This is a genomic window from Oceanicola sp. 502str15 (genome assembly GCF_024105635.1).
Classification (GTDB): Bacteria; Pseudomonadota; Alphaproteobacteria; order Rhodobacterales; family Rhodobacteraceae; genus Vannielia.
In genome coordinates this window covers 2782815-2836558 of the sequence record NZ_WYDQ01000001.1, presented here as the reverse complement: position 1 = coordinate 2836558, position 53744 = coordinate 2782815, and the positions used below count along the sequence as shown (strand labels likewise).

Below are 53744 nucleotides of genomic sequence, written 5' to 3'. Positions count from 1 at the left end.
CCTATTCGACCAAAGGCTTGGTTCTGAGCTAAGTCACGGTGATCGCCGGTCCAGCCCTCGCGCGGCGATACTCACCCGGCCCCGACCAATTGGCAAGTGACCGGCCTCGGCGATGCCGTTAATCTGGCGGCATGGACAGGATCGACCGAGACATACCCAAGGGTGCGCTCAGCGGCTGGGCACTGGTGGTGGATGACCACCCGCTGTTTTGCGACGCGCTTGAGCTGACACTCACCAGCGTTGCCGCCTTCAAGGAGGTGCGCACCTGCGATCGGCTGGAAACGGCCATCGAGATGCTGACCGGAAAGCTGCCCGATCTCGTGGTCCTCGACCTCAACCTGCCTGATGTCTCCGGGCTCGACGGGTTGATCCGCCTGAAGGCCACGGCACGTGGCGTGCCGGTGATCGTCGTCTCCTCGATGGCCGAAAATCAGGTGATTTCTGCCACGCTGAAGGCGGGTGCAGCCGGTTTCGTGCCAAAGCACAGCCCGCGCAGCACATTCCGTGAGGCCCTTGCCACCGTTGCACGGGGCGAGACCTACCGGCCCGAAGGCTATGTCGCTACGGATGCAACCGGCGACGAGAGCGATGCCGTGGAGCGGCTCTCGACCCTGACCGCGCAGCAATCGCGCATCCTGCAACTCATCTGTCAGGGCAAGCTGAACAAGCAGATTGCCTTCGATCTCGCCATCGCCGAAACCACGGTGAAGGCCCATGTGACCGCGATCATGCGCAAGCTCGGTGTGCAGAGCCGGACGCAAGCTGTGCTCGTCGCCGGGGAGGCGAGGTTTTCGTCCGTGTTGCCAAGCGCCCCGGTGTCCTCCTAACGTGTCTTGCTGCGGGCCGAGTGGTGCCCGCGCCCGAGTGGAGGAGATGCATTGAGCCCGCGCCCCGAGTCTTCCAGGCCGCTGGCCCCGCAGGAGCTTGGCCCCCAGGTTGCGGAGGTCTTTGCCTCGGATCCGGAGGCGATGGCGGTGCTCGCCGAAGAGCTTGGCCCCGGCCCCTTTGCCCTCGTCTGCCTCTTCGCCAGCCCCGAGTGCCGCTTCGCCGAACTTATCGCCGGGGCCGAAAACTTCTTTGGCGAGGCGCATGTGATGGCCTGCACCACGGCCGGCGAGATCGGGCGCGCGGGCTATGCCGAAGGGCGGGTGGTGGCGGTGGCCTTCCCCTCCGCGGCCTTCTCCGCCACGGCCCTGATGATGGATCATCTGGCGGAGCGCGATGCGCAGTCCTTCGGTGCCCGGCTGGTGCGTGAGCGTCTGGCCCTCGCCGAACGCGCCCCGGACCGGACCAGCGTCTTTGCCTTTCTCCTCGTCGACGGTCTCTCCCTGAAGGAAGACATACTCGCCGCCGCCCTGTCACCGGCGCTGGGCGGGGTGCCGCTGTTTGGCGGGTCGGCAGGCGACGGTGTGGACTTTGCCCGAACCCGCGTGGCCCTAGATGGCGTGGTCGCGCAGGACGCTGCCGTTCTCGCGCTCGTGCGCACAACGCTGCCCACGCGCGTCTTTTCGCTCGACCACCTCCTGCCCACGGATGAACGCATGGTCGTCACCGAGGCCGACCCCAAGGCGCGTATCGTGAAGTCGATCAACGCCGAGCCCGCAGCGCGTGAATATGCAAGGATCGTCGGCAAGGATCCCGATCAGCTCGATACCTTTACCTTTGCCGCCCATCCCGTGGTGGTGCGGATCGGGGCCGAGCACCACGTGCGCGCCATTCAACGCGTCACCGAGGAGGGCGACCTGCAATTCTTTTCGGCGATCGACGAGGGCATGGTGCTGACCGTGGCGGAAAAACAGGACATCGTGGCGCACCTCGACGCAGAACTGGGCGCGCTTGCCGAGCCGGTCGCGCCGCTGGGGATTCTGGGGTGCGATTGCCTGCTCCGCCGCATCGAGGCCGAACAGGCACAAACGGTTCGGGCGCTCTCCGATACCCTGGCGCGGCACCGGGTGGTGGGGTTCTCGACCTATGGCGAGCAGTTCGGCCCGCTCCATGTGAACCAGACCATCACAGGCGTCGCCTTCTACCCACCCGTCGAGGCCGGCTAGATGAGCCTCGTGAACCCGACAGACAGCCTCGAGCGGCAAAACGAGAAGCTGCAGCAGATCGCGCAATCGCTCATGCGCCGGGTCGAGCAGAAAAGCGAAGAAAGCGGGCTGGCTTACGCCCAGTTCGAGCGTGCCGCGCTGTTGGAGGCTCAGGTGCGCGAGCGCACGGCCCAGCTGGAGCGGGCGCTCGACCTGCTTCAGGATTCCAACGCCAGCCTCGCGCGTGCCAACAGCTCCGCCGAGGCCGCCCGCTCCAACCTGGCCGACGCCATCGAAACAGTCGCAGAGGGGTTTGCGCTGTTCGACGCCTCCGAAAAGCTGGTTCTGGCCAACAGCCGCTTCTGCAAGGCGCTGGCCGATATCAAACCACGGCTCATCGAGGGGCTGGGGTTTGCCGACTATGTGCGCCTTGTTTCCGAAAGCCGCGACCTGTCGCTGCCGGAGGGCGAGGTCCCCGCCGACTGGGCCGCGCAACGGATGCGGCGGCATGGCGACGCGCATTCCGTGTTCAACGTCTCCTTGCGGCGCGACCGTTGGCTTCAGGTCTCCGAGCATCGCACCGCCTCGGGCGGCACCGTGATCCTGCAAACCGATGTCACCGCGATCCTGCGGGCGGAGCGGCGCGAGCGCGAGCGGCTCCAGCACGGCCACGCACAGATGCTTCAGGCAACGCTCGATCACCTGACGCAAGGCGTGGCGATCTTTGATGCGCAAGCCCGCCTCGCCGGGTGGAACGACCGGCTTGGCGAGCTGTTCGATATCGCCCTGCCCGAAGAAACCCTCGGCGCCGCCTTCGCAGACCTGAGCCACCGCATTGCCGCCCGCGCCAGCTTCAGCGACGGGCTGACCGAAGAGACGTTCATTGATTGGGCCACGCAGCGTGGCGGGCGGTTTCCGCTGACCTTCGAGTTGAAGACAGAGGCACACCGCATCCTGCAGGGCTTTGCGCAGGAAATGCCCGACCGTGGCTTCGTGGTGTCGTTCACCGACGTGACCCCGGAGCGGCAAGCGGCACTGGCGCTTCACGAGATCAACGAGCACCTCGAGCGGCGGGTCGAAGAGCGCACTTTCGAGCTGGAGGAGGCGCTGGAGGAGGCCGAACGCGCGAACAGGTCCAAGTCGCGCTTCGTCGCCGCAGCGAGCCATGACCTGATGCAGCCGCTCTCCGCCGCCAAACTCTTTCTGTCGTCGCTTTCCGAGACCGTCGGCGCTGGGCCTCAGGGCGAGCTGACCGAAAAGACCTCGCAGGCGCTGGGCAATGTCGAAGACATCATCACCGCCCTCCTCGACATTTCAAAGCTGGATCTGGGCAAGGTCAGCTTCGATGTGCAGTCGGTTCCGCTCAGGGCCATCTTCGAGCCCCTGCGGCACCAGCTCGAACCGATCGCCCGCGCCAAGGGGCTGAAACTTCGGATCGTCGATACCTCGCTGACCGTGCGCAGTGACCCGGCCTTTCTGCGTCGCATCGTGCAGAACCTGCTGTCGAACGCCCTCAACTACACCGACAGCGGAACGGTGGTGCTTGGCGTAAGGCGCAACGGCGGGTCGGCCCGCATCGAGGTGTGGGACAGCGGGCGCGGCATTGCCGCAGAGGATCAGGCGCAGATCTTTCAGGAATTCAAACGGCTCGAGCAACGCGGCGACGGGTTGGGGCTGGGCCTTGCCATCGTCGAGCGGGCCTGCAAGGGGCTGGGCCACCCGCTTTCGCTCTGGTCAGAGCCGGGGCTGGGCAGTTGCTTTTCGCTCAATGTGCCGATGACCGAGCGATCAGCCACCCCCCGCACCGAGCGTCCCGCCGCCGAGCCGGACCTGCGTGATCGTGCGCCGCTCGTTCTCCTCGTGGAGAACGATACGGCGCTGGCCCGGGCGCTGGGCCAGATGATCGAAGGGTGGGGGGCACATGTGCTCCATGTTCATGAGGCCGCCGAGGCGCTCGACCTTCTGGCCGAGGTCCAGTTGACCCCGGACGCGCTGCTGCTCGACGAACAGCTCGGGCGTGGCATGACCGGAACCGAGCTCTACAGCCTGCTCACTGGCCGCTTCGGGCCGATCCCGGCCTGCCTGCTCACCGCCGACCGCTCCCGCCGTGTGCGGGAAACCTGCGCCGCGTTGGGCCTCGAACTGCTTGGCAAGCCAATTGACAGGGACCGGATCGGCACGTTTCTTGCCGCGTTGTAATGGCACCTTGTCAAATGCAGTAAATTGAATATATGTGACTCCAATCAAGCCCTGACCGCCGCAACCGGAGATCACGCCCAATGGAAACCGAGTTCACCCCGTACCTGTCGCTCGGCGGCGGCCTTCTGATCGGCCTCGCCGCGGTGATGCTCATGGCAACGCTTGGCCGCATATTCGGGGCCACCGGCATTCTTGCGGGATTCATCCTGCCGCAAGGGTCTTCCGAGTTCACCTGGCGCGCCGCACTTCTGGCCGGCATGGTCTCGGGTCCGGCGCTTTACCTCGGGCTCACGGGCAATTGGCCTGAAATCGAAGTGCCTGTTTCCACACCACTGCTCGCCCTCGGGGGCCTGATCGTCGGCGTCGGCGTGACCTATGGCGCGGGCTGCACCTCGGGTCACGGAGTCTGCGGCATGGCAAGGCTCTCGCCGCGCTCGATCGTCGCCACCCTCACCTTCATGGCGGGCACCGCGGCGACCGTCTTCGTGTTGCGCCACGTGATTGGAGTGTAGGCGATGAAAAAGTACATACTGATCTACCTCATCGGCCTCACCTTCGGCCTCGGCATCTCGATTTCCGGCATGGCCAACCCGGCCAAGGTGGTGAACTTCTTCGATGTGGCCGGGAGCTGGGATCCGAGCCTTGCCTTCGTCATGGGCGGGGCGCTGTTTGTCACTTTCATCGGCTACCGGCTCTTGTTTCGCCGCGCCGCGCCCCTCTGGGCGGGCAGCTTCAGCCTGCCAAATACCCGGCAGATCGACGCTCGGCTGATCGGCGGGTCACTGCTCTTCGGGGTTGGTTGGGGCATTGCCGGTTTCTGCCCGGGCGGCGCCCTACCGGCACTCGGAACCGGGCGCGTGGAGGTAATTGTTTTCGTCGTGGCGCTGATCGCGGGTATCCTGCTGGCCAGAGCCCTGCAAAAGGCCACGGCGCAGAAAACACCCAAGAGCGCCCGGGTCTGACCACCTGACGCCCAATCCGGAGGTTCACATGAGCGACTATCCTATCGACATGAGCATCGCGCCAGAGGTTCAGGCCTTCTTCGACGCGGCGACCAACACCATATCCTACGTGGTCAAGGATCCGGCCAGCACCCACTGTGCTGTCATCGACAGTGTGATGGACATCGACTATGCCGCCGGCCGGATCACCCACGACAACGCCGACGAGATCATCGCCTACGTCGAGAAGAACGGCCTCACCGTCGACTGGCTGATCGAAACCCACGTACACGCCGACCACCTTTCGGCCGCGCCCTACATCCAGCAGAGGCTGGGCGGCAAGATCGGCATCGGGGTGCATATCACCACGGTTCAGGACACCTTCGGAAAGGTCTTCAACGAGGGCACCGAGTTTCAGCGCGACGGGTCGCAGTTTGATGCGCTGTTCGAGGACGGCGATACCTACAAGATCGGCGGCCTGAACGCCGTGGCGCTCTACACGCCGGGCCACACCCCGGCCTGTATGACCCACGTCATCGGCAACGCGGCCTTCGTGGGCGATACGCTCTTCATGCCCGATGGCGGCTCGGCGCGCGCCGACTTTCCCGGCGGCGATGCGGGGGTTCTGTTCGACAGCATCATGAAGGTGCTCTCGCTGCCCGGGGAGATGCGCCTGTTCATGTGCCACGACTACGGCCCGGGTGGCCGCGAGATTGCCTGGGAAACGACGGTGAACGAGGAAAAGGCGAACAACATCCACGTCGGAGCGGGCAAGACCCGCGAAGATTTCATCAAGTTCCGCACCGAGCGCGATGCCACGCTCGACATGCCGAAGCTCATCATCCCGTCGCTCCAGGTCAACATGCGGGCCGGCGAGATCCCCACCGACGAAGATGGCAGGCCCATGCTCAAGGTGCCGCTCAATGGTCTTTGACCTGATCGGAGTGCTCCAAACGTGTGGCTGCTGAAGCGATACATGCCGGTCTTCGACTGGGGCCGCGACTACACGCGCGCGACGCTCTCGAATGATCTGATTGCGGCCCTGATCGTCACGATCATGCTGATCCCGCAGTCCCTCGCCTATGCCCTCTTGGCCGGGCTTCCGCCGGAGGCCGGGATCTACGCTTCCATCGCGCCGATCATCCTCTATGCGTTGTTCGGCACCTCCCGCGCACTCGCCGTGGGCCCGGTGGCCGTGGTCTCGCTGATGACGGCAGCCACGGTCGGTCAGGTGGCCGAGCAGGGTAGCATGGGCTATGCGGCTGCGGCGCTGACGCTGGCGTTCCTCTCCGGCGGCATCCTGCTGCTGATGGGGCTGTTCCGGCTCGGATTTCTGGCCAACTTCCTGTCGCACCCGGTGATCGCGGGCTTCATCACCGCCTCGGGCATTCTGATCGCAACCTCGCAGCTCAAGCACCTTCTGGGCGTGCCCGGTGGCGGGCAAACACTGATAGAAATGCTCGCCGCGCTTGCCAGTCAGTTGAACCAGATCAACCCGGTGACCCTAACGGTTGGCCTCGCGGCAACCGGCTTCCTGTTCTGGGCCCGCAAGGGCCTGAAACCCGCCCTGCTGAAAGCCGGCCTGCCGCCACGCCTCGCCGAGATCATCGCAAGAGCAGGCCCCGTGGCGGCGGTGCTGGCCACGACACTGGCAACGTGGGCGCTTTCGCTTGAAGCACATGGCGTCGCCGTGGTCGGCTCCGTGCCCCAGGCCCTCCCGCCGTTGACCCTGCCGGACCTCTCGCCCAGCCTCGTCTCGGCCCTTTTCGTGCCGGCCCTGCTGATCTCCGTCATCGGCTTCGTCGAGTCGATCTCCGTGGCCCAGACCCTCGCCGCCAAGAAGCGCCAGCGCATCAACCCAGATCAGGAGCTCGTGGGCCTCGGTGCCGCCAACCTCGGCGCGGCCTTCACCGGCGGCTACCCCGTGACCGGCGGCTTCGCCCGCTCTGTGGTGAACTTCGACGCCGGGGCCGAAACGCCGGCCGCCGGTGCCTTCACCGCCGTTGGCCTCGCCATCGCGGCCGTTGCCCTGACGCCGCTGATCTACTTCCTGCCCAACGCCACACTCGCCGCAACCATCATCGTCGCGGTTCTCGGCCTCGTCGACTTCTCGATGCTCAAGACCTCGTGGAGCTACAACCGCGCCGATTTTGCCGCGGTTCTGGCCACCATCCTGCTCACCCTCGGCTTCGGGGTCGAAACCGGGGTGATGGCCGGCGTGCTCATCTCCATCGGTCTCTTTCTCAACCGCACGTCCAAGCCGCACATTGCCGAAGTCGGGCTGGTGCCCGGCACGCAGCACTTTCGCAACGTGCTGCGGCACATGGTCGAAACCTCGCCGAGGCTGCTGACGATCCGCATCGACGAAAGCCTCTATTTCGCCAACGCCCGCTACCTTGAGGACTACGTGCTCGACCGTGTGCTTCAACGCCCCGAACTGCGCGACGTGGTGCTGATGTGCTCGGCGGTGAACGAGATCGACCTGTCTGCGCTTGAGTCCCTCGAAGCCCTCAACCTGCGGCTCTCCGATCTCGGCGTGCGCTTGCACTTGTCGGAAGTGAAAGGGCCGGTGACGGACAGGCTCGCCCGCACCAACTTTCTCGAAGAGCTGTCCGGCGAGCTGTTTCTGGCCCAGTTCGATGCCTACAAGGCGCTGACAACGCCCCGCGCCGAGGCTTAGCGCAACCGCAAAACCGGCGCCGGACCAATGGGCGCAGGCCCGACCCGCACCTGCCCGTTCTTGAAGTTCAGCGGAATATCGAGCGTCTTTGGGCTGCCGGCGAGCTGGCTGGCCAGTTCGAGCGCGGTGGTGATTGGGCCTTCGAAATCTGCCGGAACGACCCCCGCAGCCACGCCGACGGCAAGGATATCGCGCCAGTTCGTGGCCTTCACCAGAACCGACCCGTCCGGCACACCCTGTTCATCCACCTCGAAACTGCCCGCCAGCTTCAGCTCCATCTGCCCCCACTTCGCCTCTGCCAGCTTGATCTCCACTTGGCGGGGCTGAGGCCGTGCGCGCTCCACCGCGTAGCGATCCCAGGGCGCGGAAAACCGGATGGTGAAATCTGCGGTGACGCTGTCGAGCGTGTCGGGCAGCAGGTCGGCTGCATTCAGCTCTGCCAGCAGGCGCGATGGCACCTGCCACGCGCGGGCGGAGAAGCTGACCTGATGCACGGTCGGATCGGGGAAGTCCTCGGGCAGGGTCCGGGTTGCCAGCCGCCCCTCCGTCAACCGGCTGCTCCATCCTGCATCCGAAACCACCTGCACCCCGTCCAGCTCGAAGCTCGACCGCTTGAGCGCGAGGGTCGTGGGGGTCAGCAGAAGGCTGCCGCGCAGGCGCTCGGAGGTGATCTCGAGGCGTTCAAACGGGGTTTGCAGGCTCTGGCTGTCGGGCCATACGGCGATCACGTGATAGGGGCGGTAACTGAGCGCGAGGCTTTGGAAGAAGGGCGCTGACCAGGCCCAGCCCGTACGGGGATCTGCAAGGCGCAACTCGTCCAGCTCGAGGTCGAAGCGGTTGGGAAAACCCCGCACCACCACCCGCTCGGCCTCGGCCTGCCACCCTTCGGCGCGCCGCTCATCGAGCCAGCCGCTCACGGCCTTCTCCAGCCCCCAGGCTCCAACGGCCCAGTAGCCGCCCCACGCGAGAGCGGCCACGAGGACCACCACGATCATGCGCCGTAGCATCCGCGCCCCTTTCGGTTTCCAACGCGATCTGGTTTACCGGCCTGCAGATGGAAAGGCGAGGCAGATGATCCCTGACAGCGAACTCCCGAGCCCTCTCTGGGTCTTTGGTTACGGCAGCCTGCTTTGGAACCCCGGGTTCGAGGTGGCAGAGCAGCGCGTGGCCCGGCTCGACGGGTTTCACCGGGCCTTCTGCATGTCGTCGATCCACCACCGCGGCACCGAAGAAAAGCCGGGCCTCGTGCTCGCGCTGGACGAGGCAGAAGGTGCGTCTTGCCAAGGGGTTGCACTGCGTGTTGCGCCCGGGCAGGAGCCGCAGGTTCTGGTGGAGCTGCGCGAGCGCGAGCTGATCTCGTCGGCCTATTACGAGGCCGTCGTCACGCTGCGCGCGGATGACGACGCCCCCTTCAAGGCCCTGGCCTACGTGGTCGACCGGGAGCACGTGCAATATCAGGGTGCGCTGAGCCTCGAACAACAGGCCCGGATCATCGCCCATGCCCATGGCGGGCGGGGGCCGAACACCGAGTATCTCTTCAACACCGCCGATCACCTTGCGCATATCGGAATCACCGACCCGGACCTCGCATGGCTCGCGGCCCGATTGCGCAACGAGGCTTGAACCCTTTGTGATTGGCAAGGAAGGGCCGCACCCCTATCCTGCGGCCAAGAAACAAAGGGCACCAACCCCACATGAGCACCTCCGAGGCCGAGGCCGAGCCGCATTTTTCACAACCTGTGCGCCAAGTGGTGCAGATGTTGATCGTGATCGCCCTCGTGGCCGTGGGCAGCTATCTTCTGCTGCCGACCGTCAAGCCGGTGATCCTGGCCAACCTCTGGCTCAACGGCACGATCGGGCTGGTTTTCGTTGTCGGCGTGTTCACCTGCTTCTGGCAGGTCTATCAGCTTGTCAGGTCGGTTGCCTGGCTTGAAGACTTCGCGCTGGAGCGTGAGGCAAACGGCAAGGTGCCGCGCCTGCTCGCGCCGCTCGCGGCCCTCCTGCGGTCGCGCCGTGGGCGGATGCAGATCTCGGCCACCTCGTCGCGCTCCATCCTCGAGTCGGTTGCCACCCGGATCGAAGAGCTGCGCGACATCACGCGCTATCTTGTCAACCTTCTGATTTTCCTTGGCCTTTTGGGCACATTCTATGGCCTTGCCACCACCGTCCCGGCGGTCGTGGAAACCATCCGCTCACTCGCGCCGCAGGAGGGTGAGGGCGGGGTAGAGGTGTTTTCGCGGCTCATGGGCGGGTTGGAGGCGCAGTTGGGCGGGATGGGCACGGCCTTCGGGTCTTCCCTTCTCGGGCTGGCTGGTTCGTTGGTTGTGGGGCTGCTTGAGCTCTTCGCCTCGCATGGCCAGAACCGCTTTTACCGCGAGCTGGAAGAGTGGCTTTCGTCGATCACCCGCGTTGCCTTTGCGGGCGCAGAAGGCGAAAGCTCCGAGCCTTCTTCCGTTGCCGGTATCCTCGACCACATGGCCGAGCAGATGGAGGCGATGCGCGAGATGTTCACCCAATCCGACGTGTCCCGGGCCATGCTCGAAGACCGGATGGGAGAGGTAGCAACCGCGGTGGACAAGCTGGCCGAAGGCATGATGCAGGAACGCGCTGCCGACCCACTTCTGGTCCGCATTGCCGAGGCCAATGAGGCATTGCTGAACAAGCTGGACGGCATGAGCCCCGGCGAGGGCGGGGCCGACCCCGAAAGCCGGATGCGCCTCCGCTCGATCGACACCCAACTGCTTGCAATCCATGAAGATATCGCCGCCGGCCGTCAGGAAAGCATTGCCGGGCTTCGGGCCGACCTCTCCGCTCTCACCCGGGTTATCAAAGACGCGACCCGAGGGGGTAGCTGATGGCCCTGCCGCGCCGCAGCGGACAGCGCTTTTCGGCCTCGATCTGGCCGGGTTTCGTGGATGCGATGACGGCGCTTCTGCTGGTGCTGATGTTCGTTTTGTCGATTTTCATGATCGTGCAGTTCATGCTGCGGGAGACAATCTCCGGTCAGGAAAGCGAGCTGAATGAACTGAGCCAGGAACTAGCCTCGCTGGCCGATACGCTTGGGCTCGAGCGGGCGCGGGTGGAGGCGTTGCAGGGGGATGTGGCGAGCCGGGATGCGGCGCTGACCAGTGCCCAGCAGGATGCGGCGCGACAGGCGGCGCTGATCGCCTCTCTGCGGGGGCAGATCGCTTCGGGGCAGGAGGCTTTGCAGGATGCCCAGCGGCAGATTTCGGGCTTCGAGGCGCAGGTTGCAGCGTTGATAACAGAGCGAAATTCGGCCCAGGAGCGCGGATCGGCGCTGGCCGAGGACCTGGCTGCGGCGGAGGCGGCGCGGGCGGCGGTCGAGGCGGAGCGGGCGTCTTTGGAGCAGGCGCTGGCTTCGGCGCGGACGGAGGTGGATTCTCAGGTTGAGGCGGCGCGGCTTGCTGCGGCGCGGCGGGAAGCGCTGGAGGCGCTGGTTGCGGACCTGCAGAAAGGGGTTGAGGAGGGCGCCGCAAGGGTGGCGGCGCTGGAGGAGGAACTGAGCGAGGAAGAGACGGCCCGGCTGGCGGAAACTGCGGCGGCTCAGGCGCTTAGGGAGCGTCTGAAGGGGGCGGAGACCGAGCTGACGGCGATGACGCTGGCGCTGGAATCGCAGCGGAAAGCGGCGGAGGAAACCCTGACGCTGCTTGCCGCGGCGCAGAGCGCCGAGGAAGACCTGACCGCCAAGCTGGCGGCGGCGCTTGCGGCGGTGTCGCAACTGGAAAGCCAAGTGGAAACAGGGGCTTCGGCTGCCGAAGAGGCGGCGCGACTGGCCGGGGAACTTGCCGCCGCGAAGGCGGAGGTGGCGGCGCTGGGGAGTGCGCGGGGGGCGGCGGAAGAGGCGCGGGATGCGCTTGCGGCGCGGGCCGAGGCGGCGGAGGCCGAGGTGGCGCGGTTGCGGGCGGAAGTCTCTGACAACGCACGAGAAATTGCGGAGCTTCGGGCGGTGAAAGAGGCTCTGGAAGCCGACGTGGGAGATGCGGCGGAAGTGCGGGAGCGGTTGGCGGCTGCGCTTGCGGAAAAGCTGGTGGCGGAGCGGCGGGCCGAGGCGGCGATGAGCGAGGCCGAGCGCAAGGATATCCTGTTGGCGCAGGCCAATTCCGAGTTGGAAAACAAGGAGGTAGCCTCGGCTGAGGGGCAGCGGAAGCTGGCGCTTCTGAACCAGCAGGTGGCGGCGCTGCGGGCGCAGCTGGGCGCGTTGCAGGGGGTCATTGATGCGGCAACGCAGAAAGATCAGGATGCGCAGGTGCAGATCGAGGCGCTGGGCGCGCAGCTCAACGCCGCGCTGGCGCGGGCGGCGGCGGAAGAGCGGCGGCGGGCAGAGCTGGAAGCGGCGGAGCGCAAGCGGCTGGAAGAGGCCCAGAAAGACCTTGAACAGTACCGCTCGGAGTTCTTCGGGCGGATGAAGGAAGTGATCGGCAACACCGAGGGCGTGCGGATCGAGGGCGACCGTTTCGTGTTCTCTTCGGAGGTGCTCTTCCCGCCTGCACAGGCCGCCCTTTCGGACCCGGGAAAGGCGGAAATTCAGAAGGTTACGGAGATTCTGCGCCGTCTCGCCGAAGAAATCCCGCCGGAGATCGACTGGGTGATCCAGGTGGACGGGCATACCGACAACCAGCCGCTTTCGGGCTTTGGCGAGTTTGCCGACAACTGGGAGTTGAGCCAGGCGCGGGCGCTTTCGGTGGTGCGCTTCATGAGCGACGAGCTGGGGGTTCCGCCCGCGCGGCTGAGCGCGAACGGCTTTGGAGAGTTCCAGCCGATCGACCCTGCCGAAACCCCCGAAGCCTGGGCCCGGAACCGGCGGATCGAGCTGAAACTGACCGAGCGATAGGCCCGGCGGCGGGCGGGTGTTGCGCTGCGGCGCGGCGGGCCGTTAACCGCAAAAATGCAACAGGGCACAACCCGTGCACAACCTGTACACACCCTGTACATACGCGATTTTCGCACAGTGGCGATGTCCTGACGGACCGTACGCAGGGGCGCTGAACCGCGAGGGCGGCGCGCGGGCGCAACGGCGGAGTGGGGGGCCAGCCCCCCACACCCCCCGGAGATATTTGCAGCAAGAAAATGAGCAGGGGGGAGTTGCGCCGAGCGGGCAGAGTGCGCCCGGCGGCTAGCCCCGGATGTAGCGGAACACCGCAGAGGCGCCCCAGCCCGCCGCGATGGCGATGGCGAGGGAGAGCAACCCGTAGAGCAACGGCTGCTCGTGGGCGAGCGAATGCAGAAACCGCTCCAGCCCGACCTTGGAGACATGGATCGTGGTGGTATGGCTCGACACCACGTCGCCGTTGCGGGTGAGGAAGATGCGGGTGGTGTAGTTGCCCTCGGTCAGGTTGGCCGGCAGGGCGACATTGGCGCGGAAGAGCGTGTCTTTCTGGATCGTCACCCCGCCTTCCTGCACCGCATAGGCGCCATCATTGGTTCGGATGCGGATGAGGGCCTCGGTGAAGTCGGCGGCGTTGCCGACTGTCACCGGGGCGCCCACGGAGCGGATCGCCCTGTCGATGGTGATGCCATGGCGGAGGTCTTCGGTGGCCGAGATCAGCTCGACCAGCGGGCCTGTGGTGACGATCTGGTAGAAGCTCGGCGCCCGGTCGACCTCGACGGCCTCGGTATTGACCCAGATCCCGGCGGTGCGGTCCTTCTTGCGGACGACGACCGGGGTGGAGGGGCCGGCCACGGTAATGACCACCCCGAGCTCGCCGGCGGGGGAGACCGGGTAGTTGCGGCGGACCGCGCCGAAGACGAGGATCTCGGAGCCGTTGAAGGTGGCGTTGATGCCCACGCGGCTCTGGCTCAGGTCGGCGACGACCTCTTCGGCGGCCTCGGCGGGCAGGGCGAGGAGAAAGAGGGCGGCGAGCCAGCGGACCATCAGACCGGCCTCAGCGGGGTGAGGGAATAGAGCTCGGAGGGTTGCAGCAGCAGGTCGAGCGCCAGCTTGCCGCAGACCAGCAGCACGAGGGCGGCGAGCGCGATGCGGAGCTGCTCGGCCTTCAGCATGGTGCCCAGTCTGGTGCCGAACTGCGCGCCGACGACGCCGCCCACGAGCAGCAGCACGGCGAGCACCATGTCGACCGTCTGGTTGGTGGTGGCGTGCAGAAGCGTGGTGAAGGCGGTGACGAAGATGATTTGCAGCAGCGAGGTGCCGATCACGACCTTGGTGGGCATGCCGAGCAGGTAGATCATGGCCGGGACCATGATGAAGCCGCCGCCCACGCCCATGATGGCCGCGAGCAGGCCGACCGAGAGGCCCACCAGCACCGGCGGGATGACCGAGATATAGAGGCCCGAGGTGCGGAATTTCATCTTGAGGGGCAGGTTGTGCACCCAGTTGTGCTTGCGCCGGGGGGGCAGCTTGCCACCCTTGGTGCGGCGCAGGGCATTGAGGCTTTCGACGAACATCAGCGCGCCGATGATGCCGAGGAACACGACGTAGCAGAGGGTCACCAGCAGGTCGACCTGGCCGAGCTGGCGCAGGATGTTGAAGACCCAGACCCCGATGGCCGCCCCTATGAGGCCGCCCGCGAGCAACACCCCGCCCATGCGGATGTCGACCGTCTTGCGCCTGAGATGGGCCAGCACGCCGGAAATCGAGGAGGCCACGATCTGGTTGGCGGAGGTGGCCACGGCCACGGCGGGCGGGATGCCGACGAAGAACAGCAGCGGGGTGATGAGAAACCCGCCGCCGACCCCGAACATGCCCGACAGGATCCCCACGACTCCGCCGATCCCGAGGAGGACGAAGGCGTTGACCGAGACCTCGGCGATGGGGAGGTAGAATTGCATGGTCTTTGTAGTGCGGCAAAGCCGCGGTTCTGTCTAGTGCCGCAGTGCGGCGTGAGCTCAGAGGTTGCGCAGGAACTCCCGCAGGATCTTTTCGAGCTTGGCGGCGCCGAGGGGCGCCATGGCCTTGGTGTGTTCGTGGGAGATGTTTTCGTCCGACATGCCGGCGGCCATGTTGGTGATGGTCGAGATCGCGGCGACGCGCATGTGCAGGAAACGGGCGAGGATGACCTCGGGCACGGTGGACATGCCCACGGCATCGGCCCCCAGCGTGCGGATGGCGCGGATTTCGGCCGGGGTTTCGAAGGAGGGGCCGGAATACCAGGCGTAGATGCCTTCTTCGAGGGGGATGTTCTGCGTGTCGGCGGCGGCTTTCAGCGCCGCGCGGAGGGCGGGGTCGTAGGCCTCGGTCATCGGGACGAAGCGGGCGTCGGAGGGCTCGCCGATGAGCGGGTTGAGGCCGGAGAAGTTGATGTGGTCGGAGAGCAGCATGAGGTCGCCCGGCGGGATGTCGGGGCGCATGGAGCCGGCGGCGTTGGTGAGCAGCAGGGTGTTGCAGCCGAGGGCCTTGAGGGTTTCGAGCGGGAGGCGCATGGCGGCGGGGTTGCCCGCCTCGTAGTAATGCGCGCGGCCGCCGAGCACGGCGACGCGGACGCCCTCGAGGGTGCCGATCACCAGCTTGGGGTTGTGGCCGGAAACGCCCGCGTGGGGGAAGCCCTCGAGCTCACCGTAGTCGATCGAGACGCCTTTGACCTCCTCGGCAAGGTGGCCGAGGCCGGAGCCGAGGATGAGGGCGAGGGCGGGCGGGGTCGAGCCGGCGTCGAGCTTGATGCGGGCGGCGAGGTCAGCGCTCTTTGACATAGGGTTCGCCTCCGGCGCGGGGGGGGATGGCCTTGCCGACGAAGCCGGCGAGGATCACCACGGTGAGGATGTAGGGGAGCGATTGCATGAACTGCACCGGCAGCTGGAAGCCCAGCAGGGTGATGTTCTGGAAGCGGTTGTCGATGGCGAAGAAGAGGCCGAAGAGCAGGCAGGCGTAGAGCGCGTACCATGGCCGCCATTTGGCGAAGATCAGGGCGGCCAGCGCGATGTAGCCGCGGTCGGCGGTCATGCCCTTGGTGAAGCCGGCCTGGATGGCGGTGGAGAGGTAGGCCCCGGCGATGCCGCAGAGCAGGCCGCAGATCGCCACGGCGGCGAAGCGCAGGCCGACGACGGAGACGCCGGCGGTATCGACCGCCTCGGGGTTTTCGCCCACGGCCCGCAGGCGCAGGCCGAAGCGGGTGCGGAACAGGACCCACCAAGTGATCGGCACGGTGAGGAAGCCGAGGTAGGTGAGGATGGGGTGGCCGGAGATCAGCTCGGAGTAGACCTGCATCAGCGGGGTTGCGCCCTGCATGTCGCGGATGCGGGTGAGGGCGCCGGGGAGGTCGATGCTGTCAAACCGGGCGGCGCCGGAGAGCGAGGGGGTGCGGCCGCCCTGGCCGAACCAGTCCTGCGCGATCAGCACGGTGAGGCCGAGGGCGAGGAAGTTGATCGCCACGCCGGAGATGAGCTGGTTGCCGCGGAAGGTGATGGAGGCGACGCCGTGGATGGCGGAGAGCACCATGGAGGAGGCGATGCCCGCCATCAGCCCGACCCAGGCGTTGCCGGAGGTATAGGCCACCGCCGCCGAGAAGAAGGCGGCCATGAGCATCTTGCCCTCCAGCCCGATGTCGAAGATCCCGGCGCGCTCGGAGAACAGCCCGGCGAGGCAGGCGAGCAGGAGGGGGATGGCGAGGCGGATGGTGCCGTCGAGAACCTGGATGATCGTCAGAAAGTCCATGGGTTACCTCGATGTGGCGAGTTTGAAGGCGAAGACGGAGAAGAGCACGCCGAGCGTGGCCTCGACCGAGCGGCGGGCGCGGGCGTAGGCGGTGCGGACCGGGGCGGAGGAGAGGAGCAGCGCCCAGGCGGCATGGCAGGCGAAGGAGATCAGCCAGCAGGCGGCGAAGAAGGCGGCATAGACCAGCGCGCCGCCGCCGTGGGTGGCGCCGAGCGCCGAAATCGCGAGCCAGAAGACGATCGCCTTGGGGTTGGTCACTTGCAGCGCGAAACCGGCGGCGAAGAGCCGGGCGGCCGAGCGGGCGGGCACCGGGCCCTCGTGCAGCGCGGGCGGGTTCACCGCCTTGCGGAAGGCGCCATAGGCCAGCCATGCGAGGTAGGCCGCGCCGAGCAGGCGGAGGATCTGCATCGCCCAGGCCGCCTTGGAAAGCACCAGCCCGACGCCGAGCATGGTGGCGAGGTTGATCAGCGAGGAGCCGCAGGCGATGCCGAGGCATGTGACCAGCGCGGCGCTGCGGCCCCGGCTCATGGAGATGCCCAGCAGCATGGCCACGGCGGGGCCGGGCGAGGAGGCGGCGACCAGAAGGATCGAGAAGGCCGCGAAGAAGCCGGGGAGAAAGGGGAGAAGCTCGCTCATGCCTCTTTCACCGTGCCTTCGGGCGCATGATCGGGGCGCTTCGGCCCGGGCGGGGGCGGCGCGGTTTCGGGCGGCTCCTTGCCCTTGCGCAGATGCAGGAACAGCTTGGCCAGCGGCTCGCGGACCATGTTGTCGAGCGCGCCGGTGAAGAGGATCACGAGGGCCTGGATCACGGTGATGAGTTCGCGGGGGATCGAGGTCCAGAGCGCAAGCTCGGCCCCGCCCTGGTAGAGAAAGCCGAAGAGCAGCGCGGCGAGGAACACGCCGAAGGGGTGGTTGCGGCCCATCAGCGCCACGGCGATGCCGATGAAGCCCGCGCCCTCGACCGCGTTCAGCACGAGGCGCTCCTGTTCGCCCATCGCGGTGTTCACCGCCATCAGCCCGGCCAAACCGCCGGAGATGAGCATGGCGATCACGGTGATGCGCAGCGGCGAGATGCCGGCATATTTCGCAGCGGTCTCGGACTGGCCGAAAGAGCGGATCTGGAAGCCGAGACGGGTGCGCCAGAGCAGGAACCAGACGGCAAAGCAGGCGATGATGGCGACAAGGAAGGTGACGTTGACCGAGTCGTCGCGCGCGGCCTTGAAGCCCATGTCGGTGAGTACCGAGTTCAGCGTGGGCAGGTCATAGGCGGCGTCGAACTTGGCGGAGGCCGGGTCGGACTGGCCTGCCGGTTTGAGGGTGTTGGAGAGCAGATAGTTCAACAGGCCGGCGGCCATGAAGTTGAACATGATCGTGGTGATCACGATGTGGCTGCCCCGTGCAGCCTGAAGCCAGGCCGGGATCAGCGCCCAGAGCGCGCCGAAGGCGGCGGCGCCGATGGAGGCGGCGACAAGCGCCAGCGACCAGTGCGGAAAGGGAATGTAGAGCAGCACCAGTGCCACCCCCAGCCCGCCCAGCATGGCCTGCCCCTCGCCGCCGATGTTGAACAGGCGGGCATGGAAGGCGACCGAAACGCAAAGGCCGGTGAAGATGAAGTTGGTGGCGTAATAGAGCGTGTAACCCCAGCCCCGGATCGAGCCGACCGACCCGTCGACCATGATGCCGACCGCCGTGATCGGGTTTTCACCGATGGCGAGGATCACCACGGCGGAGAGGATGGCGGCGAGGATGAGGGAGATGAGCGGGACGAGGATGACCTCGGCCCATTTGGGCATGACGTCCATGTTAAGCGGCCTCTCCCTGCATCCCGGCCATCAGGAGGCCGAGCTCTTTTTCGTTTGTTTCGGCGGGCAGGCGTTCGCCCATGATCTGCCCGTCGAACATGACGGCGATCCGGTCGGAGAGCGACATGATTTCGTCCAGTTCGACCGAAACCAAAAGGATGGCCTTGCCCTCGTCGCGCAGCCGCACGATCTGCTGGTGGATGAATTCGATGGCGCCGATGTCCACCCCGCGGGTGGGCTGGCCGATGAGCAGCAGATCGGGGTTGCGCTCGATCTCGCGGGCCAGGACGATTTTTTGCTGGTTGCCGCCCGAGAAATTCTTGGCGGCGAGCAGGGGGTTGGGCGGGCGGACGTCGAAGCGGGCCATCTTGGCTTCGGTGTCTTCGCGGATGGCGGCGTTGTCCATCGTGAGCGCGTTTTTCTGGTATTTCGGGTCGTTGTGATAGCCGAAGGCGACGTTTTCCCAGGCGTGGAACTCAAGGATGAGCCCCTCGCGGTGGCGGTCTTCGGGCACGTGGGCGATGCCCCGGCGGCGGCGCGACTGGGCGTCGGAGTAGCGGCCTGTGAGGTCGATCTCTTCGCCGTTCATGCGGATGGTGCCCTTGGCGTCCTGATAGCCGCCGAGCACTTCGAGCAGTTCGGACTGGCCGTTGCCTGCCACCCCGGCGATGCCGAGGATTTCGCCTGCGCGGATATCGAGCGAGATGCCGCGCAGCTTTTGCACGCCCTTCTCGTCGGTCACCTTCAGGTCGCGCACTTCCAGGACGGTCTCGCCCGGCTTGGCCGGGGTCTTGTCGACCCGGAGCAGCACCTTGCGGCCCACCATCAGCTCGGCCAGCTCCTCGGGGGAGGTTTGCGCGGTTTGCACGGTGGCGGTCATCTCGCCGCGGCGCATGACCGAGACGGTATCTGTTATGTCCATGATTTCACGCAGTTTATGCGTGATGAGCACCACGGTTTTGCCCTCGGCCTTCAGCCGTTCGAGGATGCGGAAGAGCTGGTCGGCCTCGTTGGGGGTGAGCACGCCGGTGGGCTCGTCGAGGATGAGAATGTCGGCCTGGCGGTAGAGCGCCTTGAGGATCTCGACGCGCTGCTGCATGCCCACGCCGATATCCTGGATCACCGCGTCGGGGTCTATCTTGAGGCCGTATTCGGCGGCGAGCGCGGTCAGCTCCTTGCGGGCCTTGGAGAGCGAGGGGCCGAGGAGGGCGCCGTCTTCGGCGCCGAGCACGACGTTTTCGAGCACCGTGAAATTCTGCACCAGCTTGAAGTGCTGGAAGACCATGCCGATGCCCGCCGCAATCGCGGCCTGGCTGTCGGGGATCTGGGTGGGCTTGCCGCCGATCAGGATCTCGCCGGCGTCGGCCTTGTAGAAGCCGTAGAGGATGGACATGAGCGTGGATTTGCCCGCGCCGTTCTCGCCGATGATGCCGTGGATCGCGCCGCGTTTCACCGACAGCGAGATATCCTTGTTGGCCTGCACCGGGCCGAAAGCCTTGGAAATGCCCCGCAGTTCGATGGCGGGTGCTGTGGTGTCTGGCATGTCTGTCCCCCGGTCGTCTGGGTCGGAAAGGGCCGCGGCCGGTTGCCCGGCGCGGCCCTCCCGATGTTCGTCAGCTTTGCACGCGGCTTACATCGCCGGGCAGGAGCTGTCGGTCTCGTAGTTGTGGACCTCGATCTCGCCGGCGAGGATCTTGGCCTTGGCGTCGTCGACGGCGGCCTTCATCTCGTCGGTGATGAGCTCGGCGTTGTTGTCGTCGACGGCGTAGTCGACGCCGCCTTCGGCCAGACCCAGCGCCACGATGCCGGGCTCGATGCCGTCGGCACCCGCGGTGAAGGCGTCATAGACAGCCACGTCGACGCGCTTGAGCATCGAGGTGAGCACGGAGCCGGGGTGCAGGTGGTTCTGGTTGGAGTCGACGCCGATGGAGAAGATGCCCTCGTCGGCAGCGGTTTGCAGAACGCCCACGCCGGTGCCGCCGGCTGCGGCATAGACCACGTCGGAACCTTGGCTGATTTGCGCCTTGGTCAGCTCGGAGCCTTTCACCGGGTCGTTCCAGGCGGCGGGGGTGGTGCCGGTCATGTTCTGGATCACGGTGGCGTCGGGGTTGGCGGCCTTCACGCCCTGGGCGTAGCCGCAGGCGAACTTGTGGATCAGCGGAATGTCCATGCCGCCGACGAAGGACACGGTGCCGGACTCCGACGCCATGCCAGCGAGCATGCCCACGAGGTAGCTGCCTTCCTGCTCCTTGAACACGACCGAGCGCACGTTGGGCGCATCGACCACGCCGTCGATGATGACGAACTTGGTGTCGGCGTAGTCGGGGGCGACTTCACTCAGCACGGTGGCGAAGGCGAAGCCGGTCATGACGATCGGGTTGGCGCCATCTTCGGCGAGGCGGCGCAGGGCCTGCTCGCGCTGGGCTTCGGACTGCATCTCGATCTCGGCGAAGCTGCCGCCGGTCTCTTCGGCCCATTTCTGGGCGCCGGTGAAGGCGCTTTCGTTGAAGGATTTGTCGAACTTGCCACCGAGGTCGAAGATGATGGCCGGATCGGCCAGCACCGCGCCCGCCGAGAGGGCGAGTGTGGCGGTGGCAGCGAGAAGGCTCCGCGTGAATGTCATGGGTCAGGTCTCCCGTTGGTTATGTCCCGCGTCCTCGCCGCAGTTGCGAACGGGATGGCGGGTTATGGATTACCCATGAATAAGGCCGTAGCGGTGCAGGGGGGTCAACCGCTTTTTCTGCACCGCAACGTCACTTGGCGGTGTTTCGAGGGGCGATCGGGGGCGGCGGCGGGACAAGTCCCGCCCTACGGCCGCGGTGGGGCGGGGTGGCGCGGCGGGACCAGTCCCGCCCTAGAGGGGGCGGGTCAGCACGAGGGCGTCGATGCGCGGGCCGTCGGGGTCGCGGTAGTAGGCGCAGCGGCGGCCGATTTCGCTGTAGCCGGTGGCCGTGTAGAGGGCGAGCGCGGCGGTGTTGGTGGCGGCGACTTCCAGCAGGGCGGTGGTGGCACCGCGCCGCGCGGCCTCGGTGTGAAACCCGGCGAGAAGGGCGCGGCCCTGCCCGGCGCGGCGCGCGGCGGGGGCGACGGCGAGGGTGAGCAGCTCGGCCTCGGCCCCGGCGCATTGACCGAGCGCGATGCCGGTCTCGTCGCCCAGCAGGAACACGCTGTCCTGCGCCAGAAGCGAGTCGAACTCCGCCGCGCGCCAGGGGCGGGGCGTGGAGAAGCAGGCGGCGTGGAGGGCGGCGAGCGCCTCGGGGCTCATCCGACGATCTCGGGGGGCGCATCCCGCGCGGGCGCGGCATCGGGCGCTTTCACGTAGAGCGGCGCGGGGCGGGGGATGGGGCCGGAGGCGCGGGCCAGAAGGGCGGCGGCGCGACTGGCGAGGCGCTCGGGCAGGTCGGCGATGCTCTCGGCCAGCGCCTCGGGACGGGGCAGGAGGCGGGGCGGGCCGGAGGGCTGACCCTCGGAAAAGGCCTGCGCATAGGCCATGTCGCGCGGGGCGGGGAGAAAGACCTCTCCGCTCTCGGCCTCGCGGGCCAGCTCGAAGCTGGAGACGCCCACGGCGGGGATCTGCAACGCGAGGGCCAGCCCCCGGGCGGCGGCGACGGAAATGCGGATGCCGGTGAAGTTGCCGGGGCCGATGCCGACGCCGAGCGCGGTGAGATCGCCCCATGCGAGCCCGGCCTCGGCCAGCAGCTCCTCGAGGATCGGCATGAGGTTTTCGGCCTGTCCGCGCTTCATCGCCTCATGGCGCCGGGCGACGACCCTGCCCGCGCGCAGGAGGGCTGCGGTGACGTGGGGGCCGGACGTGTCGAAGGCCAGAAGGGTCGGGTCTTGCATCGAGGTCATTCTTCGGACCCCGACAGAGCCTCGTCGGAGAGCGCATCGCGCGCGGTGCCCGCGTGGCGGGGGGCATCATCTGCGATGTGCAGCCAGCTCAGGCGGCTGGCGTGGTGGCTGTGGAGCGCGGGGGCGAGGCTGTCGGCGGCGTCGAGCACGCCGAGGGGCAGGTAGAGCTGCCCGGGCAGGTAGGAGAACCGCGCCGCCAGCGCCGAGCCGCAACGCGGGCAGGCCCAGCGGGTGACGCCGGGCGTGGCCTCCAGCGGGGTGGGCGTGGGGGTGAGGGTCACGGCCTCTTCGGGGAAGGCGGCGAAGGCCGCTGCCGGGGCGCCGGTGAGGCGGCGGCAGTCGGCACAATGGCACCAGCTCACCGCCTCCGGCTCGGAGCGGGCGGTGATCTGGCAATCGCCGCAGTAGCAGCGCCCGGCAAAAGCTGGCCCCGTCACACGATCAGGCGGCAACCGGACGCACTTCGGTGACTTCAGGGATGTAGTGGCGCAGCAGCTGCTCGATGCCCATCTTCAGCGTCAGCGTGGAGGACGGGCAACCGGCGCAAGCGCCCTGCATGTGCAGGTAGACCACCCCGCGCTCGAAACCGTGGAAGGTGATGTCGCCACCGTCCTGGGCCACGGCGGGACGCACGCGGGTGTCGAGCAGCTGCTTGATCTGCTCGACGATCTCGCCGTCTTCGCCCTCGTGGATGGCATGGGCGGCCGCAGGCGCGGCCGAGGAGGCCAGCACCGGCTCGCCGGATTGCACGTGCTCCATGATGGCGCCGAGAATGGCGGGCTTCAGGTGATCCCACTCGGGGCCGTCGGCCTTGGTGACGGTCACGAAGTCATGGCCGAGGAACACGCCGGTGACGCCATCGACCGCAAAGACGCGCTGGGCGAGCGGCGAGGCGGAGGCGGACTCGGGGTTGGGAAAATCGGCGGTGCCCGCGCCCATCACTTCCTGACCCGGCAGGAACTTGAGGGTGGCGGGGTTTGGGGTGGATTCGGTCTGAATGAACATGGCGCACGGTCCTTTCGGGGTTGGGCCATATATGCGCCTCGGGGGCGGGCGGGTCAAGTTTTGGAATGATTCTAAGTTGGGGTGGCGGAGGCAGCGGCGATGCGGGCCTCGACCCGGGCAAGCAGGGCGGTGATGTCGGGGTCCGCGATGCGCAGCTCGGCGAACTGGCGGGCGATGGTGCGCAGGTAGTCGGCGGAGGTGCCGAGGATGCCGGTGCCGGTGGCGATATACTCGATCTGCGTCTCGCGGGAGAGCGTGGGGACCATGGTGGCGGAGCTGTGGTCGGCCAGGAAGGTGAGGGCGGGCACGGTGCCGCCCGCGTGGGTGGTGTCGATGAAGCGGGAGAGGTAGCCATCGGCCACGCGCTCGCGCTGCCAGAGGATCGCGCTTTCGGCCTCGACCTGTGCGGCGGGGATGCGGAAGGCGAGGCCGTCGCAGCCGGGGCCTTCGGGGCAGGTATCGAGCGCCGCCATCAGGCCGGGGTTTGCGGCGGTGCCGCGCCCGCCCCGGGTGTCGAGCAGGATGAAACGGCGGGCGTGGCCGGGGGCATGGGCGCGGCGGACCTCGGAAAAGTGAAAGGCCGGATCCCACATCAGCGAGCCATAGGCAAAGACCCAGAGATCCTGCGTGGGGCGGCGGGCGAGGGTTGCGGCGCGGTCGGCCTCGCGCTCGGCATCGGAGTACCACCAGCCGGTGGGCAGGCCGCGCGATTGCAGCATGGCCTCGAGCTTGGGCAGCGAGAAGTCGCGGAAGAAGGAGTCTTCGGGCGGCGTGACCTTGCCGCGCAGGCCGGGGTGATGGCGGAAGGGGTCTGGCTCGGCGCGGGTCAGGTGATGCTCTCCAGCCGCTCCTTGGACAGCTCCCCGGGCACGATGGTGATGGGAAACTCGAGCGAACCGGCGTTCTTGGTGAGCTGTGTCACCAGCGGGCCGGGGCCTTTCTTGCCGGTGCCTGCGCCGAGCACGAGCACGCCGACCTCACTGTCTTCGCGGCACTGGGCGAGGATCTCGTCGACCGGCTCGCCTTCGCGGATCACCAGCTCGGGATCGACGCCCTGACGGTCGCGCATCCACTTGGCGAAGACCTCGAAATGCGCCTCGATCCGCTCGCGGGCCTCGGCGCGCATGACGTCGCCCACGCCGATCCAGTGGTTGAACTCATCGGGCGGGATGATCGACAGGATCTCGACCCCACCCCCCGTCTTGGCGGCCCGCATCGCCGCAAAACGCATGGCGTTGAGGCATTCGCGGCTGTCGTCGAGCACGACGAGAAACTTGCGCATCTGAGTGGCCCTCCTTGCGGGCGGATCATGGCCGAGGGGCCGGGGTCTGGCAATGGGGCCGTTAACGGTCGGTCGGCGGGGGCGGGCGGCCCTGACGGATGGCAAAAGCCGAGAGGATCAGGGCGAGGATGACGAGGCGGCTGACATGGGCGGCGGCGACGAAGCTTGGGTCGGCCCCGGCGGCCGCGCCGACGATGATCATGGTTTCGAGCCCGCCGGGGGAGAAGGCGACCAGCACGTCGAGAAACGGCAGGCCGGAGACGCGGGCGGCGAGCAGGGCGAAGGCGGCGGCGAGGAGTGCGGAGGCGACGACGGCGAGCAGGGCGGCGGCGAGGTCGCGCAGGATTTCGGTGAGGGCGATGCCGAGAAAGCGGGAGCCGATGAGGCTGCCCATCACCACCAGCACCGTCTGCGACACCCAGGACGGCAGACTGCCCACCGCCAGCCCGCTCAGGTGCGAGCCCGCGCCGACGGCCATGGCGCCGATGAGCAGCGGAGCGGGCAGGCGCAGCCGGGCGAGGCCCCAGCCGAGCGCCACGGCGGCGATGATCTGGACCACGATGATGAGCCAGCTTTCGACGACCGGGGCCGCAGGCAGGCCGGGGCCGATGGGCACGCCGGCGAGGGTGGCGGCGAGGGGCACGGCGAGGGTGAGGATCAGCACCCGGAAGGAGGCCATCAGCACCGGGCGCACCAGCGGCAGCCCCAGCCCCTCGGTCAGCGCCACGACCATGGCGAGGTGCCCCGGCGCTGCGGCCAGAAACCCCTCGGCCCGGGAAAAGCCGAACCAGCGGCAGAGCGCCTCGCGGATGATGAAGGGGGTGACGAAGGTGAGGGCGACCAGCGCCACGAAGGCAACCGGCCAGGCCACCATGGCATCGAGGCTGGCCGGAGAGACCAGCCCGCCGATGGAGAGGCCGATCAGCACGAAGCAGCAGTCGCGCAGGCGGTTGTGCACCATCACCTGCGCCCCGGCGAGGCTGGCGAGGGTCACGGCAATCGCGGGGCCGGCGAGGTAGGCCAGCGGCACACCGGCGGCCCAGGCCAGGGCGGCACCGCAGGCGCCGATGGCGAGGGTCTGCGCGTTGAGGCGCAGGGCCTTTGGCAGCGCGGTCATTTGCCGGACTGCGCCCAATCCCAGTAGAGCTCGCGGGCGCGGCGGGTGACGGGGCCGTGCTGGTAATGGGTGCCGTCGAACTCGGCCACCGGCGTGACCTTCATCAGGTTGCCGGAGAGAAACACCTCGTCCGCCGTGCGGAAATCGTCGAAGGACAGCACGGACTCATGCACCTTCACGCCGTCGGCCCGCAGGTTTGCGATGTGACGCGCCCGGGTGATGCCCGACAGGAAGGTGCCGTTGGCGACCGGGGTGAAGACCTCGCCGTCCTTCACCATGAAGACGTTCGCCGATGCGGTCTCGGCCACGTTTCCGAGCGCGTCGGCCACCAGCGCGTTGTCGAAGCCCTTGGCGCGGGCCTCGGCCAGCATCCGGGCGTTGTTGGGGTAGAGGCAACCGGCCTTGGCGTTGCAGACCGAACTCTCGATCACCGGGCGGCAGAAGCGCGTGGTGGTGAGGCGCACGGTGGCTTCGGGCGGGGCCATGGGGATCTCTTCGAGGCAGAGGGCAAAGCCGGCATCGCCATCGCCGGGCTGGATGCCCATGTGGCCGCTCTCGATGCCCCAGTACATCGGCCGGATGTAGACCGGCGTGTCGGCCGGGTAGAGCGCGAGCCCTTCCCATGCGATCGCCAGCATCTCCTCGGTCGAGACCGAGGGGTGCAGCATGAGCGCCTCGGCAGAGCGGTTCACCCGCGCCAGGTGGGCTTCGAGATCGGGGGCGACCCCATCGACGAAGCGGGCGCCGTCGAAGACGGTGGTGCCGAGCCACGAGCCATGGTCGGCGGCGCGCATCACCATCACGTCGCCGTCGTGCCAGGTGCCGTTGAAATAGGTGCGGATGTTGGTTCCGGTTGCCATGGCGGGCCTCCTTATTGTTGCGCGAACCTAGGGGCGCGGCGCGGGGAGGTCCAGAGCAGAAGGCCCCCCGGCCGGGGAGGCCGGGGGGAAGAGCGGAAATGGCTCCGGGGGACTGGAGTTGCGTCGCTCCGCCCCGGGCGGCGGGCCGGCCGGGCGGGGACTGCCATGGGCCGGGCGGGGCTGCCTCGGGGCTGCGCGGGCGGGCTGATTTGGGGACTGGCCCGCGCCGCTGTGGGCTCAACCTAGGGGTGGCAGGATTCCCTGCGGTGACGGTTTGGTAACGGTTGTGTAAAGGCAGCCGTTTCAGGCCGGTTGGGAGGCCTCGGCGAGCAGGGAGTCGAGGTCGAGCGGGGCGGTGACCATCTCGAGGTTGCCCTCGGCGTCGCGGGGCCAGTCGGCGGGGTCGCGATCCCAGTAGAGCTCGACGCCGTTCTGGTCGGGATCGCGCAGGTAGAGGGCTTCGGAGACCCCGTGATCGGAGGCGCCGTCGAGGGGAATGTCGTTTTCGATCAGGCGCTTGAGCGCATCCGCGAGGGCGGCGCGGGTGGGGTAGAGGATGGCGGTGTGAAACAGCCCCGTGGTGCCCGGAGGGGGCGGGGTGCCGCCCTTGCTCTGCCAGGTGTTGAGGCCGATGTGGTGGTGATAGTCGCCGGCGGAGAGAAACACGGCGTCGCGGCCGTATTTCTGTGTGATTTCAAAGCCAAGGACGCCGGAGTAGAAGGCGATGGCCCGGCCGAGATCGGCGACCTTGAGGTGAACGTGGCCAATGCGGGTGGCCGGATGGACTGGATTGGACATGCTGAGATCCCTTGGCTTGTTGAGCAGAATGTAGGGATGTGCGGTGAGTCGGGCAATCTGGCGTTTGGGCGCGGGTTGTGTGCGGATTTGCGGGGGCTGGGGAAGCGGCGAGGCATCTTCCGGCCGTGCGTCGGCGGGTTGGACGGTGGGTTAGGGAGTTGGGCTGGAGGGGGGAAAGGCGCGAAAAAGAGGGGGGGAACAATGGGTGCACAACCCGTACACAACCTGTGCATACGCGATTTTTGCACAGGGGAGGGGTGTGGGGTGGTTAATGGTGCGGGACGGTGGGGTGATAGTTTTCGTTGCGGAAACTATCGGCCCATGGCGGTCGTTCGCACGTGTTGCAGCCAACGACCGCTTTGAGGCATTGATGACCGATGCTGCGCTCCGAACCATTGTTTGGCATAAGGTTTGGTGGGAGGGCACGGTCTATATGTCGCCTCCAGAGTCCTTCAGGATGAAAGGACGTCTGTGGCCTTGTGATCCGTGTCCACGCCTTCGATCAGGAACACATCGCCAACGGCGTTTCTCGTCCGTAGCGGTTTAATGTTTCTATAGGCCGAGGATGCATACCACGCCTGGGCCCGCGCCAGATCCGGAAAGGCGATCACGATCAGGTCGGCGGCGAACTCTCCTTCGAGCACATGTTTCTGCCCGCCGTGAATTATGAAGCGTCCTTCGAACGGCGCCAGCGTGCAGTCAATGGCTTCGAGGTAGGCGAAGATTTCCGCGCCCATCTCGACGTTGCGCAGATGGCCGATGGCATAGCAGGTCATAGTCAACTCCGGTCCAGAAATCATGCGACTGCAGCCGACTGTTGCCGCGCGGCCCATTCAAGGCCCGCGAACAGCGCAACGACTGCGGCCTGCCCCAGAAGGAAGAGCCACCCCAGACCGTTGGGCGCGATCAATCCGGTGACTGGCAGAATTGTACTGCCCAGAACCCAGAGCACGTTGCCTGCGACGATCACCTGCACGGCCCAGGCGGGGACGGTCGCGGTTTGAGTAAAAATCACCATAAAGACCGCAATCGGCAGCAGAAGAAGGCCCGCAAAAAACAGGAGCGATCCGGGGATCGCAGTTATCACCGAGATCGGGCCGGATGCGAAGACCAGCAGCATGCCCAAAGCCACGCAGGTCGCGGCGTCGACGGCGAGGATGGTCTGCAAGGAAAGTCGGCGTCCGTGATTTGGCATGGGTTCCTCCATCTACAGGTGGCCACTCGTCGTGGGTCGCGGAATGATGGTGTGATCATTGTGCAGGCATGATCTTGCGTCGATTACCTCAGAGGTAATGGTCGTGCTGGCCAGTGTCGGATACGATATCGGGATGACAGCGCATGTGGACAGTATTGGGGTCCTGCTGAAGCAGTGGCGGCAGCTTCGCCGCCTCAGCCAGCTCGCGCTTGCGCTCGACGCTGGCATCTCCCAGCGGCATCTCAGCTTCGTGGAGTCCGGGCGATCAAAGCCAAGTCGTGACATGGTCCTGCAACTGAGCCGCCAGCTCGACGTGCCGCTGCGTGACCGCAACGTCATGCTCAATTCCGCCGGTTACGCGCCGTTCTTCCCGCAGCGACCGTTGGATGCGCCCGAGCTTTCCGTCGCGAGGGAAATCATCGAGCAAATCCTGCGCGGCCACCTTCCCCATCCGGCACTGGCGGTGGATCGTCATTGGACGTTGTTGTCCGCTAATGCCGCTGTGTCCCACCTGTTGACAGGCGTCGCGCCTCGCCTTCTGGAAGGGGACGTAAACGTTCTGCGCTTGAGCCTCCACCCAGACGGACTGGCTTCGCGCATCCTCAATCTGGCGGAATGGCGCCATCACATCCTCACCCGACTAGACCACGAAATCGAGCGCTCCGCCGATCCTGTGCTCGCGGCGCTCAGGGCCGAGTTGCAGGCGTTCCCGCTTCCGGCGGCAGTGCGGCCGGGTAGACTCACGTCCGGGCACTCTCAGGCGATCGCAGTGCCACTCCGGCTGAAGAGCGACGCCGGGCCATTGTCTTTCCTGGCGACGACAACCGTCTTCGGGACGGCGGTCGATGTCACGTTGTCCGAGGTTGCGATCGAGGCGTTCTTTCCTGCGGACAAGGAAACTGCGGAAATGATGGTGATGCTTGATGATGGGACATGAGGGCGACATTCGAGCCGGTGCAACGAAAGCTCACTTTGTCCGCTGAGCTGACATCGGCGCTCACCGCAGCGATTGGCAGCTCTCCGCCCCCAACCACCGTCACATACACTCCATCAGTCCTGATTGGTGGGCAGATTGCCCACCCTACGGGGGTGGGTTGGCACCCACCCTACGGGGCCGGCGTCTTGGTGGGCTGGGGTTGGTGAGAGATCCTCGGGGCAAGCCCGAGGATGACGGAGGCATGGGGCGAGGTGGGGTTAACTCCGCACCAACCCCACAATCTCATACGTCTTCGCCAGCACCGGCGCCGCGATCTCCCGGGCGCGGTCTCTCCCGACACCCAGCAGCCGGTCGATCTCTGCCGGGTCGTTCATCAGCCTGCGCATTTCGGCGCTGATGGGGGCCAGTTTCTCCACCGCCAGATCCGCCAACGCCGGTTTGAACTGGCCCCATCCGGCGCCGGAGTATTCCGCGATCACCGACTCCTGGGTGCCGCCCGACAAAGAGGCGTAGATGTCGACGAGGTTCTTGGCTTCGGGGCGGTCTTTCAGGCCCTCGGGGGACTCCGGCAGGGGGGCCGGGTCGGTGCGGGCCTTCTTGAACTTCTTGGCGATGGTGTCGGCGTCATCCAGCATGTTGATGCGCTCCATGTCGCTCTCGCCGGACTTGGACATCTTCTTGCTCCCGTCGCGCAGGTTCATCACCCGCATGCCGGGGCCCTCGATCACCGGGTCGGTCATCGGGAAGAAGTCGACCTTGTAGTCGTGGTTGAACTTGGCGGCGATGTCGCGGGTCAGCTCGACGTGCTGCTTCTGGTCCTCGCCCACGGGGACGTGGGTGGCGTGGTAGAGCAGGATGTCGGCGGCCATCAGGGAGGGGTAGGCGTAGAGGCCGAGGGAGACCTTTTCGGCGTTGCTGCCGGCCTTTTCCTTGAACTGGGTCATCCGGTTCATCCAGCCGACGCGGGCGACGCAGTTGAAGATCCAGGCCAGCTCGGCGTGCTCGGGCACCTGGCTCTGGTTGAAGAGGATGGACTTCGACGGGTCGATGCCCGAGGCCAGCATGCCAGCGGCGACCTCATGGGTGGCGGTGCGCAGCTCTGCCGGGTCCTGCCAGACGGTGATGGCGTGGAGGTCGACGACGCAATAGATGCTCTCCATCCCCTCCTCCTGCATCTCCACCCAGCGCTTGATGGCGCCGAGGTAGTTGCCAAGCGTCAGCCCGCCGGAGGGCTTGATGCCGGAAAAGACGCGGGGGGTGAAAGTGGTCTCGGCCATGGGGAATGCCTTGTCTGGTCAATCGTGTCCTGCTCGCTTACCCACGGGGGCGGGAAAGTTCAACAAGAGGACGCGCATGGACTGGGATCACAATGCCTCGCCGTTCAACGCGGTGCCGCCGGTGGTGCTGGCGCTGGTGGGGGCGATGTTTGCCGTGGAGCTGTGGTTTGTGCTCAGCCAGAGCGGGATCGTGGGCGCGACGCGGGGCGGGGATGATGCGCGGATCTTCGCGTTGCAGCGGTTTGCGTTCAGCGGCGAGATCATGAGCCTGATGGTGGAGCGGGGGGAGTATCCGCCGGCGCAGGTGATGCGGGTGGTGACTTATCCGTTCGTGCATGGGGGCTTTACGCATATGATCTTTGCCGGGGTCTTCACCTTGGCGCTGGGCAAGATGGTGGGTGAGGTGCTGGGGCAGGTGGCGGTGGCGGTGCTGTTCCTTGCCGGGACTGTGGCGGGGGCGATGGCGTTCTGGCTGCTGGCCGGGGGTGGCGCGCTTTATGGCGCGTTTCCGGGGGCTTATGCGCTGATCGGCGGTTATACCTATATCATGTGGGTGCATCTGGGGCGGATGGGGGAGAGCCAGTATCGGGCGTTCTCGCTGATCGGGGTGCTGCTGGTGTTTCAGCTGGTGTTCGGGGTGCTCTTCGGCGCGGGCAACGACTGGATCGGCGATATCGGCGGGTTCTTTGCCGGGCTGTTCCTGAGCGTGCCGCTGGCGCCGGGGGGCTGGCGGCGGCTGATGGAGCGGATGCGGCGGCGGTGACTTGACCGCGGAGAGGGGCGGGGCCATGGTCCGCGCGAAAAGGAGATTTGCCCATGCCCGGAACTTATGAGACCCGCCTTGCAGAACTTGGCGTCACCCTGCCCGATGCCAGCGCCCCGGCGGCCAATTACGTGCCCTATGTGGAGGCGGGCGGCCTGCTCTATGTCAGCGGCCAGATCTCGATGGATGCGGATGGCATGGTGAAGGGCAAGCTGGGCGACGACATGGATGCCCCGGCGGGCGCTGCGGCGGCGAAGCTTTGTGCGATTGGCCTGCTGGCGCAGGTGAAGGCGGCCTGTGGCGGCGATCTCGACAAGCTGGAGCGGGTGGTGAAGCTGACCGGCTTCGTGAACTCGACGGCTGACTTCGGCGATCAGCCGAAGGTGGTGAACGGGGCCAGCGACTTTCTGGTCGAGGCGCTGGGCGATGCGGGGCGGCATGCGCGCTCGGCGGTCAGCGCGGCCTCGCTGCCCTTTGGGGTGGCGGTGGAGATCGAAGGGATCTTCAAGCTGAAATGAGCCTGCCTGCCGCCTTCCTCACCCGGCCCATCGCCCATCGGGGCTACCATGACCGCGCGGCGGGCCGGGCCGAAAACAGCCGCGCCGCCTTTGCGGCGGCGATCGAGACGGGATACGGGATCGAGCTGGATTTGCAGCCGTCGAAGGATGGCGTGCCGATGGTGTTTCATGACTATGCCCTCAGCCGCCTGACCGGCGAGACCGGTCCGGTGGCGCAGCGCAGCGCCGAGGAGCTGGGGCAGATCATGCTCACCGGGGGCGGCGAGGGCATTCCGACGCTGGCGGAGGTGCTGGCGCTGGTGGAGGGCCGGGTGCCGCTGCTCATCGAGATCAAGGATCAGGATGGCGCGCTGGGCCCGAACGTGGGCCGGCTGGAGCGGGCCACGGCGGAGGTGCTGAAAGGCTATCGGGGCGATGTGGCGCTGATGAGCTTCAACCCGCATTCCATGGCCGCGATGGCCGAGGCGCTTCCGGATGTGCCGCGCGGGCTGGTGACGGATGATTACCGGCCCGAGGATTGGGAGACCATTCCCGAGGCGCGGCGGGCGGAGCTGCGCGGCATCCCGGATTACGGCTCTGTGGGCGCTTGTTTCATCAGCCACCGCCACGGCGCGCTGGGCGATGCACGGGTGGCGGAGCTGAAGGCGCAGGGTGCCGAAATTCTGTGCTGGACGATCCGCAGCGCAGCGGAAGAGGCGGCGGCGCGGAAGATTGCCGCCAATGTGACCTTCGAGGGCTACGCGGCCGCTTGACGCCGCGATGGCACGGGCCAAGTTTGGCAGGGCATGGACGGCGCGGCACAAATCACGATTGAGACGGTCGACAGCCTCGGCGCGGTGACGCCCGAGGATTGGGACGCCTGCGCCGTGCCGGGCGGCGGGCGGGCCGAAGACCCGTTTACCACCTATCGGTTTCTGAAGGCGCTGGAAGACAGCGGATCGGTGGGCGGACGCTCGGGCTGGCAGCCGACCTATATGCTGGCGCGGGCGGGCGAGGAGCTGATCGCCGCCGCGCCGATGTATGCCAAGTACCACAGCCAGGGCGAATATGTGTTCGACCATTCCTGGGCCCATGCCTTCGAGCGGGCGGGGGGCGAATATTATCCGAAACTGCAAATTGCCGCGCCGTTCACGCCGGTGCCGGGGCGGCGGTTTCTGGTGAAGCCGGGCTGGGAGCGGATCGGGATGAGCGCGCTGGTGCAGGGCGCGGTGCAGGTGGCGGCGAAGGCCGGGCTTTCGGGGGTTCATGCCACGTTTTGCACCGAGGAAGAGGCCGAGGCGGGGGTGGAGATGGGGCTGATGCACCGGCGGGGGCAGCAGTTTCATTGGGAGAACCGGGGCTATGCGGATTTTGACGGGTTTCTGGCAGATCTGAGCAGTCGCAAGCGCAAGAATATCCGCAAGGAGCGGGAGCGCGCGCAGGGGTTTGGCGGGCGGATTGTGCGGCTTACGGGCGAGCAGATCGAGCCGGAGCATTGGGATGCTTTCTGGCGGTTTTACCAGGATACCGGCGCGCGGAAATGGGGCTCGCCCTATCTGACGCGGGCGTTCTTTGACGAGGTGCAGGCCGGGCTGCGCGATGATGTGCTGCTGGTGCTGGCCGAGCGCGATGGCGAGTGGGTGGCCGGGGCGCTGAACTTCATTGGCCGCGATGCGCTGTTCGGGCGCTATTGGGGCTGCACCGAGCACCACCCCTGCCTGCATTTCGAGCTGTGCTACTACGTGGCCATCGAGGAGGCGATTGCGCGCGGGCTGGCCCGGGTGGAGGCCGGGGCGCAGGGCGAGCACAAGCTGGCGCGGGGCTATCTGCCGAAAGAGACGCACTCGCTGCATTGGGTGGCCGACGAGGGCTTCCGGCGGGCGATTGCGGATTTTCTGGAGGAGGAAGCGCGGGCGGTGGATTACGAGATTGAAGTGCTGACGGGGTATGGGCCGTTCCGGCGCGAGCATCGGGAGGAGCAGGATTGACCCTTGAGGAATTGCTGGCGGCGGGCTGGGAGAAGGAGGGCGAGGTGATTGCGAAGAGCTTCAAGTTCCGCAACTTCTCGGAGGCCTTCGGCTGGATGGCGCGGGTGGCGCTGGCGGCCGAGAAGGCGGACCATCACCCGGATTGGTCGAATTCGTGGAACCGGGTGGATGTGCGGCTGACGACGCATTCGGAAAAGGCGCTGACGGAGAAGGATTTGAAGCTGGCGTCGGTGATGGAGAAGTTGGCGGGGTAGCGGGTGGTGGGTTTCACCCACCCTACGGACGCCTGCGGGCGTGATCCTCGGGCTTGACCCGGGGATCTCGTTGGCCGGGAGATCCTCGGGTCGAGCCCGAGGATGACGGGGCGCGGGCGCGGCGGAAAATTTCGTGAATAATGGCAGGTGCGGCTACGGGGATGCGCGCGGGGCTGGCAGGCTGGGGCTTTAACGTCCGGAGCATTTTCATGTCGCATTCCGTTGCCCTGCTGGCCCTCGTTTCCGCGGTTTTCTACTGCATCGCCATGTTCGCCATGAAGAGCTGGGCCTCGGTGCCGAGCCTCTGGGTGGCGCTCGGGATCGGGGCGGCGCTGCTGGTGGCGGGGATGTTCGAGGCCTTTGCCTTGCAGCGCGAGCGGTTGGGGCTGATCTACGTGGGCATTCTCGGGGCGGAGGTGGTGCTTCTGGGCGTGGCGTCTCTGCTGCATTTCGAGGAGCGATATACGCTGCGCGAAGGGGTCGGCATTGGGCTGGTGCTGCTGGGCACGGCGATTGCCTGGACGTGATGCCTGCGCCTTGAAGGCAGGGTGCGCCGTGGATGCGCACCCTGCGGGTTCACGTCAGACCTCGGGCAGCATCTCGGGGTTCCAGACGATCTCCCAGAGGTGGCCGTCGGGGTCGCGGAAGTAGCCGCCGTAGCCGCCGTAGAAGGTATCTTCGGGCTGTTTCACCACATCGGCCCCGGCGCGGGCGGCGGCGGCCATGAGGGTATCGACCTCGGCGCGGGTCATGACGTTGTGGCCGATGCTGACGGCGGTGGAGCTGATCGGCGTTTTCGGCAGGCCGGTGTCGTGGGCGAGATCGTCCTGCGCCCAGAGCGCGAGGCGCAGGCCGCCGGAGAGCTGGAAGAAGGCGACGGCGCCGTGTTCGAACTCGGTGCCGATGATGCCCTCGGTCGGCAGGCCGAGCCCGTCGCGGTAGAAGGTGACGGCGGCCTCGAGATCGGCCACGGCGAGGGTGAGAACGGTGATATGTGGTTGCATGGTCATGCCCCTGCTATCGGCGCCCACGGGATGCGGGCGCCTGGATAGTTCGGGGCCGCCGGTTGCCCGGCGGAAGGACCCGCGCGATGCGAGGGCGGGGCCAACCTTCCACCGCCTAACCTGTTTTGAACGGGGTCAGGGGTAGGCGGTGGGGTGGGGCCTGTCAACCGGCGCTCAGAGCTCGTCGAAGAGCGCCGGGGCTGCGGAAACCGAGCATTCGCCGGGGCCGCCTTCTAGGTTGAAGGTGGTGACGACGTTGTCATGCACCACCATGGCGTAGCGCTGCGAGCGGTCGATGAGGCCGGCGGGCGGGGCGGAGAAGCTCATGCCGATCTCCTTGGTGAAGGTGCTCTGCGGGTCGGCCAGCATGTGGATTCCGGCATCGGTTGCGCCGGTGTCCTTGCCCCAGGCGTCCATCACGAAGGGGTCGTTCACCGAGACGCAGATGACCTCGGCCACGCCTTTCTCTTTCAGCATGTCCATGTTTTCGATGTAGCTCGGCACGTGCTTGGTGGAGCAGGTGCCGGTGTAGGCGCCGGGCAGGCCGAAGATGATGACCTTCTTGCCGGTGGTGATGTCTTTCAGCGCGATCTCTTCCGGGCCTTGGGCGCCCATACGAACGAAAGTTGCCGATGGGAGGGTGTCGCCTACCGAGATTTGCATGATCTTGTCCCTTTATCTATTTGCTGTCCCCAGCGTTCGGTTCATCAGATGCCGCAAAGGCACCGAAAGGCAAGGGAGGACGGGCATGGAAATTGTTGTGGTCGGCGCGGGGCAGGCGGGATCGTCGCTGGTGAGCAAGCTGCGGGCACTGGGATTTGACGGCGGGGTGACGCTGGTGGGGGAGGAGCCGGTGGTGCCCTATCAGCGCCCGCCGCTGAGCAAGGCCTACCTGCTGGGCGACATGGAGCTTGAGCGGCTCTACCTGCGCTCGGAGGAGTTTTACCGCGAGCAGAACATCACGCTGAAGCTGGGCGCGGCGGTGACCGGGATCGACCGGGAGCACAAAGAGTTGCATCTGGGTGAGGAGCGGCTGGGATATGACCTGCTGGCGCTGACCACGGGCAGCACGCCGCGCCGCCTGCCGGCGGCGATTGGCGGAGACCTTGAGGGCGTGTTCACCGTGCGGACCCTGGCCGATATCGACCGGATGCAGCCGGAGCTGGGCGCGGGCAAGAAGGCGCTGATCATCGGCGGTGGCTACATCGGGCTGGAGGCGGCGGCGGTTTGCGCCAAGCTGGGGCTGGATGTGACGCTGGTGGAGATGGCCGACCGGATCCTGCAACGGGTCGCGGCGCCGCAGACCTCGGATTACTTCCGCGCGCTGCACGAGGATCATGGCGTTGATATCCGCGAGGGAATTGGGCTGGAGAAGCTCATCGGCGAGGGCCGGGTGAGCGGTGCGCTGCTGACCGATGGCGAGGAGCTGGCGGCGGATGTGGTGATCGTGGGCGTGGGCATTGCGCCCTGCACCCAGATTGCGGAGCTGGGCGGGCTGATGCTGGACAACGGGATCAAGACCGACGCGCAGGGGCGCACCTCTGACCCGTCGATCTTTGCCGCCGGCGATTGTGCCTCCTTCCCGCATGGCGAGGGGCGGATCCGGCTGGAGTCGGTCGGCAATGCGATTGACCAGGCGGAGGTGGTGGCGGCCAACATGCTGGGCGCTGAGACGCCCTATGTGGCCAAGCCGTGGTTCTGGAGCGACCAGTATGACACCAAGTTGCAGATCGCCGGGCTGAACACCGGATACGACGAGATCGTCACCCGGGACGGCGAGGGCGGGGCGGTGAGCTTCTGGTATTACGGCGAGGGCAAGCTGCTGGCGGTCGATGCGATGAACGACAGCCGGGCCTACATGGTGGGCAAGCGCCTGATCGAGGGCGGCAAGAGCCCCGACAAGGCGGCGGTGGCCGACCCGGGGACCGAGCTGAAGGCGCTGCTGAAGGCGTGAGCATCCGATGCGGATAGTGGGCGGCAAGTTTCGCGGCACGGCGCTGGCGGCGCTGGGCAAGGGCGATGCGGGGGCGCATTTGCGGCCCACGTCGGACCGTGTGCGGGAGGCGCTGTTCAACGTGCTGGCGAGCCGGGGCGGGGTGGAGGGCGCGCGGGTGCTCGACCTCTTCGCCGGGACCGGGGCGCTGGGGTTGGAGGCATTGTCGCGCGGTGCTGTGCATGTGACCGCCGTGGACGACGGGCACAAGGCGCGGGCGCTGATCCGCGAGAACGTGGAGAAGCTGCGGGCGATGGGCGAGGTGAAGCTCTATCGCCGCGATGCCACCCGGCTGGGCGAGAACCGGGGCGCGGGGTTTGACCTGATCTTCCTCGATCCGCCCTATGGCAAGGGCTTGGGCCAGAGGGCGCTGGCCAGCGCCGTGGAGGGTGGATGGATCGCGCCGGGCGCGCTGATCGTCTGGGAGGAATCCGCGCCGATGGAGCCGCCGGAGGGGTTTGCGCTGGAGGGCCACAGGGCCTATGGCGACACCCATATAACCCTGATGGAGCGCCCATGACCCCGGAACTTGTGATCTTCGACTGCGACGGCGTGTTGGTGGACAGCGAGGGGCCGCTGGCCGAGCTGGCGGTGGAAGACCTTGCGGGGCATGGCTTTGTCGTCGAGGCCGAAGACTTCCACGACCGGTTCGTGGGCGGCACGCTGGTGGACGTGGAGCGCCGTTTGCGCGAGGCGGGCGCGGCGCTGCCGGAGGGGTGGTGCGATGCGCTCTACCTCAAGGTTTTCGACCGGATGGACGAGGGCGTGCCGGTGAGCGCGGGCGTGGCGGAGCTGCTCGACTGGATCGAGGCGCAGGGTGCGCAGGTGGCGGTGGCCTCCAACGGGCCGATGCGCAAGATGCAGGGTTCGCTTGGCGCATCGGGGCTGTTTGCGCGGCTCGGGTCCCGGCTGTTTTCGGCGCATGACCACGGCACCGCCAAGCCCGAGCCGGGGCTGCTGCTGAAGGCGGCGGAGGCGGCGGGCGTGGCGCCCGGGGCCTGCGTGATGGTGGATGACAGCCCGGTGGGCGCGGCGGCGGCAGAGGCCGCGGGGATGCGGTTTTTCGGCTATGTGGAGCACGGCAACGGCGCCAAGATGGAGGCGCTGGGCGTGCCGCTGGTGCGCTCGATGGCGGAGCTGCGGGCCGGGCTGGAAGGGCTGGGGCTTGGCTGACGACCCGAACCACTCCTGCCCCGGATGCGGCGCGGCGCAGAAGATGTTTCTGCGCTATCCATGGTACTTTTGCCGCGATTGCCTGAAGTCTGCCTGCGATGGCAACGGGCGGCGGATCGTGACGGGCAACACGCATGCCTATGGTGGGTTTGGCTGGCGGTTCGAGGACGAGCCGAACGAGGCGGTGCGCGAGTGCGGCGGCGTGATCGCGGTTATCTCGGGGCGGCCTGTTTACATTCACGAGGCGCGGTTTGGCGGGGTGGTTGCGGAGCCGATGTTTTCGATGGGGCGGCCCGACCGTGAGCGGGTGTGGCGGATCGACGGGCGCTTTCCGGTGGAACCGGAAGGATACAAGGCCGTCCGGAAGGCCGGGGGCCCGCCGGACGACGCGGGCTGATCGGCCTCAGCTTTCGCTGCCGTAGGTCGGGTGAAACAGGCCGGCGGGCGAGAGGGTGAAGATCTCTGCCCCGTCGGCGGTGATGCCGACCGAATGCTCGAACTGCGCGGAGAGCGACTTGTCGCGGGTCACCGCTGTCCAGTCATCGGACAGAACCTTGGTTTCGGGGCGCCCGAGGTTCACCATCGGCTCGATGGTGAAGAACATGCCCTCTTCGAGCATCGGCCCCGTTCCCGGGCGGCCATAGTGCAGCACGTTGGGGGGCGCGTGGAACACCCGACCCAGCCCGTGGCCGCAAAAATCGCGCACCACCGACATGCGGTGGCTTTCGACGTAGCTTTGAATGGCGTGGCCGATGTCGCCGAAGGTCTGGCCGGGCCGCGCGGCCTCGATCCCGCGCATCAGCGCATCATGGGTGACCTCGATCAGCCGCTCGGCCTTGCGGGGCAGCTTGCCGGCGACATACATCCGCGAGGTATCGCCATACCAGCCATCGACGATCACGGTCACGTCGATGTTGAGAATGTCGCCGTCCTTCAGCACCTTCTCGCCCGGGATGCCGTGGCAGACCACGTGGTTCACCGAGATGCAGGAGGCGTGCTTGTAGCCCTTGTAGCCGATGGTGGCGGATTTGGCCCCGGCCTCGTTCACGCGCCGCTCGATCTCGGCGTCGATTGCGGCGGTGGTGGCGCCGGGCACGACCAGGGGGGCGCAGGCATCGAGGATTTCGGCGGCCAGCTTGCCGGCGGCATGCATTCCGGCGAAGTCGGCCTCGCTGTAAATGCGAATTCCATCACGTGTCAGCCGTTCACGGGTTTCGTCCATCATTCTCATCGTCTCTTGGTGTTTCTTTCCTCAAATAGGCGCTTTGGCCGCGAAACGCTAGGTCGGGACTGGGCGCAAAGGGTTCCTGCCGGGAACGTTTTTTGACATGCCGGCGTTGAGAGATCGTGAAGAGGGTGCCTTGAGCGCCCCGAAAGAGATGTGACGCCAGGGAAAGACGGGACAGACAGGCATGGAATTTCTGAACAACCTACTGACGACGCCGGTGGGCACCGACAAGGTGCTGGGCGACTTTTTGACCATCGGCTTCATGGCCTCGGTTCTGGGCAGCGTGGTGACGGCGCTGCTGATCCTGATTGCGGGCTACATTGTCGGCGGCTGGGTGAAGCGGCGGATCATGGCGATCTCGGAGCGCAACGCCAAGCTCGACGACACGCTGTTTCACTTCCTCGGAAACATCGTGCGCTGGATCGTGCTCGGCTTCAGCTTTCTGATCATTCTCAACACCTTCGGGGTGCAGACCACCTCGATCATCGCCGCCATCGGTGCCGCCGGTCTGGCGGTGGGCCTTGCGTTGCAGGGCACGCTTTCGAACGTGGCGGGGGGCGTGATGATTATCGTGTTCCGGCCCTTCAAGCTGGGGGATTTCGTGGAGATCAACGGGCAGATGGGGACGGTGAAGGATATCAGCCTGAACACCACCGAGGTTGCCGACCTCTCCAACGTGCAGGTGATCGTGCCCAACAGCGATGTCTGGGGCAATGTCATCAAGAATTACTCGACCAACAAGACCCGCCGGGCGGAGTGGACTTTTGGCGTGGGCTACGGGGTGAACCTTGCGCAGGCGGAGCAGGTGATCCGCGACACGATCATGGCCGATCCGCGCAGCAAGACCGAGCCGGAGCCGTTCTTTCAGGTGACGAACCTTGGCGACAGCTCGGTGGATTTCCTCGTGCGGGTCTGGGTCGATGCCTCGGAGTTCTTTGCCTACAAGGCGGACATGACGCGGAAGGTGAAGGAGGCGCTGGACGCCGCCGACATCGAGATTCCGTTCCCCTGCCGGACGATCTACACGGTGGCCGCCGAATAGGCAGCTATACTTGACGTACCCATCCCGGATTCCCGCATCTTTCGAAGGTTTCAGGATAGAGCTCAGAGTGTGATCGACGCTGGCGAACTAAGCCCCGCCGAGGCCGAGGAACGCTTTGAGCGAGCAATGCGTTGTGTTACAGTAGTGCAACGGCGTATGAAGGTACCAGAGGACGATACATAAACTGTTTGTTGGCACCGATGCGTCAACTTATCAACACAATGAGACTGGAAAAGTTGGTCTAGACCGTCTATGTGAGTCACATAGCGAAACCTAACCTAAGGAGTGCTAATATGGATAAGCTATTCGCTGCCATCCGCGACCGGCACCCTGGTTGCGAGATTGTTGATGTTCGGTTTCTGGTTAACAAGCTTCAGCTTGACCCGAACGGCCATGACGTTGACGACTTGGATGAAGCGCTTGCTGGTGCCGTAAGAGAGGCAGGCGAGCCAACCAGCGGGCCAGCCATCGCGTAAAATCTCTAGACTCTACTGGTAGATGTAGTATGTCTGCTGCTGATCGGCAACAATCAGCAGTGGTATGTTTGAATCTTTCGTAGAGCTTTCTGAGCACATACATGAACTCCGGGCGGCCAGAGCTGGCCGGTCGCCCGGCTTCGCCATGAAGTATAATGAAGTATGGCAAGCTGCTTTAGACTGCCCGAAAAACGGCATATCAAAGATCTACCTTTATGAAGACGTAAAAATTCCGAAGCCATTCAGTGGGATGTTCTTTCGCCTCGAATCAGACGGAACGAACATTGGTCTTGTGTTTGTAGACGAAGGGCTGGACGGGCACTGGCGAGAATTTGCCATCGTTAAGGAGCTGATGCATTGTTGGTCACCGGGCCACACCCGCGTCGGCACACCCGCTGCGGCCAAAGACTTGGTGGCCGCACATGTTGCGGCGGCGACACCATATCCTGCTGCGGTAGCAGCCGACAACAAAGCGATCCTAGCGGCGGCTGAGGTAATCCTTCCAAGCTACTCTGCCGAACGATATCTTGGACTGGGAAAGACTTTCGAACAGATCGCGTTTGAGTGCGGACTAGACGAAGGGTTGGTAAATTTTATCTGCCGTCACGACATGCTTCAAGCAAGAAAAAATGGCCACCTCTGAGCGGCTACGGCAAGTACGATATCGCTGCCGAATAAGCGGGCAGCTCCTCGGGGTCTTTCGGCCCCTCCTCGCAGACGCGATGAGGACCGGACGGGCCGAAGAGCAGTTCAGAGCAGCGGAAGCGCTGCGCCCGGGGTGATCGCCTCGGGCGTTATGCTGCAAGAGAGCGCCATGGCCTCGACCCCGGCGGCGCGGGCGGCCTCGAAGGCCTGCGCATAGGCCGGGTCGATATCGGAGGCGACGGCGACGCGGGTGGCGTCGGTGCGCTGGACGAGGAAGAGCACCACGGCGCGGTGGCCCTGCGCGGCCATGGCGGCGAGGTCGGCCATGTGGCGGGCGCCGCGGGCGGTGACGGTATCGGGGAACTCGGCGAGGCCCGGCTGGCGCATGAGGGTGACGCTCTTGATCTCGAGGTAGCAGGCGGGTCCGGTTCCGGGGCCGGTGAGCAGGAAATCGACGCGGCTTTTCTCGCCATAGGGCACTTCGGCGCGGATGTCGGCGTAGCCGGTGAGGCCGGGCACGCGGCCTGCCCGCAGCGCCTCGGCGAGCGCGCGGTTGGGCAGGGCGGTGTCGATGCCTGTGAAATCGCCGCTCTCGTGCTCGACCAGCCGCCAGCCGTATTTCAGCTTTTTCTTCGGATCGTCGTTGGGCTCGAGCCAGATCCGGGTGCCCGGCTCGGCCAGCCCGGTCATGGCGCCGGGGTTGGGGCAATGGGCCACCACTTCGCGGCCATCCTCCAGCACCACATCCGCGAGGAAACGCTTGTAGCGGCGCAGCAGGCGGGCCGGGACGAGAGGGGTGGCGAAGCGCATGGGGCGGGCCTATACCGGCAGGCAGGAAGGCTCAAGGAACGACCCATGAATAACCCGACCGCCGCGATGCTGGTGATTGGCGACGAGATACTCTCTGGCCGCACCCGTGACAGCAACATGCACCATCTGGCCGGGGAGTTGACCAAACGCGGCATCGAACTGCGGGAGGTGCGGGTTGTCAGCGACGAGCGGGCGGCGATCGTGAGCGCGGTGCAGGCGTTGGCGCTGCATTTCGACCATGTGTTCACCTCCGGCGGCATCGGGCCGACCCATGACGACATCACCGCCGAGGCGGTGGCCGCGGCCTTTGGCACCACCGCGCCGCAGCGCAAGGATGCGCTGAAGCTGCTGGGCGATCACTACGCGGCGCGGGGCATCGAGTTTACCGAGGCCCGCAAGCGTATGGCGCGGGTGCCCGAGGGCGCGCGGCTGATCGAGAACCCGGTGAGCATTGCGCCCGGATTCACCATCGAGAACGTGCATGTGATGGCCGGGGTGCCCAATGTCTTCGAGGCGATGGTGGCCGGTGTGCTGGCCACGCTGGAGGGCGGTGCGCCGCTGCTGAGCCAGAGCCTGCGGGTGATGCGCGGCGAAGGCGTGGTGGCCGATCCGTTGGGTGCGCTGGCGGCGGAGTTTCATGACCTGTCGTTTGGCTCCTACCCGTTTCAGCAGGACGGGGCCTACGGCACCAACATCGTGGTGCGCGGGCAGGATGCGGGGCGGGTGAATGCGGCGATGGTCCGGCTGGTGGATCTGTTCGGCACATGACCCCCGGCCTCGACGCCCTCTTTGCCGCGCTTGATGCCACATGGCCCGCCATCCGCACGGTGCGGGCCGGGGCCTGGGAGGTGCGGGAAGGCGGCGGCGGGGGCAGCCGGGTCTCTTCGGCCACGACCGATGACGAGGAGGCCGCGCTGGCCGAGATGGAGGCCGCGCAGGCGGGGCTGGGCCAGCCCGCGCTGGTGCGACTGCGGGGCGACCAGACCCGGCTCGACGCGCGGCTGGCGGCGGCGGGCTACGGAGTGAAGGACCCGACCAACATCCGCCTTGCCCCGATCGAACGGCTCTGCGCCGAAAAGCCCCCGAGAGTGCGGGTCTTTGCCGTGGACTTCCCGCCGCTGACCATTCAGCGCGAGATGTGGGAGGAGGGCGGCATCGGGCCGGAGCGGGTGGCGGTGATGGAGCGCGCCGCAGGGCCGAAGACGGCGCTGCTGGGCCGCTCGAACGACACGCCTGCCGGCGCCGGCTTTGTCGCGATTCACCGGAACATCGCCATGTTGCACGCGTTGGAGGTGCGCGCGGTGATGCGTCGGCAAGGTGTTGCCGTCAACATGATGCGTGGCGCGGCGCTTTGGGCACAAGAGCATGGGGCCCGCTGGATGACAGTTCTCGTCACGCAACAGAATGGGGCGGCAAATGCGTTGTATGAGAGGTTAGAAATGGATTTGGTGGGCACTTACCTGTATCGTCAGGCGCAGGCCCGGCAAGAGGCCTGATGAGAGGCAGAGCATTGGCAGAGAAAGAGAGTGTGACGGCGCTCGACCTTCCCATGGTCGACCCGCTCCCCGAAGCGACCCAAAAGTATTTCGACATCTGCGAAGAGAAGCTGGGACTCGTGCCCAATGTGCTGAAGGCCCATGCCTTCGACATCGACAAGCTCAATGCCTTCACAGCGCTCTACAACGACCTGATGCTGGCCGACAGCGGCGTGACCAAGCTGGAACGCGAGATGATCGCCGTGGTCGTCTCTTCGATCAACCATTGCTTCTACTGCCTCGTCGCCCACGGACAGGCCGTGCGGGCGCTGAGCGGCGACCCGGCGCTGGGCGAGATGCTGGTGATGAACTACCGCGTGGCGGAGCTGCCGGAAAAGCAGCGGGCGATGCTGGATTTCGCTGCAAAATTGACAGAATCCTGCGCAAAGGTGGATGATGAAGACCGTGCCGCGCTGCGCGCCGTCGGTTGGAGCGACCGGGACATCTGGGATATCGCCTCGGTGGTCGGCTTCTTCAACATGACCAATCGCGTGGCCACGGCAACGGAAATGAAACCGAACCCGGAGTATCACGGCCAGAACCGATGAGTCTTCGTGTGGCCCTCCTGGCCGCAACGCTTCTGGCTCCCGCCGCCAGCGTTGCCGATGCCCTGAAGCTGGAGTTTCCGGCCGGTGCCCGCCAGACGGCGGAGCAGGTGGAGACCTTCGGCAGCTACCGGATGCCGATCAGCCCGTTTCGCAATGGCGACCTGCAGAGTGTCTGGGCCGAGGGGCAGGTGCGCCAGCAGGCGTGGCAGGTGCAGACCCGCGGCATGACCACGCTGCAACTGCTGGCGCCGCTGCGCGAGCAGGTGGAGTCGGCGGGCTTTGACGTGATCTTCGAATGCGAGGCGCGGGAGTGCGGTGGTTTCGACTTTAGGTATGCGACCGAGAACCTGCCCGAGCCCGACATGCATGTGGACCTTGGCGACTACCGCTTCATGGCGGCCCATCGGATGGGAGAGGAAAAGCCGGAATACGTGGCCTTTCTGGTGAGCCGGAGCGCCGGGCGCGGTTTTGTGCAGATCACCCGCGTGGGCCCCGAAGAGGCGGAGGCCGACCTGCTGGTGGCCTCGACCAAGAACCCCGATCTGACCGCGAGCCTCGTGGACGCGGGCGACGAGGATGACCTCGCCGGCCCTGCGCTGGCGTTCTCGACGCCGAGCACCACCGAAATGCCGCTGACCCAGCAGCTCGAAATTCATGGCCGTGCCGTGTTGCAGGATCTCGACTTTCCGACCGGCTCCTCGCGGCTGGAGGATGGCGACTATAGCTCGCTCGACCTGCTGGCGGGCTACCTGAAGACCCACCCCGAGCGCTCGGTGGTGCTGGTCGGCCATACCGATGCCGAGGGCTCGCTGGCGGGCAATATTGCCCTGTCGAAGAAGCGGGCGGGCGCGGTGGAGGCCCGGTTGACGGCGCTGGGTGTGCCCGGCGGCCAGATCAAGGCGGAGGGCGTGGGCTTTCTGTCGCCGATCACCTCGAACCTGACCGAACAGGGCCGTGAGGCCAACCGGCGGGTCGAGGCCATTCTGTCTTCTACCGAATAGATTGCCCGCTCAGGCGGCGAGGGGCGGCTGGCTCAGCAGCGAGGCTTCGTAGCCGCGCACGATGGTGCGTGCGGTGGCGCCATAGGCCTGCGGGCCCTCTTCGGCGAGTTCGGGAAAGAGCGCGAGCAGCTCGGCGCGGGTCGAGCGCGACAGGGTGTCGAGCGCGTAGGCGCCGGGGTGGAAGCTTTCGGACGGCAGGCCGGCGCTGCTGACGATCTGGTGGTGATCGAACATCAGGTGCCAATAGGTGACGGAGCGGCGCCCGGTGAGGCGGCGGACCGTGGTGCCGTTGACCAGCGCGGCGGCGGGCACCAGCACCTCTTCTTCGCCGAGCAGCAACTGCGCCCGGGCATTGGCCATCAGCAGGCGGTGCGCGGGGGAGACGACGACCGGCAATGCGGGCAGGCCGGGGCCGAAGGCGTTGGCGGCGATCTCGATGGGGGCGAGGCCGGGCGTGTCGGCGGTCAGCTCGACGCGGGTGCAGCCGATCCAGCGGATCGGTCGGGGGCCGTCATCGACGGTGCAGACGAGATCGCCCAGCCGCAGCCGCTCGACCGGCACGGCGCCGCGGGGCGTTTCGATCGGGGTGCCGGAGGCAAAGCAGATGGTGCCGTCGGGGTTGGCGGCGGCGAGGTCGGAGAGGTTGAACTCGCCGTCCATGTTGCCCCCGCCCACGTCCTGCCCCTGCACGGCGGTATAGGTGCCGCCTTTGGGGATGCCGTTGATGTCGATGACGAAGCGCGGGCCGCCGAAGAGGCCGGCCATCAGGTAATCGTCGCCGGCGGCGGTGCCGCCGTAGGCATCGGGGGTGACGTAGTTGGAGCTGACGACAGGGGTACCGCCGGGCACGAGGTTGCCGGTGCCATCATCGACGGCGCGATAGATCGAGAAGAACTGGCCGTTGGTCACGGTGTCGCCGGTGCCCTGGTCGCGCACCAGAAAGAACCGGCTGTCGGCGTCGCCGAGGGTCTTGATGCCGTTCAGACGGACCGTGGCCACGCCGCCCGGATAGCTGGTGTGCACCGTGCTGAACGTGGCGATCTGGTCGCCGGAAAGGAGATAGGCTTCGCCTGCCATGATGCGCCCTGACGCGAGACTGTCGCGTTCTTTTTGAGACGAATTTGTCTGCTCTCCTCACATATGGGGCGCGGCGGGGCGTCTGTCTTGTAAAACTTGAGGTTCATTTCAATAAATTGATATTGATTACAGAGACTTGGGCGAAAATGTGGCAAAGGGCCGGTTGTGCCACGGAAATGCCACATTTGGGCCCGGTCGGAAAAGAAATGGCCGGGCGCTCGGGCCCGGCCAGTTTGACCTTCTCAGGGAAATTCGTGTGCCGGTTACCAGGTGTCGGGGCCCTTGGTGGCGAAGCTCTGCACCAGGAAGTCGATGAAGGCGCGGACCTTCGGCTGGGTAAAGCGGCCCGGCGGGTAGACGGCGTAGATGCCCAGCATCTCGACCGGCAGGTCGGGGATGGCTTCCTGCACCAGACCGGCCTTTTCGGCCTCGCAGTAGAGGAAGTTGGGCAGGTAAGCGATGCCGAGGCCGGAGATCGCGGCGTTGAGCAGCGACTGGCCGTCGTTCACCGTGAGCCAGCCGGCGGTGCGGACCTGGCGCTTTTCGCCCGAGGGGGCGGTGAGCTTCCAGACGTTGCCGGAGGACTGGTTGGAATAGTGCAGGAGCTTGTGCTCGTTCAGATCGTCGATCTTTTCGGGGCGGCCATACTTTTCGAAGTAGGCGGGCGAGGCGATCATGCGTTTGGTGGTGTCGGCCAGCTTGCGGGCGCGCAGGGTGCTGTCTTCGAGCTCACCGATGCGGATGGCCATGTCGAAGCCTTCCGAGATCAGCTCGACGTAGCGGTTGTTGAGCACCATGTTCACGGTGATCTCGGGGAACTCGCTGAGGAATTCGCCCAGCACCGGCGACAGGTGGTTCACCCCGAAATCGGTGGCGACGGAGATGCGCAGCAGGCCCGAGGGCGCGGATTGCATGGAGGTGACCAGCGCGTCGGCTTCGCCGGCATCGTTGAGCACGCGGCGCGCGCGGTCGTAATAGGCCAGGCCGATCTCGGTCGGGGAGACGCGGCGCGTGGTGCGGTTGAGGAGGCGGGCGCCGAGGCGGGCCTCCAGCGAAGAGACGTGCTTGGAGACGGCGGATTTGGAGATCCCCATCTTCTTGGCCGCATCTGTGAAGCCACCCTGGTCTACGACCGTGGCGAAGGCTTCCATTTCGGTCAGACGATCCATACCGCAACTACCTCTGCTCGTGTTCTTATCGAGGCTCGGTATGGGCGTGAATTCGGGCGCAATTGGGACCGGAGCCGGACATTACCGGGGAATTGCGGGCGATTGTAAGGCTCCCGGAAACGGGCGGGACCGGGTGCGATGGCGCGTTCGGGGCCTGAAATGCAGGGCTGCGGGGCCGGTGGGGGGAGGCAGAACGCGGACGGGCGGCGAGGGTTGGCCCCCCGCCGCCCGCCGATGGCTGGCTGTCATGCCGGGCAGCGCCCGTCAGGCTGCCTTGCGCTCATGGGTGCCTTCTTCGATCTCCTCGACGATCTTGGAGACGAAGGCGGCGAGATCGTCGGGCTTGCGGGAGGTAACGATGCCGTTGTCGGCCACCACCTCGCGGTCGACCCAATTGGCCCCGGCGTTCTTCACGTCGGTCTTGATCGAGGCGTAGGAGGTCATCTCGCGGCCCTTGGCGATGCCGGCCTCGACCAGCACCCAGGGGGCGTGGCAGACGGCGGCGATGGTCTTGCCGGCGTCATGGAACTCGCGCACCAGTTTCAGCACGTCGGGTTCGACGCGCAGCAGGTCGGGGTTGATCTGGCCGCCGGGGATGACGAGGGCGTCGTAGTCGGAAAAGGCGATGTCTTCCAACTTGGCGTCGGCTTCGGCCTCGCGGCCCCAGTCGGCGCCTTCCCAGCCCTTGATCGGCTTGCCGTCGAGGGTGGCGACGTGAACCGTGGCGCCCTTGGCGCGGAGCTGGTCGCGGGGAAATTCGAGCTCGGACTGCTCGAAGCCGTTGGTCGCGATGATCAGGATCTTGGACTCGTTGATGCTGGGCATGTCGGTCTTCCTTTCTCTTGCGTTCATGTTGCCGACTCAACGGCTGCGCCGCCCGGAGGTTCCTGCCTGTGATGGGCGGTTTGGTGCTGAGGGCGGGTGGCGGGGCTTTTTGGGCAGAACCCGGCGCGGGCGCGGGGCGGGGCTCAGCGGCAAAAGGATCATGGCGGGGCGCAGGCGGGAAGGCGCAGGCGGGGCGGGGCGGTTTTGGCGGCGCGGCGCCGGGGTTTGGCGGCGGTGTTCGAGGGGCATGGAAACCGGGGGGGCGGCGGCCTTACCTCTCTCTCGCAGGCCACGGTGCGATGACAGCCGGGGCCGCTAACCCAGTAAGAGGATAGATAGAGCAATGACCAAGATCATGATGACCGCCGCCACAGTTGCCGCCCTTGCCGCAGCCCCGCTGATGGCCCAGGACGCGCCGATGGTTGAGGACACCGATGGCAACGGCACCTTCTCGATGGAAGAGATGCAGGTGGCCTATCCCGAGATCACCGAGGAGATCTTCAGCGAGATCGACACCTCGGCCGATGGCGAGGTGGACACCGCCGAATGGGAGGCCGCCGTGGGGGCGGGCCTTCTGACCTCCGGCTAAGGCCGGAGCGGGCGGCGGAGCAAACCCTTCCCATTCCCAGGTGTTCCGTCGCCCCGTTTGCAAGTGACCTGCTTGCGTGAGGCCGCCAGCCGGATGTTCCGGCTGGCGGTTTTTGTGTGCAGGACGCGGGCCGGGTGCCCGTGGGGTGGGCGCGCAGTGGGGGCCAGCCCCCACACCCCCGGAGATATTTGGACCAAGATGAAGGGCAGGTCAGAGCGCGGCGGCGAGGCGGGTGCCCTGGTCGATGGCGCGTTTGGCGTCCAGCTCGGCGGCCACGTCGGCGCCGCCGATGATGTGGGTGGGTGTGCCGGCGGCTTGCAGGGCCTCGGCCAGCGTGCGGTTGCTGACCTGGCCGGCGCAGAGGACGATGGTATCGGCCTCGATGAGCCGGGGTTCGCCGTTTTGGGTGACGTGGAGGCCTTCGGGCGTGATCTGCTCGTAGGTGATGCCGCCGAGCATCTTGACCTTGGCCATTTTCAGCGCGGCGCGGTGAATCCAACCGGTGGTTTTGCCCAGCCGCTTGCCGGGGCGTTCGTCCTTGCGTTGCAGCAGGGCGATGTCGCGGGCCGGGGCCGGGGGCTGGGGGCCTTCGGGGGCGAGGCCGCCGCGGTGGCTGGCCGGGTCGGTGACGCCCCACATTTCCATCCATTCGGGGAGGTGTTCGGTGGGGCTGTCGCCCTCGTGGGCGAGGTATTCGGCCACGTCGAAGCCGATGCCGCCGGCGCCGATGATGGCGACGCGCTGGCCGACCGGGGCCTTGTGGCGGAGCACGTCGATGTAGCTCAGCACGTTGGGGCCGTTCTGCCCGGGGATCTCGGGGTCGCGGGGGGTGACGCCGGTGGCGAGGATGACCTCGTCGAAGGGGGCGAGGGCCTCGGGGGTGGCCTCGGTGTTGAGGTTCAGCGTGATGTTGGAGCGGGCGACCATGGTGGCGTACCAGTCGACCAGCCCGTGGAACTCTTCCTTGCCGGGGATCTGGCGGGCCATGTTGAGCTGGCCGCCGATCTCGCCAGCCATGTCGAAGAGGGTGACGGCGTGGCCGCGTTCGTCGGCGGTGAGGGCGGCGGAGAGGCCTGCGGGGCCTGCGCCGACGACGGCGATGCGCTTGGGGGTGATGGCGGGGGTGATCACCAGCTCGGTTTCGTTGCAGGCGCGGGGATTGACGAGGCAGGTCGACATCTTGCCGGAGAAGGTGTGGTCGAGGCAGGCCTGGTTGCAGGCGATGCAGGGGGCGATGGTGGCGGCCTCGCCGCGCGCCGCCTTGGGGACGAAGTCGGGGTCGGCGAGGAAGGGGCGGGCCATGGAGACCATGTTGGCGCAGCCTTCGGCGAGGACGGATTCGGCCACCTCGGGGGTGTTGATGCGGTTGGAGGTGATGACGGGGATGGAGACGTGGCCCATCAGCTTTTGCGTCACCCAGGCGAAGGCGCGGCGGGGGACGGAGGTGGCGATGGTGGGGATGCGGGCCTCGTGCCAGCCGATGCCGGTGTTGAGGATGGAGGCGCCGGCCTTCTCGATTTCCTGCGCGAGTTGGATGACCTCTTCGGTGGTGGAGCCGTCGGGCACGAGGTCGATCATCGAGAGGCGGTAGATGAGGATGAAATCGGGGCCGGTGGCTTCGCGGACGCGGCGGACGACCTCGATGGGCAGGCGGATGCGGTTCTCGTAGCTCCCGCCCCAGTGGTCGGTGCGCTTGTTGGTGTGGCGCACGATGAACTGGTTGAGGAAATAGCCCTCGGAGCCCATGACCTCGACGCCGTCATACCCGGCCTCGCGGGCGCGGGCGGCGGCGGTGGCGATGTCGGCGATCTGTTTTTCGATGCCCTCTTCGTCCAGCTCTTTGGGGGGGAAGGGGGAGATGGGGGATTTGAGCGGGGAGGCGGAGACGCAGTCGGGGCCGTAGGCGTAGCGCCCTGCGTGGAGGATCTGCATGGCGATGCGGCCGCCCTCGGCGTGGACGGCATCGGTGACGATGCGGTGGTTGGCGATGTCTTCGGGGGTGAAGAGGCCCGCCGCGCCGGGGTAGACCCCGCCCTCGCGGTTGGGGGCCATGCCGCCGGTGACGATCAGCCCGGCGGAGGCGCGGGCGGCGTAGAAGGCGGCGACGCGGGACCAGTCCTTGGTTTCTTCAAGCCCGGTGTGCATGGAGCCCATCAACACGCGGTTGGGCAGGGTCACGTGCCCGAGGTCGAGCGGGGCGAGCAGGTTGGGGTAGCTGGTCATGGTCTGGCGTCCTCCTGGCAGGCAGAGTGACCCGAGGGGAAAGCGATGTCACGGGCGGACGTGACGTTACAGCCGGGGTGGGCTGGGTCAGCCGCCGGGGGTGGTGAGGGGGGCGGGGGAGAAGAGCACGCCGAACTGCTCGCACCAGACCACCACCGAGCGATAGGCCTCGGGTTTGATGCTGGGGGGCAGGGCATAGCTCTGGTCGCCGATGTTGCCCTTGAGCAGCCCGAGCGAGACCCATTGGCCGGAGGTGACATCGGCGGCGCTCTGCGGGTCGGGGGCGTCGGAGAGCCAGAGCTCGAGATCGGGGCCGTTGGTGACTTCGAACTCGGTAAGCTGCACCTCGATGCGCCCGCCGGGCAGGGAGACGAGGCGGGCGGTGCCGGTGCCGCGATGGGCGGCGTCGGCATCGCGGAAGCGGCCCTCGGCCAGCAGGGTCACGCCTTCGCCGGTGACGAGGCTCTCGTTCACCACCCGGTCGATCCAGAGCGGCGAGGCGAGATACCAGAAGGCGGCGCCGACAACGGCCCCGAGGAGGAAGCTGGGGGCGGCGATGAGGAGGGCGCGCTTCATCAAGGGCGCCCTAGCGGCCCAGCACGTCGAGGCAGTGGCGGCGGAAGGCCTTTTTAAGCATGTCCAGCTCGGCGCGCAGCAGGTCGACTTCGGCGCGGATGTCGTCTTCGAGGGGCTGGCCGGTGACGATGGTGAAATGCTCCAGCGTCGCGCCGCTGCGCCCATCGCGGATTGTGAAGGTCTGCACCCCGTCGCAGAGCAGCGCGGAGGGGATCGGCACGCGGAGCTGCCAGAGGTTCTGCATTTCGCCATCGGCCTTCAGCTCGACCCCGTCGAGCGTCTTGTCGAGGTGGACCACCTCGATCTGCGGCTGCATGTTTCCGACCCCCTCGCCCATCAGCAGGCCTTCCCAGACCCCGGCCTGAATGCGGGTCTTGGAGAGGGTGAGCTGGCTGGTGGAGCTGGTATCTGGCATCGGCCTTCCTCGTCAGATTTCGGCGCGGGGACGGCGCGAGAGGGTGAGATCGCGCAGGACGATCTGGTTCATTTGCGGGCCTTCGAAGATCAGGTCGATCCAGGCCTTCTCGACCCGCTTCTCGTTGAGGCCGGTATAGGCGAGGTCGAACTCGGCCACCTGAAGCCCGCCCTCGGCCACGGGCAGTTCGCGCACGATCTGCTCGGTGTTGGGGCCGTGCTTGACGTTGAGGCGGGCGAAGATCTCGAGCGGTTTCTCGACCTCGAGCTGGGCCTCCAGCCCGATCACGTGCTTGCGCTTGAGCCCGCTGACGGCCTCGGCGGGCAGGTCGAGCACGATGGAGAGAAAGGAGCCGTCGAAGCGGAACACGTCCATCCGCAGGCCGAAGGGGGCGAGATCCTCTTCGGAGGTATTGCGGATCTGGCGTAGGGTCAGCTCGGAGACGGTGCAATCGTGGTAGAGCGTGGCGGCCTGGCCCAGCATGGTGCGGGTTTCGGCGGCGGCGTGGCCCGGCGGCGAGATCGGGCCGCGCCACAGCTCGGGACGCCAGGCCCAGTCGGCGCCGATCGGCTTGCGCATGGCGTTGCTGTCGATCAGCGGCAGGGTCAGGCGCCCGTCGGCCTCATGCACCACTCTGTCGAGCTGGCGGCGCAGCTGGCGTGCCCGGGAGCGCATGCCCCGCAGCTGGGGCAGATCGACCGAGGCGGCAGAATCGGCCGCGCGACGCCAGCGCTTGAGGGCGCGACGGTGCAGGGCACGTTCGATCAGGCTGTCCATCGTTCTTGGCATGCGGCCTGTGCTGTCGGGGGCCATTGGGGGGGCCGGGTGAGAGGTTGTGGCTAGTCTATGCCTGTATGGTGCTGAGGCAAAAGTGTTTCAATGCCCCTAATGCCCTTGGGCCGGGGATTGCCGGCGCAACGTTGCGTGCCGGGCGCAGGTGCCTCTTCAGCCGGCGCTTGCGGCACGAATCCGGGTGGCGAAGCGCGAAATCAGGGCCATGCCGCCGTCGCGGCTGATCCGGTCTTCCTTCAGCGAGTGGAGGATGACCGACACGAGCCTGCCGTTGACGGTGAAGAGGGCGCGCCAGCGGGCCGGGCCCAGCTCTGGCTGGGGCGGGGCGGCGCGGTCGAGCAGGGCGAGGTAGAAGACGCCGTCGCGGGCCTCGGCGCCGGTGATGGTGACGGTGCTGGCATCGCCCGCGTAGGACAGGGTGGCGCGGCCTGCGGCCGAGCGGAAATAGGCGGCGAGCTGGTCGGGGTTGAGGGCGGTGTCGGCGGAGCCGCGCTTGCCCACGGTGGCGGAGAGCAGCCCC

The 53744-nt window shown here is 66.7% G+C and carries 62 protein-coding genes (1 of these 62 only partly in view); 29 read left to right on the top strand and 33 right to left on the bottom strand.

Features of this window, described 5'->3' with window-relative positions; all coding sequences use genetic code 11:
* Nucleotides 1-131: 131 nt before the first annotated feature.
* The 7 genes from GTH22_RS13865 to GTH22_RS13835 all read left to right on the top strand — a co-directional run bounded on the left by GTH22_RS13865 (nt 132) and on the right by GTH22_RS13835 (nt 7850).
* A complete protein-coding gene (locus tag GTH22_RS13865) occupies nt 132-827 on the top strand; it encodes a response regulator transcription factor (RefSeq protein WP_252946075.1) in 696 nt (231 codons plus the stop codon).
* 141 nt (nt 828-968) lie between these two features.
* A complete protein-coding gene (locus GTH22_RS13860) occupies nt 969-2051 on the top strand; it encodes an FIST N-terminal domain-containing protein (RefSeq protein WP_252947645.1) in 1083 nt (360 codons plus the stop codon).
* Entirely contained in the window at nt 2052-4229 is a 2178-nt protein-coding gene (locus tag GTH22_RS13855) for a PAS-domain containing protein (RefSeq protein WP_252946073.1), read from the top strand.
* 80 nt (nt 4230-4309) lie between these two features.
* A complete protein-coding gene (locus GTH22_RS13850; RefSeq protein ID WP_252946071.1) occupies nt 4310-4741 on the top strand; it encodes a YeeE/YedE family protein in 432 nt (143 codons plus the stop codon).
* Nucleotides 4742-4744: 3 nt separating this feature from the next.
* Nucleotides 4745-5191 carry a DUF6691 family protein gene (locus GTH22_RS13845; protein WP_252946069.1) on the top strand — a complete coding sequence of 149 codons (447 nt, stop codon included), beginning with the start codon at nt 4745-4747 and terminating at the stop codon, nt 5189-5191.
* A gap of 28 nt (nt 5192-5219) precedes the next feature.
* A complete protein-coding gene (locus tag GTH22_RS13840; protein ID WP_252946067.1) occupies nt 5220-6104 on the top strand; it encodes an MBL fold metallo-hydrolase in 885 nt (294 codons plus the stop codon).
* A gap of 21 nt (nt 6105-6125) precedes the next feature.
* Nucleotides 6126-7850, top strand: coding sequence for a sulfate permease (locus tag GTH22_RS13835; protein ID WP_252946065.1), 1725 nt, complete (start codon nt 6126-6128; stop codon nt 7848-7850).
* On the opposite strand, the gene GTH22_RS13830 is transcribed toward GTH22_RS13835, so the two are convergent.
* Nucleotides 7847-8857: a DUF2125 domain-containing protein gene (locus tag GTH22_RS13830; protein WP_252946064.1), complete on the bottom strand. Its 1011-nt coding sequence runs from the start codon at nt 8855-8857 to the stop codon at nt 7847-7849. The genes GTH22_RS13835 and GTH22_RS13830 overlap by 4 nt on opposite strands.
* 64 nt (nt 8858-8921) lie before the next feature.
* On the opposite strand from GTH22_RS13830, the gene GTH22_RS13825 reads away from it, so the two are divergent.
* The 3 genes from GTH22_RS13825 (at nt 8922) to GTH22_RS13815 (ending at nt 12702) form a co-directional block, all read left to right on the top strand.
* Nucleotides 8922-9473, top strand: coding sequence for a gamma-glutamylcyclotransferase (locus GTH22_RS13825; protein ID WP_252946062.1), 552 nt, complete (start codon nt 8922-8924; stop codon nt 9471-9473).
* 71 nt (nt 9474-9544) lie between these two features.
* Entirely contained in the window at nt 9545-10705 is a 1161-nt protein-coding gene (locus tag GTH22_RS13820; RefSeq protein WP_252946059.1) for a biopolymer transporter ExbB, read from the top strand.
* The gene (locus tag GTH22_RS13815) at nt 10705-12702 is read left to right on the top strand and encodes a peptidoglycan -binding protein (RefSeq protein ID WP_252946057.1); all 1998 of its coding nucleotides are present in this window, start codon (nt 10705-10707) and stop codon (nt 12700-12702) included. The genes GTH22_RS13820 and GTH22_RS13815 overlap by 1 nt, the downstream gene beginning before the upstream one ends.
* Before the next feature lie 282 nt (nt 12703-12984).
* Here GTH22_RS13815 and GTH22_RS13810 read toward each other — a convergent pair whose 3' ends face one another.
* From GTH22_RS13810 to GTH22_RS13720, 19 genes are all read right to left on the bottom strand, one after another.
* Nucleotides 12985-13743 carry a TIGR02186 family protein gene (locus GTH22_RS13810; RefSeq protein WP_252946055.1) on the bottom strand — a complete coding sequence of 253 codons (759 nt, stop codon included), beginning with the start codon at nt 13741-13743 and terminating at the stop codon, nt 12985-12987.
* Nucleotides 13743-14657: a sulfite exporter TauE/SafE family protein gene (locus tag GTH22_RS13805; protein ID WP_252946053.1), complete on the bottom strand. Its 915-nt coding sequence runs from the start codon at nt 14655-14657 to the stop codon at nt 13743-13745. Before GTH22_RS13805 ends, GTH22_RS13810 begins: the two co-directional genes overlap by 1 nt.
* Before the next feature lie 57 nt (nt 14658-14714).
* On the bottom strand, nt 14715-15515 hold the full coding sequence (locus GTH22_RS13800) for a purine-nucleoside phosphorylase (protein WP_252946051.1): 801 nt from the start codon (nt 15513-15515) through the stop codon (nt 14715-14717).
* Nucleotides 15499-16476 (bottom strand): ABC transporter permease, encoded by a 978-nt coding sequence (locus tag GTH22_RS13795; RefSeq protein ID WP_252946049.1) that lies wholly within the window; start codon nt 16474-16476, stop codon nt 15499-15501. Before GTH22_RS13795 ends, GTH22_RS13800 begins: the two co-directional genes overlap by 17 nt.
* Before the next feature lie 3 nt (nt 16477-16479).
* On the bottom strand, nt 16480-17112 hold the full coding sequence (locus tag GTH22_RS13790; protein ID WP_252946046.1) for a LysE family translocator: 633 nt from the start codon (nt 17110-17112) through the stop codon (nt 16480-16482).
* On the bottom strand, nt 17109-18278 hold the full coding sequence (locus tag GTH22_RS13785) for an ABC transporter permease (RefSeq protein WP_252946044.1): 1170 nt from the start codon (nt 18276-18278) through the stop codon (nt 17109-17111). The genes GTH22_RS13790 and GTH22_RS13785 overlap by 4 nt, the downstream gene beginning before the upstream one ends.
* A gap of 1 nt (nt 18279) precedes the next feature.
* On the bottom strand, nt 18280-19821 hold the full coding sequence (locus tag GTH22_RS13780) for an ABC transporter ATP-binding protein (RefSeq protein WP_252946042.1): 1542 nt from the start codon (nt 19819-19821) through the stop codon (nt 18280-18282).
* Between the two features lie 87 nt (nt 19822-19908).
* Nucleotides 19909-20901, bottom strand: a complete 993-nt coding sequence (locus GTH22_RS13775; RefSeq protein ID WP_252946039.1) for a BMP family protein — start codon at nt 20899-20901, stop codon at nt 19909-19911.
* Between the two features lie 231 nt (nt 20902-21132).
* A complete protein-coding gene (locus tag GTH22_RS13770; RefSeq protein ID WP_252946037.1) occupies nt 21133-21543 on the bottom strand; it encodes a GNAT family N-acetyltransferase in 411 nt (136 codons plus the stop codon).
* Entirely contained in the window at nt 21540-22121 is a 582-nt protein-coding gene (gene tsaB, locus GTH22_RS13765) for a tRNA (adenosine(37)-N6)-threonylcarbamoyltransferase complex dimerization subunit type 1 TsaB (protein ID WP_252946027.1), read from the bottom strand. The genes GTH22_RS13770 and tsaB overlap by 4 nt, the downstream gene beginning before the upstream one ends.
* A gap of 5 nt (nt 22122-22126) precedes the next feature.
* A complete protein-coding gene (locus GTH22_RS13760) occupies nt 22127-22567 on the bottom strand; it encodes a GFA family protein (RefSeq protein ID WP_252946025.1) in 441 nt (146 codons plus the stop codon).
* Between the two features lie 4 nt (nt 22568-22571).
* Complete coding sequence (locus tag GTH22_RS13755; protein ID WP_252946023.1) at nt 22572-23135, bottom strand: NifU family protein; 564 nt, start codon at nt 23133-23135, stop codon at nt 22572-22574.
* 71 nt (nt 23136-23206) lie between these two features.
* Nucleotides 23207-23854: a gamma-glutamylcyclotransferase gene (locus GTH22_RS13750; protein ID WP_252946021.1), complete on the bottom strand. Its 648-nt coding sequence runs from the start codon at nt 23852-23854 to the stop codon at nt 23207-23209.
* Nucleotides 23855-23961: 107 nt separating this feature from the next.
* Nucleotides 23962-24417 (bottom strand): universal stress protein, encoded by a 456-nt coding sequence (locus GTH22_RS13745; RefSeq protein ID WP_252946019.1) that lies wholly within the window; start codon nt 24415-24417, stop codon nt 23962-23964.
* Nucleotides 24418-24478: 61 nt separating this feature from the next.
* On the bottom strand, nt 24479-25534 hold the full coding sequence (locus tag GTH22_RS13740) for an AbrB family transcriptional regulator (protein ID WP_252946017.1): 1056 nt from the start codon (nt 25532-25534) through the stop codon (nt 24479-24481).
* Entirely contained in the window at nt 25531-26394 is an 864-nt protein-coding gene (locus GTH22_RS13735; RefSeq protein WP_252946015.1) for a branched-chain amino acid aminotransferase, read from the bottom strand. The genes GTH22_RS13740 and GTH22_RS13735 overlap by 4 nt, the downstream gene beginning before the upstream one ends.
* Before the next feature lie 303 nt (nt 26395-26697).
* Nucleotides 26698-27192, bottom strand: a complete 495-nt coding sequence (locus GTH22_RS13730) for a VOC family protein (protein ID WP_252946013.1) — start codon at nt 27190-27192, stop codon at nt 26698-26700.
* 452 nt (nt 27193-27644) lie between these two features.
* Nucleotides 27645-27968, bottom strand: a complete 324-nt coding sequence (locus GTH22_RS13725) for a DUF1330 domain-containing protein (RefSeq protein WP_252946012.1) — start codon at nt 27966-27968, stop codon at nt 27645-27647.
* A 20-nt stretch (nt 27969-27988) separates the two neighbouring features.
* Nucleotides 27989-28360, bottom strand: coding sequence for a hypothetical protein (locus GTH22_RS13720; protein WP_252946010.1), 372 nt, complete (start codon nt 28358-28360; stop codon nt 27989-27991).
* 124 nt (nt 28361-28484) lie between these two features.
* Between GTH22_RS13720 and GTH22_RS13715 the strand changes: the two genes are divergently transcribed.
* Nucleotides 28485-29324, top strand: a complete 840-nt coding sequence (locus GTH22_RS13715; RefSeq protein ID WP_252946008.1) for a helix-turn-helix domain-containing protein — start codon at nt 28485-28487, stop codon at nt 29322-29324.
* Between the two features lie 257 nt (nt 29325-29581).
* On the opposite strand, the gene trpS is transcribed toward GTH22_RS13715, so the two are convergent.
* Nucleotides 29582-30601 carry a tryptophan--tRNA ligase gene (trpS, locus tag GTH22_RS13710; protein ID WP_252946006.1) on the bottom strand — a complete coding sequence of 340 codons (1020 nt, stop codon included), beginning with the start codon at nt 30599-30601 and terminating at the stop codon, nt 29582-29584.
* A gap of 76 nt (nt 30602-30677) precedes the next feature.
* Here trpS and GTH22_RS13705 point away from each other — a divergent pair, with 76 nt between their 5' ends.
* From GTH22_RS13705 to GTH22_RS13680, 6 genes are all read left to right on the top strand, one after another.
* On the top strand, nt 30678-31364 hold the full coding sequence (locus tag GTH22_RS13705) for a rhomboid family intramembrane serine protease (RefSeq protein ID WP_252946004.1): 687 nt from the start codon (nt 30678-30680) through the stop codon (nt 31362-31364).
* A 53-nt stretch (nt 31365-31417) separates the two neighbouring features.
* Entirely contained in the window at nt 31418-31882 is a 465-nt protein-coding gene (locus GTH22_RS13700; protein ID WP_252946002.1) for a RidA family protein, read from the top strand.
* The gene (locus GTH22_RS13695; protein WP_252946000.1) at nt 31879-32634 is read left to right on the top strand and encodes a glycerophosphodiester phosphodiesterase family protein; all 756 of its coding nucleotides are present in this window, start codon (nt 31879-31881) and stop codon (nt 32632-32634) included. Before GTH22_RS13700 ends, GTH22_RS13695 begins: the two co-directional genes overlap by 4 nt.
* Nucleotides 32635-32667: 33 nt before the next feature.
* Nucleotides 32668-33849 carry a GNAT family N-acetyltransferase gene (locus GTH22_RS13690; protein ID WP_252945998.1) on the top strand — a complete coding sequence of 394 codons (1182 nt, stop codon included), beginning with the start codon at nt 32668-32670 and terminating at the stop codon, nt 33847-33849.
* Entirely contained in the window at nt 33846-34103 is a 258-nt protein-coding gene (locus tag GTH22_RS13685; protein ID WP_252945997.1) for a 4a-hydroxytetrahydrobiopterin dehydratase, read from the top strand. The genes GTH22_RS13690 and GTH22_RS13685 overlap by 4 nt, the downstream gene beginning before the upstream one ends.
* A gap of 209 nt (nt 34104-34312) precedes the next feature.
* On the top strand, nt 34313-34630 hold the full coding sequence (locus tag GTH22_RS13680) for a hypothetical protein (RefSeq protein WP_252945995.1): 318 nt from the start codon (nt 34313-34315) through the stop codon (nt 34628-34630).
* 54 nt (nt 34631-34684) lie between these two features.
* Here GTH22_RS13680 and GTH22_RS13675 read toward each other — a convergent pair whose 3' ends face one another.
* The gene (locus GTH22_RS13675) at nt 34685-35113 is read right to left on the bottom strand and encodes a VOC family protein (protein WP_252945993.1); all 429 of its coding nucleotides are present in this window, start codon (nt 35111-35113) and stop codon (nt 34685-34687) included.
* Nucleotides 35114-35281: 168 nt separating this feature from the next.
* Nucleotides 35282-35770 (bottom strand): peroxiredoxin, encoded by a 489-nt coding sequence (locus tag GTH22_RS13670; RefSeq protein WP_252945991.1) that lies wholly within the window; start codon nt 35768-35770, stop codon nt 35282-35284.
* 85 nt (nt 35771-35855) lie between these two features.
* Here GTH22_RS13670 and GTH22_RS13665 point away from each other — a divergent pair, with 85 nt between their 5' ends.
* The 4 genes from GTH22_RS13665 to GTH22_RS13650 are packed head-to-tail and all read left to right on the top strand — an operon-like array spanning nt 35856 to nt 38670.
* Complete coding sequence (locus GTH22_RS13665; RefSeq protein ID WP_252945988.1) at nt 35856-37061, top strand: NAD(P)/FAD-dependent oxidoreductase; 1206 nt, start codon at nt 35856-35858, stop codon at nt 37059-37061.
* Between the two features lie 7 nt (nt 37062-37068).
* Nucleotides 37069-37620: a 16S rRNA (guanine(966)-N(2))-methyltransferase RsmD gene (rsmD, locus tag GTH22_RS13660; protein ID WP_252945986.1), complete on the top strand. Its 552-nt coding sequence runs from the start codon at nt 37069-37071 to the stop codon at nt 37618-37620.
* Nucleotides 37617-38273 carry an HAD family phosphatase gene (locus GTH22_RS13655; protein WP_252945977.1) on the top strand — a complete coding sequence of 219 codons (657 nt, stop codon included), beginning with the start codon at nt 37617-37619 and terminating at the stop codon, nt 38271-38273. Before rsmD ends, GTH22_RS13655 begins: the two co-directional genes overlap by 4 nt.
* A complete protein-coding gene (locus GTH22_RS13650; protein ID WP_252945975.1) occupies nt 38266-38670 on the top strand; it encodes a hypothetical protein in 405 nt (134 codons plus the stop codon). Before GTH22_RS13655 ends, GTH22_RS13650 begins: the two co-directional genes overlap by 8 nt.
* Before the next feature lie 6 nt (nt 38671-38676).
* On the opposite strand, the gene map is transcribed toward GTH22_RS13650, so the two are convergent.
* Complete coding sequence (map, locus tag GTH22_RS13645; protein ID WP_252947644.1) at nt 38677-39495, bottom strand: type I methionyl aminopeptidase; 819 nt, start codon at nt 39493-39495, stop codon at nt 38677-38679.
* A 190-nt stretch (nt 39496-39685) separates the two neighbouring features.
* Between map and GTH22_RS13640 the strand changes: the two genes are divergently transcribed.
* The 3 genes from GTH22_RS13640 (at nt 39686) to GTH22_RS13630 (ending at nt 41662) form a co-directional block, all read left to right on the top strand.
* Complete coding sequence (locus tag GTH22_RS13640; protein WP_252945973.1) at nt 39686-40543, top strand: mechanosensitive ion channel family protein; 858 nt, start codon at nt 39686-39688, stop codon at nt 40541-40543.
* 293 nt (nt 40544-40836) lie between these two features.
* Nucleotides 40837-41019, top strand: coding sequence for a hypothetical protein (locus GTH22_RS13635; protein ID WP_252945971.1), 183 nt, complete (start codon nt 40837-40839; stop codon nt 41017-41019).
* Between the two features lie 64 nt (nt 41020-41083).
* Nucleotides 41084-41662 (top strand): hypothetical protein, encoded by a 579-nt coding sequence (locus GTH22_RS13630; RefSeq protein ID WP_252945969.1) that lies wholly within the window; start codon nt 41084-41086, stop codon nt 41660-41662.
* 107 nt (nt 41663-41769) lie between these two features.
* On the opposite strand, the gene sfsA is transcribed toward GTH22_RS13630, so the two are convergent.
* The gene (sfsA, locus tag GTH22_RS13625; protein WP_252945967.1) at nt 41770-42474 is read right to left on the bottom strand and encodes a DNA/RNA nuclease SfsA; all 705 of its coding nucleotides are present in this window, start codon (nt 42472-42474) and stop codon (nt 41770-41772) included.
* Between the two features lie 45 nt (nt 42475-42519).
* Between sfsA and GTH22_RS13620 the strand changes: the two genes are divergently transcribed.
* The 4 genes from GTH22_RS13620 to GTH22_RS13605 are packed head-to-tail and all read left to right on the top strand — an operon-like array spanning nt 42520 to nt 45558.
* Nucleotides 42520-43242 carry a molybdopterin-binding protein gene (locus GTH22_RS13620; protein ID WP_252945965.1) on the top strand — a complete coding sequence of 241 codons (723 nt, stop codon included), beginning with the start codon at nt 42520-42522 and terminating at the stop codon, nt 43240-43242.
* Nucleotides 43239-43970, top strand: coding sequence for an N-acetyltransferase (locus tag GTH22_RS13615; RefSeq protein ID WP_252945963.1), 732 nt, complete (start codon nt 43239-43241; stop codon nt 43968-43970). Before GTH22_RS13620 ends, GTH22_RS13615 begins: the two co-directional genes overlap by 4 nt.
* Before the next feature lie 14 nt (nt 43971-43984).
* Nucleotides 43985-44557 (top strand): peroxidase-related enzyme, encoded by a 573-nt coding sequence (locus GTH22_RS13610; RefSeq protein ID WP_256471585.1) that lies wholly within the window; start codon nt 43985-43987, stop codon nt 44555-44557.
* A complete protein-coding gene (locus GTH22_RS13605) occupies nt 44554-45558 on the top strand; it encodes an OmpA family protein (RefSeq protein ID WP_252945961.1) in 1005 nt (334 codons plus the stop codon). The genes GTH22_RS13610 and GTH22_RS13605 overlap by 4 nt, the downstream gene beginning before the upstream one ends.
* Nucleotides 45559-45567: 9 nt before the next feature.
* Here GTH22_RS13605 and GTH22_RS13600 read toward each other — a convergent pair whose 3' ends face one another.
* From GTH22_RS13600 to GTH22_RS13590, 3 genes are all read right to left on the bottom strand, one after another.
* A complete protein-coding gene (locus GTH22_RS13600) occupies nt 45568-46635 on the bottom strand; it encodes a Hint domain-containing protein (protein ID WP_252945959.1) in 1068 nt (355 codons plus the stop codon).
* A 263-nt stretch (nt 46636-46898) separates the two neighbouring features.
* Entirely contained in the window at nt 46899-47804 is a 906-nt protein-coding gene (locus GTH22_RS13595) for a LysR family transcriptional regulator (protein WP_252945957.1), read from the bottom strand.
* 264 nt (nt 47805-48068) lie between these two features.
* Nucleotides 48069-48629, bottom strand: a complete 561-nt coding sequence (locus tag GTH22_RS13590) for a type 1 glutamine amidotransferase domain-containing protein (protein WP_252945955.1) — start codon at nt 48627-48629, stop codon at nt 48069-48071.
* Nucleotides 48630-48972: 343 nt separating this feature from the next.
* On the opposite strand from GTH22_RS13590, the gene GTH22_RS13585 reads away from it, so the two are divergent.
* Nucleotides 48973-49218 (top strand): EF-hand domain-containing protein, encoded by a 246-nt coding sequence (locus GTH22_RS13585; RefSeq protein WP_252945953.1) that lies wholly within the window; start codon nt 48973-48975, stop codon nt 49216-49218.
* Nucleotides 49219-49428: 210 nt separating this feature from the next.
* Here GTH22_RS13585 and GTH22_RS13580 read toward each other — a convergent pair whose 3' ends face one another.
* From GTH22_RS13580 to GTH22_RS13560, 5 genes are all read right to left on the bottom strand, one after another.
* Nucleotides 49429-51441, bottom strand: a complete 2013-nt coding sequence (locus GTH22_RS13580; RefSeq protein ID WP_252945951.1) for an NADPH-dependent 2,4-dienoyl-CoA reductase — start codon at nt 51439-51441, stop codon at nt 49429-49431.
* An 87-nt stretch (nt 51442-51528) separates the two neighbouring features.
* Nucleotides 51529-52017 carry a DM13 domain-containing protein gene (locus GTH22_RS13575; RefSeq protein ID WP_252945949.1) on the bottom strand — a complete coding sequence of 163 codons (489 nt, stop codon included), beginning with the start codon at nt 52015-52017 and terminating at the stop codon, nt 51529-51531.
* A 10-nt stretch (nt 52018-52027) separates the two neighbouring features.
* Complete coding sequence (locus tag GTH22_RS13570; protein WP_252945948.1) at nt 52028-52432, bottom strand: hypothetical protein; 405 nt, start codon at nt 52430-52432, stop codon at nt 52028-52030.
* 12 nt (nt 52433-52444) lie between these two features.
* Entirely contained in the window at nt 52445-53209 is a 765-nt protein-coding gene (locus GTH22_RS13565; RefSeq protein WP_252945946.1) for a DUF6478 family protein, read from the bottom strand.
* A 168-nt stretch (nt 53210-53377) separates the two neighbouring features.
* Nucleotides 53378-53744 carry the 3' portion of a hypothetical protein gene (locus GTH22_RS13560; RefSeq protein ID WP_252945944.1) on the bottom strand. It continues 296 nt past the right edge of the window, so the window shows 367 of its 663 coding nt (coding positions 297-663); its start codon lies off the right edge, out of view; it ends in the stop codon at nt 53378-53380.

Coding starts and splice junctions, on each gene's coding strand:
- GTH22_RS13865 (WP_252946075.1), top strand. CDS start 132: ATGGACAGGATCGACCGAGACATACCCAAGGGTGCGCTCAGCGGCTGG.
- GTH22_RS13860 (WP_252947645.1), top strand. CDS start 969: ATGGCGGTGCTCGCCGAAGAGCTTGGCCCCGGCCCCTTTGCCCTCGTC.
- GTH22_RS13855 (WP_252946073.1), top strand. CDS start 2,052: ATGAGCCTCGTGAACCCGACAGACAGCCTCGAGCGGCAAAACGAGAAG.
- GTH22_RS13850 (WP_252946071.1), top strand. CDS start 4,310: ATGGAAACCGAGTTCACCCCGTACCTGTCGCTCGGCGGCGGCCTTCTG.
- GTH22_RS13845 (WP_252946069.1), top strand. CDS start 4,745: ATGAAAAAGTACATACTGATCTACCTCATCGGCCTCACCTTCGGCCTC.
- GTH22_RS13840 (WP_252946067.1), top strand. CDS start 5,220: ATGAGCGACTATCCTATCGACATGAGCATCGCGCCAGAGGTTCAGGCC.
- GTH22_RS13830 (WP_252946064.1), bottom strand. CDS start 8,857: ATGCTACGGCGCATGATCGTGGTGGTCCTCGTGGCCGCTCTCGCGTGG.
- GTH22_RS13825 (WP_252946062.1), top strand. CDS start 8,922: ATGATCCCTGACAGCGAACTCCCGAGCCCTCTCTGGGTCTTTGGTTAC.
- GTH22_RS13820 (WP_252946059.1), top strand. CDS start 9,545: ATGAGCACCTCCGAGGCCGAGGCCGAGCCGCATTTTTCACAACCTGTG.
- GTH22_RS13815 (WP_252946057.1), top strand. CDS start 10,705: ATGGCCCTGCCGCGCCGCAGCGGACAGCGCTTTTCGGCCTCGATCTGG.
- GTH22_RS13810 (WP_252946055.1), bottom strand. CDS start 13,743: ATGGTCCGCTGGCTCGCCGCCCTCTTTCTCCTCGCCCTGCCCGCCGAG.
- GTH22_RS13805 (WP_252946053.1), bottom strand. CDS start 14,657: ATGCAATTCTACCTCCCCATCGCCGAGGTCTCGGTCAACGCCTTCGTC.
- GTH22_RS13800 (WP_252946051.1), bottom strand. CDS start 15,515: ATGTCAAAGAGCGCTGACCTCGCCGCCCGCATCAAGCTCGACGCCGGC.
- GTH22_RS13795 (WP_252946049.1), bottom strand. CDS start 16,476: ATGGACTTTCTGACGATCATCCAGGTTCTCGACGGCACCATCCGCCTC.
- GTH22_RS13790 (WP_252946046.1), bottom strand. CDS start 17,112: ATGAGCGAGCTTCTCCCCTTTCTCCCCGGCTTCTTCGCGGCCTTCTCG.
- GTH22_RS13785 (WP_252946044.1), bottom strand. CDS start 18,278: ATGGACGTCATGCCCAAATGGGCCGAGGTCATCCTCGTCCCGCTCATC.
- GTH22_RS13780 (WP_252946042.1), bottom strand. CDS start 19,821: ATGCCAGACACCACAGCACCCGCCATCGAACTGCGGGGCATTTCCAAG.
- GTH22_RS13775 (WP_252946039.1), bottom strand. CDS start 20,901: ATGACATTCACGCGGAGCCTTCTCGCTGCCACCGCCACACTCGCCCTC.
- GTH22_RS13770 (WP_252946037.1), bottom strand. CDS start 21,543: ATGAGCCCCGAGGCGCTCGCCGCCCTCCACGCCGCCTGCTTCTCCACG.
- tsaB (WP_252946027.1), bottom strand. CDS start 22,121: ATGCAAGACCCGACCCTTCTGGCCTTCGACACGTCCGGCCCCCACGTC.
- GTH22_RS13755 (WP_252946023.1), bottom strand. CDS start 23,135: ATGTTCATTCAGACCGAATCCACCCCAAACCCCGCCACCCTCAAGTTC.
- GTH22_RS13750 (WP_252946021.1), bottom strand. CDS start 23,854: ATGCTGCAATCGCGCGGCCTGCCCACCGGCTGGTGGTACTCCGATGCC.
- GTH22_RS13745 (WP_252946019.1), bottom strand. CDS start 24,417: ATGCGCAAGTTTCTCGTCGTGCTCGACGACAGCCGCGAATGCCTCAAC.
- GTH22_RS13740 (WP_252946017.1), bottom strand. CDS start 25,534: ATGACCGCGCTGCCAAAGGCCCTGCGCCTCAACGCGCAGACCCTCGCC.
- GTH22_RS13735 (WP_252946015.1), bottom strand. CDS start 26,394: ATGGCAACCGGAACCAACATCCGCACCTATTTCAACGGCACCTGGCAC.
- GTH22_RS13730 (WP_252946013.1), bottom strand. CDS start 27,192: ATGTCCAATCCAGTCCATCCGGCCACCCGCATTGGCCACGTTCACCTC.
- GTH22_RS13725 (WP_252946012.1), bottom strand. CDS start 27,968: ATGACCTGCTATGCCATCGGCCATCTGCGCAACGTCGAGATGGGCGCG.
- GTH22_RS13715 (WP_252946008.1), top strand. CDS start 28,485: ATGGTCGTGCTGGCCAGTGTCGGATACGATATCGGGATGACAGCGCAT.
- trpS (WP_252946006.1), bottom strand. CDS start 30,601: ATGGCCGAGACCACTTTCACCCCCCGCGTCTTTTCCGGCATCAAGCCC.
- GTH22_RS13705 (WP_252946004.1), top strand. CDS start 30,678: ATGGACTGGGATCACAATGCCTCGCCGTTCAACGCGGTGCCGCCGGTG.
- GTH22_RS13700 (WP_252946002.1), top strand. CDS start 31,418: ATGCCCGGAACTTATGAGACCCGCCTTGCAGAACTTGGCGTCACCCTG.
- GTH22_RS13695 (WP_252946000.1), top strand. CDS start 31,879: ATGAGCCTGCCTGCCGCCTTCCTCACCCGGCCCATCGCCCATCGGGGC.
- GTH22_RS13690 (WP_252945998.1), top strand. CDS start 32,668: ATGGACGGCGCGGCACAAATCACGATTGAGACGGTCGACAGCCTCGGC.
- GTH22_RS13680 (WP_252945995.1), top strand. CDS start 34,313: ATGTCGCATTCCGTTGCCCTGCTGGCCCTCGTTTCCGCGGTTTTCTAC.
- GTH22_RS13675 (WP_252945993.1), bottom strand. CDS start 35,113: ATGACCATGCAACCACATATCACCGTTCTCACCCTCGCCGTGGCCGAT.
- GTH22_RS13670 (WP_252945991.1), bottom strand. CDS start 35,770: ATGCAAATCTCGGTAGGCGACACCCTCCCATCGGCAACTTTCGTTCGT.
- GTH22_RS13665 (WP_252945988.1), top strand. CDS start 35,856: ATGGAAATTGTTGTGGTCGGCGCGGGGCAGGCGGGATCGTCGCTGGTG.
- rsmD (WP_252945986.1), top strand. CDS start 37,069: ATGCGGATAGTGGGCGGCAAGTTTCGCGGCACGGCGCTGGCGGCGCTG.
- GTH22_RS13655 (WP_252945977.1), top strand. CDS start 37,617: ATGACCCCGGAACTTGTGATCTTCGACTGCGACGGCGTGTTGGTGGAC.
- map (WP_252947644.1), bottom strand. CDS start 39,495: ATGGACGAAACCCGTGAACGGCTGACACGTGATGGAATTCGCATTTAC.
- GTH22_RS13640 (WP_252945973.1), top strand. CDS start 39,686: ATGGAATTTCTGAACAACCTACTGACGACGCCGGTGGGCACCGACAAG.
- GTH22_RS13635 (WP_252945971.1), top strand. CDS start 40,837: ATGGATAAGCTATTCGCTGCCATCCGCGACCGGCACCCTGGTTGCGAG.
- GTH22_RS13630 (WP_252945969.1), top strand. CDS start 41,084: ATGTTTGAATCTTTCGTAGAGCTTTCTGAGCACATACATGAACTCCGG.
- sfsA (WP_252945967.1), bottom strand. CDS start 42,474: ATGCGCTTCGCCACCCCTCTCGTCCCGGCCCGCCTGCTGCGCCGCTAC.
- GTH22_RS13620 (WP_252945965.1), top strand. CDS start 42,520: ATGAATAACCCGACCGCCGCGATGCTGGTGATTGGCGACGAGATACTC.
- GTH22_RS13615 (WP_252945963.1), top strand. CDS start 43,239: ATGACCCCCGGCCTCGACGCCCTCTTTGCCGCGCTTGATGCCACATGG.
- GTH22_RS13605 (WP_252945961.1), top strand. CDS start 44,554: ATGAGTCTTCGTGTGGCCCTCCTGGCCGCAACGCTTCTGGCTCCCGCC.
- GTH22_RS13600 (WP_252945959.1), bottom strand. CDS start 46,635: ATGGCAGGCGAAGCCTATCTCCTTTCCGGCGACCAGATCGCCACGTTC.
- GTH22_RS13595 (WP_252945957.1), bottom strand. CDS start 47,804: ATGGATCGTCTGACCGAAATGGAAGCCTTCGCCACGGTCGTAGACCAG.
- GTH22_RS13590 (WP_252945955.1), bottom strand. CDS start 48,629: ATGCCCAGCATCAACGAGTCCAAGATCCTGATCATCGCGACCAACGGC.
- GTH22_RS13585 (WP_252945953.1), top strand. CDS start 48,973: ATGACCAAGATCATGATGACCGCCGCCACAGTTGCCGCCCTTGCCGCA.
- GTH22_RS13580 (WP_252945951.1), bottom strand. CDS start 51,441: ATGACCAGCTACCCCAACCTGCTCGCCCCGCTCGACCTCGGGCACGTG.
- GTH22_RS13575 (WP_252945949.1), bottom strand. CDS start 52,017: ATGAAGCGCGCCCTCCTCATCGCCGCCCCCAGCTTCCTCCTCGGGGCC.
- GTH22_RS13570 (WP_252945948.1), bottom strand. CDS start 52,432: ATGCCAGATACCAGCTCCACCAGCCAGCTCACCCTCTCCAAGACCCGC.
- GTH22_RS13565 (WP_252945946.1), bottom strand. CDS start 53,209: ATGGACAGCCTGATCGAACGTGCCCTGCACCGTCGCGCCCTCAAGCGC.